This window comes from Nostocoides vanveenii, from assembly GCF_039531165.1.
GTDB classification, from domain to species: Bacteria; Actinomycetota; Actinomycetes; order Actinomycetales; family Dermatophilaceae; genus Nostocoides_A; species Nostocoides_A vanveenii.
Genome location: NZ_BAAAPN010000054.1, coordinates 1 through 54,401, shown reverse-complemented (window position 1 = coordinate 54,401; position 54,401 = coordinate 1). Strand labels below are relative to the sequence as shown.

The following is a 54,401-nucleotide window of genomic DNA, read 5'->3' as shown; positions in this document are numbered from 1 at the left end:
CCACCGGACAGTTGGCGTTCCTCGAAGCCCGCCACCGCGCCCACGCCCGCGTCGAAGACAGCATCCGCCACGCGAAAGACACCGGCCTCGGCCGCTTCCCCTCCCGCGAATACGGCATCAACACCACCTGGCTTCTCGCGGTCGCCATCGCGGACGACCTGACCGCCTGGCTACGGCTGCTCGCCCTCCCCGAGACGTTGAAGACGTGCGAGCCGAAAGCCCTGCGTTACCGCTTCCTCCACATCCCGGCCCGACTCACCCGCAGCGGACGACGGCGCCACCTCCGCCTCCCACAATCCTGGCCCTGGACCCAGGCCGCCGTCGCCGTCTTCACCGCTGGTCAGGCCATCCCCGCTACTGACCTGACCGGCCGCGAGACCCTGCCCACCCGCGACCCGACGACCCCGAAGACCCGCACCGCAGCGCCACGCGGCATCCCGACAGGCTCACCCACCACAAGCAGCACCAGCGCGCACCTCATGGCATCAACCCACAACCCCGTGAAAGACGGAGGTTAGGGCTGCAGCCGCGGCAGCGATCGCCGCGAGTTCGCGGTCACGGGCGACTTCCCAGGCCGGTCGGTCACGGCTGACGGTGACGTAGAACCCGCGCCGTACTCGCTCAACTCTGCCGTCCGAACGGGCCTGGCGCAAGTCTCGCCAGTGGGTCTCGCGGGTGCGCAGGATCGTCGGCATTTCGAACTGTTGGTTCATGACGCACACGCGGGCAGCACCGAGCCGGTGGGCCCAGGGCGCTCGCAAAACCTGTGGAAAGGGCCGCCCGCGTCCAGGGGCTGTGGACGGCGGGAGGTGCCGGGCGACGCGCCCCAGACAGCACTTCCCCACGACGACCTCAGTTCGCACTTCTGCACCGGATGCGCACTTCGACACCGGACGCGCACTTCTGCACCGGATGCGCACCTCGACACCGGACGCGCACTTCTGCACCGGTCCGGACCAGTGTCGGGGTGCAGAACCCCGGTACGGGTGAGGAAAGAGGGCAGCGACAGGCATGGCCCCGCGACGCTTAGGACTCCTTGACGCGCATCATGCCCTCCTGGGCGACGGTCGCGACCAGGGTCCCGTCGCGGCGAAACATCCGGCCGATGCCGAGGCCGCGACCGCCCTGTGCGGACGGTGACTCCTCGGCATACAGCAGCCAATCGTCCATACGGACGGGACGGTGGAACCACATCGCGTGATCGAGGCTGGCCACGCGCAGGCGCGGGTCAGCCCACCCGAGGTTGTGCCGGCGCAGGATCGGCTCCAGAAGCGAATAGTCCGAGGCATAGGCGAGCACCGCGGCGTGCAGGAGGTTATCGTTGGGCAGGCCCGCAGCGGCCCGCATCCAGACGTGTTGCCGGCTTCGGCCGTCCTCGATGGAGCGGGTGTAGAGATTGCCTTCGACATGCCGCAACTCCACAGGCCGGGCGGCGATCGTCTCGCGGGCCGTGCCGGGGTAGGCGCGGCGGCGCAACTCCTCGCGATAGGGCTCGACGTCCTCCGGCGCGGGCACGTCCGGCATCGGCTCCTGGTGATCGAGACCCCCGGCCGGCTCCTGGAAAGAGGAGATCATCGACAAGATGACCTGTCCGTTCTGGAGGGCGTGCACACGGCGGGTGGAGAAGGAGTTGCCGTCGCGGAGGTTCTCGACCGCGAACCGGATGGGCAAGGTGTCGTCGCCGGGTCGGATGAAGTAGCCGTGCAGGCTGTGCACCGCGCGCGTGGGCGCGGCATCGCGCACAGTCAGCCCCGCGGCCATCACGCACTGAGCAAGCACCTGACCGCCGAAGACCCGCCCCTGGGGCATCCGCTGGCTCGGGGCCATGAAGACGCGGGCGCCGGTCTCGCCGGCATACTCGGGATGGAAGGTGCCCGAGGTGGCGATCGATGCGGTCCCTACCTCCTGAAGGGTGAGGATCTCCAGCAGGGACTCGGCAGAGGTGTCGGGCACCGCTCCACCCTAGTGACTTGCGCCGATGCCGGACGTGGCGTAGTGATGACGGGTGACCGATCGCGACTACTACGTCGACGTGCCCCTTCGCTGGAGCGATATGGACGCCTACGCGCACGTGAACAATGTGCAATTTCTGCGTCTGCTCGAGGATGCGCGTGTCGTCGCGATCCGCGAGTGGCTGGGGGAGCGCGAAGACATGCTTCGGACCGGCGTCCTCGTTGCCCGCCACGAGATCGAATACCTTGCGCCGCTCGACTTCCGGCCTGCGCCGGTGCGAATCTTCATGTGGACCAAGGCAATTGGCGGCGCAAACTTCGACATTGGATATGACGTGTGCGACCCCGATGACATCGGGACCACGACGTATGCCCGCGCCGAGACCACGCTGGTCGCCTACGACTTCGCGTCCGCCTCGCCCCGTCGGCTCAGTGCCGACGAACGCGCCGCCCTCGCCGAGCACGCCGGTGGACCGGTCGGCTTCCGCAGGCGGCTGCGGTGAGCATGCCCAGCGCGGTCGCGGGTGCCTATGTCTTCGCCGACCGCGCCTCGCTGTCCGACCTACAGAGCTATCTGACGCTGGCACGCCAGGCGGATCCCGAGGCGGCCGTGCGCCTGCACGCCCTCGGCCCCGTCCTCGCAGCCTATGTCGGGATGCTCCCCGGTCGCGGGCTCTCCGGTGCCGGGACGGTGCTCGGTCTGCGCACCTTCGCCCTGGCCGACCCGGTGGAGTCGGACAATGCGGTCCCCGTCGGCGCCATCCTCGATCGCCTGGCCTGGGTGCTCGGCCATCCCGAGAACGATCCGGTGATCCCCGTGCCCCCCGCCTCGGTCTTTGTCCAATGGGCAGCAATCACGCCACCGCGCGCCGGGTGGGTCCACGCGGCGGATGTGAGCTCCGACGACCTGCTCACGGTCGCCCGCACCGGCATCGCCCAACTCGGCGCGGCCGGTACCGGCCTCGCCGCGCAGGTCGATGCCCTGCGGGCTCGGGTGTGGGGCGAGGCAATGCCGGCGGCGGGCGGGGCTCCGGGCGGGATGGCCTTCGCGGCATACGGGCTGCGGTTCCTGGTGGAGAACGGCTCGGCGAGCGTGCATCGCAGCGGGCCCTGGTGGCGACTGAGCACGTCTGCCGGCCATGTCCTGGCCAGATGAGATTCGCCGCGGCGTCGCCCGGCGCGCCTAGGGTGAGGCCATGACGCCCGTGCAGACGGAACCGACGACGGGGCCCACCCAGGCCTGGATCGAGAGCCTGGCAGACCGCTCGGACATCGTTGACGACGCAGTCCTGGCCACGCTGCTCGTCGAGCGCGGCGCCGCGCTCGGCACGATGCTGCGTCGCGAGCCGCTCGAGCGCATCCGCAAGACCTCGATCTCCGACATCGTCACCGCAGCCGACCACGCCGCCGAGGAGGAGATCGTGGCCGCGCTGACCGCGCTGCGACCCGACGACGGCATCCTGGGTGAGGAGGGCGCGGCGCGCGAGTCGCGTAATGGCCGACAGTGGATCATCGATCCGATCGACGGGACCTACAACTATGCCCACGAGATCGGCAACTGGTGCAGTGCAATTGCGTTGCGGGACAACGATGGTGGCCTGCTCGGCGCGGTTCGACGCGAGCTGACCGACGAGACCTGGGTCGGTGGGGTCACCGCTGACGGTCGGCCCAGCACCCGCCTCAACGGCCGGCTCCTGACACCGATGCCCGACCTTCCCTTAGAGCAGATCTGCCTCGCGACCTATCTGCATCCGGCCCGCATCGGTGACCCGAACGTTCTCGAACCCTGGCTGGCAGCGGCGCGCGGGCCCGCGACCATCCGGGTGCTCGGGAGCGGGTCGTGCGATCTCGCGGCCGTCGCGACGGGACGCCTCGGGGCCTTCATGCAAAGTGGCACGGCGGACTGGGACTGGTATCCCGGACTAGCCCTCGTGCTCGGCGCCGGTGGCCACGCGCAGGTCCTGCACCACAGGGGATATCGCTGGCACCTGGCTGGGGGCGAGCGGACCGTCCGCGCCCTCGCGGACCTGCTGACCAGAGCCTGACCGGCACGCTCGCCGCGACGGTCAACACCGTCGAGCCGCGACGGTCAACACCGGCGAGCCTGCGATGAACAACATCCGAAACACCCGCGAATCAGTTTGGGTCCGAGGGCCGATATGCGGTCCAATAGGTGCCCGTGACGACCGCCCCCCCTGCGCAGCCGACAACCACGACGATCCACGACCACGACCGGGCCGATGCGGCCTGGTGGCGGCACGCCGTGATCTATCAGATCTATCCGCGTTCGTTCGCCGACAGCACTGGCAATGGCATCGGCGACCTGCCCGGGGCGCGCGCCAAACTGCCCTATCTGAAGGCCCTCGGCGTTGATGCCGTATGGTTTTCCCCCTTCTATGTCTCGCCGCAGGCGGACGCCGGGTATGACGTCGCCAACTACCGCGACATCGACCCCCTCTTCGGCACCCTCGCCGACTTCCAAGGCCTGCTCGACGACGCAAATGCGTTGGGGCTGAAGGTCATTGTCGACCTGGTGCCCAATCACTCCTCCGACGAACACCCCTGGTTCCAGGCCGCCCTCGCCGCAGCGCCCGGCAGCCCCGAGCGCGCGCGATACATGTTCCGCGACGGCAAAGGCGTCGACGGCAGCGAGCCGCCGAACAATTGGAAGTCCGTCTTCGGCGGTCCGGGCTGGACCCGCGTCACCGAGGCCGACGGCACCCCGGGCCAGTGGTACCTCCACATCTTCGACGTCAAGCAGCCGGACCTGAACTGGGACAACCCGGAGGTCCGCGAGGAGTTCCTCGACGTCATCCGCTTCTGGGTCAAGCGCGGTGTTGCGGGTTTCCGCGTCGACGTCGCCCACGGTCTGGTCAAGGAGCCGTCGCTGCCGGACTGGGCCGGGCCGCAGGAGCTGCTCGGCCCCGACGAGCCGGAGGAGGCGACCAACGCGGCGCCGATGTGGGACCAGGACGGCGTGCACACAATCTACGAGAGCTGGCGGGCGTTGCTCGACAGCTATGGCGAGCCGGATCGCATTCTGTGCGCCGAGGCGTGGGTCAACCCGCCGGAGCGGGCGGCGCTCTACATCCGCAACACCGAGTTCCACCAGGCCTTCAACTTCGACTTCCTCGAATGCCCTTGGCGGGCAACGGATCTGCGTGCGGTCATCCGCAAGTCGTTGGAGGTGTGCGACTCGGTCGGCGCCCCGGCGACCTGGGTGCTGTCCAATCACGATGTCATCCGGCACGCCACCCGACTAGCCCTGCCGGTCGGCACCAAGCGGCCCAATGGCATCGGCATCGGTGACCCGCAGCCCGACCCGGTCGTCGGTCTGCGCCGCGCCCGCGCGGCGACGACGCTGATGCTGGGGCTGTCGGGGTCGGCATACATCTATCAAGGTGAGGAACTCGGGCTCCCCGAGTCGATGGAGGTCCCCAACGAGCTGCGCGAGGACCCGGTCTACCTGCGCACCGGCCACAAGGAACTCGGCCGCGACGGCTGCCGGATTCCCCTGCCGTGGACCCACGATGCGCCGGGGCTCGGCTTCGGGCCGTCGGAGAAGGTGTGGCTGCCGCAGCCCGAGGCGTATGCCGCGCTCGCCGCGGACCAACAGGCCGACGCCGAGGGCTCCACCCTCGACCTGTACACGCGCCTGCTGCACCTCCGGCGCGAGCGCGAGCTGGGGCTGGGCAGCCTGCGCGAGATCGGCGGCCTCGGCGAGGATGTCGTGGCCTATCTCAACACGGGCAAGGACGACGCCTACCCGACGCTCGTGCTGATCAATCTCGGCGAGATCCCGGTCGCGCTGCCCGAGGGCGCGGACCTCGTCATCGCGTCCGGCGAGCTGACGGCAGACGGCAAGGTGCCCACCGACACCGCTATCTGGGCACGGTACTGATCGCGATGCGCGCGGCCGACCATCCGTATTTCGACACCACCGGGCCGGTCGGCCTCGCGCACCGCGGCGGCGCCGAATTCACCCCAAATGTGGGGCGGGAGAACACCATTGCCGCCTTCGGCGCGGCGATCGACCTTGGCTTTCGCTATCTGGAAACGGATGTGCACACAACCTCGGACGGTGTCCTCGTCGCCTTTCACGACACTGTCCTGGACCGGGTGACCGACACCGCCGGTGCCATCGCCGACTTGCCGTATGCCGTTGTGGCGGCCGCCCGCACGGCCGCGGGCGACGGCATACCGCTGTTGGACGAGGTGCTGGAGACCTTTCCCGAGGCTCGCATCAATATCGACGTGAAGGCGGTGGGGGCGATCGAGCCGCTAGTAGCGGCTATCCGGTCGCACAGCGCCCTTGACCGGGTCTGCGTCGGCTCCTTCTCCGACGCCCGGTTGGCAGCGGTGCGCAAGGCGCTCGGACCCGGTCTCGCCACGGCGATGGGGCCGCGTGGGGTGGCCCAGATGCGCTTCACGCCGCACCTGCTCAGCCGGATTCTGCACTCGCCGGCGCCGGTGCTGCAGATCCCGACCGGGCATACCGTCCGCGGGCGGAGGGTCCGACTGGTCACCCCGGGGCTGGTGCGTCAGGTGCATCGCCTCGGCAAGCACCTGCACGTCTGGACGATCGACGACCCGGCCGAGATGCGACGACTGCTCGACCTCGGCGTTGACGGGATCGTGACCGACCGCCCGGACACCCTGGTCGACGTGTTCGGCGAGCGTCAACTGACTCCTTGATCGAGGCGAGACCCGGCCCGCCCGCTGCGTGCGGCCCAGACCGCCCAGACCGGCCTCTCGACGGGGCTGAACCGGCCTCTCGACGGGGCTGAACCGGCCTCTCGACGGGGCTGAACCGGCCTTTCGACGGGGCTGAACCGGCCTTTCGACGGGGCTGAACCGGCCTTTCGACGATTAGTCGAGGGTATTGACGAGGGAGTAGGCCGCGCGCGTGAGGTAGTCGCGCAGAATCAGGTCGTGGGCCTCGTCCAACTCGAGGGTGTCCACGGCCGCGAGCATGTGCAGGAGCCAGCGATCACGCTGGGCGGGGGTCACGGCATACGGGTGATGACGCATCCGCAAGCGGGGATGCCCGCGCTGCTCGGAGTAGGTGGTCGGGCCGCCCCAGTACTGCTCGAGGAACATCCGCAGCCGCTCGGCCGCCGGCACGAGGTCCGCCTCCGGGTAGAGCGCACGCAACGGCGCATCGTCTGCCACACCGGCATAGAACGCGGTCACCAGACGATCGAAGGTCGCGTGCCCGCCCACCGCATCGAAGAACGTCGGCTCACTCATGGGGCTCCCCCCGAGGAGGGGATGACGCTCACCGGCGGCCCCGGGACGCCCGCCCTGTCGAGGGCCTGCTTGCCGAGCAAACGCAACTCACGCTGCACCGAAAACTCTTCTCCCGCCTTGCATTTCGCCATCACTCGCAGAATCATCGTGGAGCCGACGATGGACTCGACGCCCAGCACCTCAGGAACGTCGAGCACCTTGCCGTCCCAGTCCGGGTCGGCCGCGAACGCGGCGACCATCTCCTTCAGAGCACGGATCGCCTTCTCCGGCGTCGCGTCATAGGCAATCGGCAGGTCGACCATCGTCATCGCCCACCCCTGACTGCGATTGCCGACCCGCAGGATCTCGCCATTGCGGATGTGCCAGGTGACTCCGTTGCCGTCACGCAAGGTCGTGATGCGCAGGCTGACGTCGGTGACCGTGCCGGTCGCGACACCGGTGTCGATCAGGTCGCCGACGCCGTACTGGTCTTCCATGATCATGAAGATGCCGGACAGGAAGTCCTTGACCAGGCTCTGTGCCCCGAAGCCGAGGGCCACTCCGCCGACCCCCGCCGACGCGAGCAGCGGAGCCAGGGGGATCCCGAGGAGCGCCATCACCGTCAAGATCGCGATCAGCCCGATGACGATGGTGACGGCACTGCGCAGGATCGTGCCGAGGGTTTCCAGCCGCTGCTTGTGCCGATCGTGATCCCAGCCGGTCGCGTGCGCGAACACGCGCTGGGTAGTCGTGCGATCGGCGCGCTCGCCACGGCTGATCGCGAGGCCGACGGCGCGGTGGATGACCCGGTGCAAGACCCATCGGGTGGCGACGGCCAAGATGATCGTCAGCAGGATCTTCAGCGGGACATCGCTGAACCAGGTCCAGGTCTCCTTGCGGGTCAGACGCTCCAGCCAGGCGGTCGAAAAGTTCACGACGCGCTCAGGCACCCGCCCGGTCACGCTCCTGCGCCGCGACCGCGCGGGCGACGCCGTCGCGATTCTCGGCCATCACCCGTTGCACGGCGGCGGGCGCATCGGTGTGCTCCTCAAGCCAGGCGTTCGTCGCCGCGAGCAGGTCGGGACCGGCCAATCCCGCCGGATAGAAGCCGTTGATCTCCTCGGCGATAGCGTGGGTGCGGCTCTCGTAAATGCCGAGCGCGCCGTCGAGGAATCGGGCGATGTAGGGCTGCAAGAGGGCCGGATCGGTAGCGCGGTTGAACCCGGCCGCCAGGGCCTGGATGACCGAGTTCGGCGTCTTGACGTCCTCGACGCCGCACGCCCACGCCACCGCCTTCGCTGCCGGTGTCGGCGCGCTCGCTCGTGCCCGGGCGGCGCGTTCGCGGCCCGTGGAGGTGTTGTCGCGTTCGAGTTCTGCCTGGATCTGCTCATCGCCAGCGGCGCCCGCGGCAACCAGCCCGGTCAACAGCGTCCACCGCATGTCGGTGTCGAGGCTCAGGCCCGGCAGCGTGACCGACCCGTCGTATAGCCCGGCCAGCGTCGTCGTGTCGTCGCCGGGGGCGATCAACGCGGCGTATGCCGTGACCAACTGCAGTTGCGCATCGCTTCCGGCCGGTGCGGCCTGAGCCAGTTCGAGACCCCGGGCGATGACCAGGCGGTGGGCGTCGTCCCGGTGCTCGGGCGCCAAATAGTGGACCAGGCAGGTGTGCACCTGCGCGAGCAGATTGCGCAGCAGCGCGGAGTCGCGCTCGCCGTCGATGACGGCCAGGGCATAGGGCAGATAGTCGCTCGCCGCCATCTCGCCATCGCGTGTCATGTCCCAGACGGTCGCGACAGCGAGCGAGTGCGGCAAGGTTTCGGCGAAGCCCCGCGGATGTGCCAGGACCGTGGCAAGCGAACGCTCGTCGAAGCGGATCTTGGCGTAGGCAAGATCCTCATCGTTGACCAGGACCAGTGCCGGACGCGGCTGCCCGATGAGCATCGGCAGCGGCGTGTTCTCGCCGTCGACGTCGAGCTCGTGCCGGCCGGTGCGGACGAAGGCGCCGTCGATCACGTCATACGTCCCGACGACGAGGCGATGCGGGCGCAACTGCTGATCTCCGGACGCGCAGGTCTGAGCGATGCTGGCCGCGCTGACCAGGCCACGATCGTCCGAATCGATCTGGGGCGTAAGGACATTGACGCCGGCCGTCTCCAACCACAGTTGCGCCCACGTGCGCAGATCACGGCCGGACGCCGCCTCAAGCTCGATGAGCAGATCGCCCAGCGTCGTATTGCTCCACGCATGCTTGGCGAAATAGGTCCGCAGGCCAGCGACGAAGGGGTCGCGGCCGACATACGCAACGAGTTGCTTGAGGACCGACGCGCCCTTGGCGTAGGTGATGCCGTCGAAGTTGACCTCGACATCGTGCAGGTCGCGGATGGGCGCGACGATCGGGTGCGTCGAGGAGAGTTGGTCCTGGCGGTAGGCCCAGGCCTTCTCGTGCGTGCAGAAAGTGGTCCATGCGGATTGCCACTCGGTGGCCTCCGCCTGGCAGACGGTCGAGGCCCACTCGGCGAACGACTCATTGAGCCAGAGGTCGTCCCACCACTTCATGGTGACCAGATCGCCGAACCACATATGCGCGAGTTCGTGCAGGATCGTCAATGCCCGGCGCTCGACGGTGGAGTCGGGCACCTTGCCGCGGAAGACATAGAGCTCGTTGATGGTCACGCAGCCGGCGTTCTCCATCGCGCCCATGTTGTATTCGGGCGTAAAGAGCTGGTCGTATTTGGTGAAGGGGTAGGGGGCGTCGAACATCTCCTCGAAGAAGCCGAAGCCGGCCTTGGTCACCGCCAGCACATTGTCGGCGTCCAGGTGGGGCAGCATCGAGGTCCGGCAGAAGACGCCGAGGTCGATAGTGCCGGCCCGCGTCTGGACGCTGTCGCGCACCACGGCATACGGGCCGGCGACGAGCGCGGTGATGTAGGAGGAGATTCGCCCCGTTGCGGGGAAGGTCCAGGTGGCCGTGCCGGGTCCGGCGGGCTCGGGCTGTGGGGTGATCGCGTTCGAGACGACCTGCCAGTGATCTGGTCCGGTGACGCTGAAGGCGAAGGTCGCCTTGAGGTCGGGCTGCTCGAAGACGGCCATGATCCGGCGGCTGTCTGGGACCTCGAACTGGGTGTAGAGGTAGACCTCGTTGTCGACCGGGTCGACGAATCGGTGCAGGCCTTCACCGGTGTTCATGTAGGCGCAGGTGGCGTCGACGACAAGCTCGTTGGCGGCCGCGAGATCCGGGAGGCTGATCCGGGAGTCGGCGAAATGCGTTGCCGGATCGAGCGATTCACCGTTGAGGGTGATCGCCTCGACGCTCCGCGCGATGAGGTCGATGAAACTCGAGGCACCCGGCGTGGCTGTGAAACGCACGGTCGTGACGCTGCGGAAGGTCTCCGGTGACGTCGTCAGGTCGAGTTTGACGACATAGCTCTCGGTCGCCACGATCGCAGCGCGGTCCTGGGCCTCAGCGCGCGTCAAATTGGTTCCGGGCACTTCTCACTCCTGAAAGGTTGGCTGGGGATCACCCAGTTTCGCGCCATACTTTCACGCTCCGGTAAGGGTGGCAGAATGACCGCATGTCTCCCACCTCGGATTCTGTCGACTCTGCTCGCACGCCGGTCGAGATGTGGTTCGACCCCGTGTGCCCCTGGGCCTGGATGACGTCGCGGTGGCTGATGGCCGTCGAAGAGGTTCGCCCGGTCGATGTCACCTGGTCGGTCATGAGCCTGTCCGTCCTGAACGAGGGCCGCGATCTGCCAGCGGACTACCGCGCCCTGATGGATGCGGCCTGGGCTCCCGTCCGGGTGATCATGGCCGCGCGCGCGGCGCACGGCGACGGTGTCGTCAAACCGCTCTACGATGCGCTGGGGGAGCGGATCCATCACCAGCAGCGCAAAGACTACGACGCCGTCATGGCCGAGGCCCTGGCCGAGGTGGGGCTGCCGGCCGACCTCGCTACCGCCGGCTCGAGCGACGCCGGTGACGAGGCGCTGCGTGCCTCCCACCAGCGCGCCATCGACCTGGTCGGCGACGACGTCGGCACGCCGGTGATCGCCGTCGAGGGCGTCGCCTTCTTCGGCCCGGTCGTCAGCCCCTCGCCACGGGGCGAAGCGGCTGGCAGACTGTGGGATGGCTGCGTGCTCGTCGCCGGAACCGATGGTTTCTTTGAACTCAAGCGCACCCGGACCCGCGGTCCGATTTTCGACCAGGAGGACTGATGCGCGTACACATCGGCGGCGACCACGCGGCATACGAACTCCTCGGTGAGTTGGTCGGCTTCTTGACAGCGGAGGGTCACGAGGTCACCAATCACGGGCCGCTCGAGTACGACGCGCTCGATGACTACCCGGTCTACGTCCTGCGTGCCGCGCAAGCCGTGGCGGCCGATCCCGACTCGCTCGGCGTGGTGCTCGGTGGCTCCGGCAATGGGGAACAGCTGGCGGCCAACAAGGTCGCCGGCATCCGAGCCGCGTTGTGCTACAACGAACAACTGGCGCAGCTTGCGCGCGAGCACAACAATGCCCAGGTCATTTCCATCGGCGCCCGGATGACGGCCGTGGACGAGGCGAAGGCGATGGTCGCGACCTTCCTCGCAACGCCCTTCTCGAACGATCCGCGGCATGTGCGTCGCCTGGAGATGGTTGCGGCATACGAGCGGGACGGCGTGCTGCCTCCGCTGCCGTCCAGCGACTGACGGCATGGCTACCGTCGCCCAAGCACAACGCGTGGGACCGCGCGTTTCCTGGCGACGATTGCAGGTTCGGCTGGGGCAGATCCGGCTCTCGCAACGCGCTCGGCTGGTCATGCTCATGGTGATGGTGGCAGGCAGCGCGGCCTTGCACATCACCTGGCCCGACGAGTTCCCCCTGCTGACCCTGGCACCGTGGGTCGTCGTGGCCGGCTTGTTCCTGTCGCCGACGCCCCTGATCGGGCTCTACGTCTTCATTGCGGGCCTGCTCGCACTCGTCTTTTGGATCGTTCCTACGACGCCGCTGCGCGCAATCACCGTGTTGTCGAGCATGGCCGCCGGCATGATCGCGATGTACGCCCTCTCGGCCTCGCGGGCCAGCCTGGGTACCTATGGCACGCGCAGCAACCGGATGCTGGTGGAGTTGCGGACGCGCCAGCAGCAGCTGGCCGTGCTTCCGGCCCTGCCGGAGGGGTACCGGGCTGAAGCGGCGGTGGTCGGGGCGTTCGGCGATGCCTTCGCCGGGGACGTCCTGATCAGCGCGCCCGGGTTTCACCCGGGGCACCTGGAGTTTGCCCTGATCGATGTCAGCGGGAACGGCTTGCGGGCCGGCTCCCGGGGGCTGATGGTGGCCGGTGCCTTCAGCGGCCTGCTCGGGCAGGTCGAGCCCGAGCGCTTCTTGTCCGCGGCCAACGCCTATCTGGTGCGACAACCGTGGCGCGAGGGCTTCGCTACCGCGGTGCACCTGGAGATCGATCCCGCCACGGACCGCTTCTGGATCAGCAGCGCCGGCCACCCGCCCGCCATGCGGTGTTCGGCAGCGCGCAATACATGGGATCCCCTGCAGGGCGAACAAGGGCCGGCGCTCGGTCTGATCGACGGCATCCCCTTCCCGCGCATGGAGGGGGAGGTGCACACCGGTGATGCGTTGATCCTCTACACCGACGGGATCGTCGAGACGCGGACCGGGGAGTTGCTGGACGGCATCGACTGGATGGGCGGCGTGGCCGAGCGGGCGCTGCAAGTCGGCTTCGAGGGCTTCGCGGCGTATCTGTGCCGCGAGGCGCTCGGCGGGGACGGCGACGACCGCGGGGCACTGGTGGTATGGAAGCTGTGACCACGCCTACCACCGGGGTCCCTGACGGTGTTGCGCACCCGAGCCGGATCCGCACCTATACGCCGCGGTATCGCCTCTCTTCGTTGACCAAGGAACGGCTGGTCACCTTGTTGCCCGACGCGGAGGTCCCCGCACTTCCGGTGGATCGCGCGGCGGCCTTCGGGCGGATGGCGCCCCTGGTCGTCGAGATCGGCTCCGGTCACGGCGCCGCCGCGATCGGGTATGCCGCCGCCCACCCCGAGCACGATGTGCTGGCGGCCGAAGTTCACCTGCCGGGGGTCGTGCGGATGCTGGCCGCGGCGCAGGCCCGTGACGTGACCAACCTGCGCGTCTGGGCCGGGGATGCGCTGGCGCTACTCGAGCGCGGCTTCGAGCCCGGGACGCTCGCCGCGATCCATCTGCTCTTCCCCGACCCGTGGCCCAAGCCGAAGCACGCCAAGCGGCGCTTCGTGCAACAGCGGAATCTGACCATGCTGCATACGTTGCTGGCGCCCGGTGGGCGCTTGCTGATCGCGACCGATCATCCGGTCTATCGCGCGTGGGTGCGGGCCCAGCTGGCGCAGTTCCCGGGGTTCGCGGTTGCCGAAGTCCCGCGCCCGGAATGGAAGGACCTGGACGGCTTCGAGGGGAAGGCCCTGGCCGCCGGCCGGCCGAGCACGTATTTCTCGTGCGTCAAGCCCCGTTCCTAAACTCTGCTAGCACACGTTAGGTGTCGTCCAGCAGGGTAGAACCTGGGGGAGGTCACCTAAGCCCAGCTAGCAGAGCTTAGGGAGCCACGTACGGACAGGGGTGTCCCAGCAGGGTTGAGGGACGGAGCGGTCAGTGGCGCCGGGGTCGGACGACGGCGATCGCGAGGACGCCGAGGCCGGCGAGGGCCAGGCCGATCAGGGTCTTCTTGATCAAATCCCAGTTGGTCCCGTTGCCCAGGATGTCGTTGGCGATATTGCTCACGCGCTCCTGGATGCCGGGGCCTTCGTTGGTCGGGGTGTCCGCACCTGCACCGGCGGCCGAGGATGACGAACTCGACGTGGATGTGATCGGCGCCGTCGTGCTCACAGCCCCGGAGGTGCTGGGGGGTGGTGGAGCGACGCTCGTCGGCGCGACCGGCGTGGTGCTCGCGACGGTCGGGCGGGTGCTCGTGCTGGAGGTCGCCGGCCGGCTGGTGCTGCTCGTGCTCGTCGGTCGCGTGCTGGTGGGCGGTGCGCTGGCGCTGGTCGTCGGTCGCGTGAAGGTCGATGTCGGGCTGGTGCTCGTGGTGTCGGACGGCGGCGGCGTAAAGGTCGGCTCGGTCGTCGGGTCGGACGTGGTCGCGTCGGTCGTCGTCGGGTCGGTCGGCGGCGGGGTGAACGTCGTCGTCGTGTCGCTGGTCGAGGTGTCGGTGCCCGTGGCGAGCACGATGATCGCCGGCAGCGCGTTGCCTGTCATGGCGCTCGCCGCGGCCGGGGCCAAGGAGACGCCCGTCACGGTCGCAATGACGGCGACGGGGAGGGTCAGTCCGCGGCGCGCCGTGCTGCGTCGCGACCGGTTCATCGCGGGCTGGCGGTCGGTCATGGTGTGTTCCCCTGGGTATGGACGGCGGTTGGACGCGGTGTGACGTCATCTATGGGCAGCAGTGCCGACGAAGCAAAAGGACATGCACAGCGCAGCCGGCAAGGCCGGTGGCCGGGGTGATTCTATCATCGCGAGCCACATCAGCCACAGGCGGGCATCGTCGCAGCCCGTCGAGAGTACGGACTCGGTCACGGATTTGCAGGGGCGGGCAAGCGGGCGGTTACCATACGCTCGCTGGTGTCCACGCGGGCATACGGCACGCGGGCGTAGCTCAATGGTAGAGCCTCAGTCTTCCAAACTGATTACGCGAGTTCGATTCTCGTCGCCCGCTCGCACGGCATTTCCACAGGTCAGCGTCGGTTCATCGAGATCCCGGCGACCGAGCCGAGGGCCCTGACCGGGCCATCGGCGCCCGATCCAGCCAAGGCTAGGAATGCGCTCGTTGGGGGCGCCCGTGCAACGGGGTATGGCGCAGGTTGGTAGCGCGTCCGCTTTGGGAGCGGAAGGCCGCCGGTTCAAATCCGGCTACCCCGACGCCGCTCGGCGTTTTTGGGCGTAACCGCCGCTGCCCATAGGATGGACGCAGCCACGCCCCCGTTTCGATGCGCTCGCGCGCTCGACTGCTGGGCCCCTGTGCCCGAACCCTGATCCGATTGCTGGAGTGCCACCTGATGAAGACCGCTGCCGAGACCCTGAGCCCCACGCGGGTCAAGCTGACCGTCGAGGTCCCGTATGACGAGCTCAAGCCGAGCATCGACGCGGCCTACGTCGCGATCGGGTCGCAGATCTCGGTCCCCGGATTCCGCAAGGGCAAGGTTCCGGCGCGGATCATCGACCAGCGGGTGGGTCGCGGCGCCGTGCTGCAGGAGGCCATCAACGAGGCCCTCCCGAACTTCTACGGCCAGGCTGTCGAGGAGGCCGAGGTCCGCCCGATCGGGCAGCCCGAGGTCGAGATCACCGCGGTGCCCATGGACGACTCCGAGCCGTTGGCCTTCACCGCCGAGGTCGACGTCCGCCCAGAGATCACCCTGCCCGACCTCGACACCATCGCGGTTACCGTCGATGACGTCGTGGTCACCGACGAGGACATCACCGAGCGCCTCGACCAGTTGCGGACCCGCTTCGGCACCCTGGTCCCGGTTGAGCGGGCGGCCGGCGTGGGCGACTTCGTCTCCATCGACCTGGCCGCCACCATCGGCGAGGAGTCCATCGACGAGGTGGCCGGCATCTCCTACGAGGTCGGCAGCGGCAATATGCTCATCGGCCTCGATGAGGCGCTCACCGGGCTGAGTGCCGGCGAGTCGGCGACGTTCACCGCGCCTCTGGCCGGGGGCGACCACGCGGGCGAGGACGCCGAGTGCACGGTCACGGTCCAGTCGGTCAAGGAGCGCGAGCTGCCGGAGCTCAATAACGACTTCGCCCAGTTGGCGTCGGAGTTCGACACTCTCGATGAGCTCAAGGCCGAGGTGAACGCCACCACCGAGCGCGCCAAGAAGTTCGAGCAGGGCCTGCAGGCCCGCGACAAGATCCTCGAGCACCTCATCGACACCCTCGATGTCCCGATGCCCGAGAGCGTCATCGAGCACGAGGTGAACCACCACCTTCAGGAGGAGGGTCGCCTCGAGGACGCCGAGCACCGGGCCGAGGTCGATGAGTCCACCCGCCGGGCGCTGAAGGCGCAGTTCATCCTCGACGCGCTGGTGGAGCAGGAAGACGTGGACGTCTCGCAGGAGGAGTTCGTCGAATACCTACTGATGCAGGCGCAGCAGTACCGCATGGACCCCAGCGAGTTCGCCCAGGCCATCGACGCCAACAACCAGGTGCCATCCATGGTCTCCGAAGTGGCGCGTCGCAAGGCCCTCGCGGCCGTCCTCGACCGGGCGAGGATCACCGACGCCTCGGGCAATGTCGTGGACATCTCGGAGCTAGGGGTCGAGGAGGACGCCGAGGACGAGCCGTCATTGCCGATCCTCGAGGTCGACGCTGACGACCTGCTCGATGACACCATCGAGGGTGAGGTTGTCGAGGCGGACGCCGTGGAGGCGCCCGCCGACGAGGCCGCGCCTGCCGACGAGGCCGCGCCTGCCGACGAGGCCGCCAAGGCCTGACCGCTTCTGGTGGCCTGACAGCTTTCCCGCCCGATGCCATAAGACCCTCGTTCGCCACGGAAGACTTCCGTGGCGAACGATGGGTTTCTGGCATCGGGCGGGAAAGCTTTGTCCGGGCCCGAGCGGTGCCCCCGGCATACGGGCCGTCAGCGAGTGGGCGGCGGCCCGGTGGTCTCGCCGAGACGCAGGTGCGTGGGGAAGTGCGTGGTGCGGACGCTCGCGCCGGATAATGCGGCGGCGACCATGGCGCCCAGGGCGCGGCCCCTGGCCTGGCCGTCCTGCACGACCGTGGTCAGGCGTACGTCCACCCAGGGCAGGTCGAGACCGTCGAATCCGGTGACCGAGAGGTCCTCGGGCACACGCAGGCCGAGGTCGGCCGCCACCCGGAGGACACCGGCGGCAAGGACGTCCGACTGGGCGATGATGGCGGTCGGCCGCTCATGCGCGGGGACCCCAAGCAGGAGCCGCGCGGCCTGCTCGCCGGACGCCACATCGGCGATCGTGGTCTGCACCACGCGGGCATCCGGCGCCACATCGAGCACACCCAGCGCCCGGGCGGCCCCGTCCGGATAGGACGCCAGGGCGACCTGTGCCGGCGCGACCGGGCCGGTGGGTACACGCGGCGCCAGCGGCAAGGTGATGTGCCCGATGCGCGTATGACCGAGCCCCACCAGGAGCCGTGCCACCTCTGCGCTGGCAGCCCGCTCGGCCACCAGCAGTTGCGGCACCCGCGGGTCGACGGGCGCGCCCGCGGCGATCATCGGTATGCCGCGCCCGGCCAAGAGGTCCACGGCCGGGTCGTCCCGCGGCCCGCAGAGCGCAAAAACGACCGCGTCGACTGCCGCCGCGCCAAGCTGGGCTAGCAGGCGGGAATCGTCGCCCGGTTCGCGGGGGAGGAGCAGCAGCGCGGCGGGGATGGCGTCCAACTCGCGGGCGAGTCCGTCAAGAACGGTCAGCGCGAAGGGGTCGCCGAAGGCGTCGCCCAGTCGGCCTTCGACCACGACCCCGACCGTGCCGGTGCGGCCCTGACGCAACGAGGAGGCGAGGGGGTTGGGGCCGGCATACGCCAGTTCTTGCGCTGCGGCGCGCACGCGTGCCGCGGTGGCGTCGGAGACCGGCCCGCGGCCGCTGAAGACGAGCGAGGCCGTTGACAAGGAGACGCCGGCCAGCTCTGCGACATCGCGGAGCGTGGGGCGTTTGGCTCGCCCGGGCTGTCCGGCCGAAGCGGCCGGTCGGCTGGTAGCGGAGGCGGCCTTCCGGGTTTGACGTGGCGCGGGCATGGAGGGCACACTAGTCGAATCGGTTCGACTCGAATCGTTTCGACCCCGTTCACGTGACCCGCCTGCCCCCGACGACCACTCTCGCCCAGGAAGCCCGATGACCCCAGCACCCGTCGACCGTTCGGTCGCCCTCGCTGCCCGGACCAGCGTCTTTGCCCTGTTCACTCTCGCCGGTCTGGCCTTCGCCGGCTGGGCGTCGCGGATCGCCGACGCCAAGCTCGAACTCGGCCTGAGCGCGGGCGAACTCGGGGCCACCCTGTTCGCGATGTCGCTCGGCTCGGTCCTGGCCCTGCCTTCCACGGGCAAGCTGATCGAGCGCTTCGGGCTGCCTGCGGTCGTGGGCACGGCCCTGGCCATGGCCGCGACGGGGATCCTGGTGATCGGGCTCGGCGTCGATGTCGCGCACTCGCGCGCCCTGCTGATGGTCGGCCTCTTCCTCGCCGGCCTGGGGGTGGGCTCCTGGGATGTCGGCATGAACCTCGAGGGGGCCGACGTCGAGCGCCATCTCGGCCGGGCGATCATGCCGCACTTCCACGCGGCCTTCTCCGGTGGGACAGTGGTCTCGGCGCTGCTGGGTGCCGCGCTGTCCTGGGCCGGTGTCCGCATCCTCGTCCACATGGTCGCGATCGCCGTCCTCGTCGTCGTGATCGGGGTGTGGTCCCTGCGTTCGCTCTTGCCGCACGACGCGACGGCAGCCGGGGCTACGGCAGCCCACCACGCGGGTGCCGGCACCAAAGCCGCCTCGGCGTGGACCGAGCCGCGCACCCTGTTGATTGGCTTCGTCGTGCTTGTCGCAGCCTTTACCGAGGGGACGGCGAACGACTGGCTCGCGGTCGCCTTCCACGAGGGGTACGACCTGCCGACCTGGGCCGGTGTGCTCGCCTTCGCAACCTTCTTGACGTTTATGACGGTCGGCCGCCTCGTCGGCACCGGCCTGCTCGACCGGCACGGCCGGGTGCCGGTGCTTCGGGTCAGCTTCGGTTTGGCCGTGCTGGGGGCGCTTCTGGTCATCTTCGGCGGCGCCGTCCTCGCCTATCTCGGCGCCGCGATTTGGGGCTTGGGCGCCGCGCTCGGCTTCCCGGTCGGTATGAGTGCGTCCGCCGACGACCCCGCGCGCGCAGCCTCCCGGATGTCGGTCGTCGCGACGATCGGGTATGCCGCCTTCATCGCCGGCCCGCCCCTGCTGGGCTTCCTCGGTGACCACGTCGGTGTCCTGAAGTCGCTGCTCGTCGTCGGGGCCGGCGCGATCTTGGCCCTGCTGATGGTGCCCTCGGTGCGCGAGCCTGAGCCCGAAGCCGCGCCGACCGTCCCGAGCGACGCGGCGACCGGGTCGGCCTGAACCGGCCACTCGACGACCCTGAACCGGCCACTCGACGACCCTGAACCGGCCACTCGACGACCCTGAACCGGCCACTCGACGACCCTGAACCGGCCACTCGACGACCCTGAACCGGCCACTCGACGACCCTGAACCGGCCACTCGACGACCCTGAACCGGCCACTCGACGGGAGAGGTGGGGCGCTGCGCTCAGGGCGAACACGGCATACGGCGGGATTGTCTGGGAAAGGCCGCGCGTTAGGGTCACCATGACTATCCGCAACGAGCACGCCGTCAGGACGGAGACCAGCGTGAGCAACCCCAGCGCAGCTGCCCAGGGTGGGCAGTTCGGGCTCGACGATCACATCTACAACCGGCTGCTCAAGGAACGCATCATCTTCCTCGGCTCCGAAGTCCGCGACGACAACGCGAACGCGATCTGTGCGCAGATGCTGCTGCTCGCCGCCGAGGACCCGACCAAGGACATCTGGCTCTACATCAACAGCCCGGGCGGCTCGGTGACCGCCGGCATGGCGATCTTCGACACCATGAACTGGGTGCCCAATGACGTCGCGACGGTCGCGATGGGGATGGCCGCATCGATGGGCCAGTTCCTGCTCTCGGCCGGCACCCCCGGCAAGCGCTATGCCACGCCGCACGCCCGCGTGATGATGCACCAGCCCTCGGGCGGTATCGGTGGTACGGCCTCGGACATCAAGATCCAGGCCGAGCAGATGCTCTTCATCAAGAAGCAGATGGCCGAGTTGATCGCCCAGCACACCGGCCAGAGCCTGGAGCAGATCGAGGCCGACTCCGACCGCGACCGCTGGTTCACCGCCGAGGAAGCGAAGGCCTACGGCTTCGTCGACCACGTCTTCCGCAGCGCGAAGCAGGCCGCCTCCGACGACAACCCGGTCACCGAGTGACCGCGGGCCACGGATCAAGGACGACAGACATGACTGATTTCGGTATGGCCGCGGGCCGACTCCACGTCCCCGCTCCCAGCAGCCGCTACATCCTCCCGCAGTTCGAGGAGCGCACGTCCTACGGGATGAAGCGCACCGACCCCTACACCAAGCTCTTCGAGGACCGCATCATTTTCCTCGGCGTGCAGGTCGACGACGCCTCGGCGGACGACATCATCGCCCAGTTGATCGTGCTGGAGTCTCAGGACCCCGACCGCGACATCCTGATGTACATCAACAGCCCCGGCGGCTCGTTCACGGCGATGACCGCGATCTACGACACGATGCAGTACATCCGCCCCGATGTGCAGACCTTCGTCATCGGCCAAGCCGCGTCCGCCGCGGCGGTACTGCTCGGCGCGGGTGCGCCCGGCAAGCGCTTCGCCCTGCCGAATGCCCGCGTGCTCATCCACCAGCCGGCGCTCATGGGCGGCGACTACGGACAGGCGTCCGACCTGGAGATCCAGGCCAAGGAGGTCCTGCGGATGCGCGAGTGGCTCGAGGAGACCTGGGCCAAGCACTCCGGCCGCAGCGTCGAGCAGGTCCGCAAGGACATTGAGCGCGACAAGATCCTCTCGGCCGACGAGGCCAAGGAGTACGGCCTGATCGACGAGGTCCTCAAGACCCGCAAGGCCTCTTTCGAGGACTGAAAGGCCGGCCTGCGCCACCCCCGGAACGTCACTCGGCTCCCTCGAGCCGGGTGACTTTCCGCGTCGTGTGGCGCCGGCCGGCCCGGGTTAATCGCCCGGTAATCCCGATGCTGGACCCTCGACGTCACACCGGCGGAAAGTCCGTCGAGGTAGAGATCGGTGGTCATCTATGTCCGCGATAACCCGAGCGCTCACCCACGCGGGCTAGGTCCCGTGGCGGCTGGATTCACCGTTTCGGCGGCCGGCTGACAACGCGGCCGGGCGTGAGGGGGGTCGGGGGCGGGTGGCGTCGAGTCCTCGACGCCACCCGTTCGGCGTGCCCCGCGCCTCGCTCCGCAGAGACTCGGCGTGGCGATCATCTGGCCGGCGCAGACACGCTCTCGCCCACGGCCCGGGCCAGGAAGGTCATCCACATCCGGTAGGGGCGCCACGCCTCCGCGCGTGCGGTGAACTCCGCATCGGTCATCGGCTGAGCCGCGCCGCAGAGGCGTTCGAGCGCGGCGCGGCTGCGGGGCTCGATCAGGACGAGGACATCGGGCTGGCCGAGCGAGCGGTAGACGATCAGGCCGCTGTAGAAGGGTCCGATGCCCGGCAGGTGCTGGACATCGAGTCGCGCGTCCTCGGGGTCCATCGCCAACAAGCGCGCCGCGGACAGCCTGCCCTCAGGCGCCGCATGCGCGATGGCCTGCAGACGAGGAATCGCAGCCTCGGGGAGGCCGCGCAACTGCGCCAACGTCGCCAGCCGGCTGGGCGCCGGGAAGGAGTGCAGCGTCTGGCCGGCCAGGTCGTATGCCGTGCCGAGTTGCTCGGAGAGCCGTTGCCGCAGCACCCGGCCCTGGGCCGCGGACCGCCGGGCGCTGAGGATCGACCATGCGGCAGCCTCATACGGCGAGTAGAACTGCGGCGGGCGCAGGCCGTCGGCCGCCGCAACCAGGGCCGCGGCGACCGGGTCACGTCCGGCCAGGTCGGCGAAGCCGGCGCCGTCGACGTGGACCGAGAGCACGCGGGCGACCTGCCCGGCTACGATCGCCGGATCGGCATCGGAGGTGATGGTCAGGTCGAGTTCGTCGTCGCGCTGCCGGATCTCGACCCCAGCGCTCTGCTCGTGCGTGCCGTCGACGGTGAACGCCAGGCGCATCACGCCGTCCCAGTCTTGCTCGGCGCGATGGCCGAAACCGACGAGAGCGGTGCGCATGAGGTTGAGGCGGCCCCGAGTGGGGAGGGTGACCGTGCTCGTTGTGGCGTCCATGACTCTTAGCGTCGTCGGCAAAGTGATCACCGACTGATCATTTTTTCTGCGAATCTTGGCGGTATGCGCGCCGACCGCCTCGTTGCAGCCCTTCTGCTGCTGCAGCAGAAGGGCCGGCTGACCGCTGCCGAACTGGCCCGCGAGTTGGATGTCTCGGTGCCCACAGCGCGCCGCGACCTCGAAGCACTGTCGGCCAGCGGCATACCGGTCTATCCGCAGGCCGGACGCGGCGGCGGCTGGCAACTCGTTGGCGGGGCGCGCACCGACCTGACCGGCCTGACCGCGGGGGAGGCCCGCTCGCTCTTCCTGCTGCTCGGGCCCGGCGGGCGCGCGGATCCCGACGCGCGCACCGCCCTACGCAAGCTCGCCCGGGCGCTGCCCGCGCCGTTTCGAGACGAGGCCCTGGCTGCGGCCGATGCCGTCGTTCACGACCCCGCCGGCTGGGGTGAGCAGCAGGCGGTGTCGCCGGCCGACCACGTCCGCCGGACGCTCCAGGATGCCGTCGTCCGGCGCCGGCGGGTCGACCTGACGTATGCCGCGCCCACCGGATCGCCGTCGGTGCGCGTGGTCGATCCGTGGGGCCTGGCGGCCAAGGACGGCCGCTGGTATCTCGTCGCCGGCACCGACGCCGGGCGCCGGACCTTCCGGCTCGACCGGGTGGTCGTGGCCGCCGTGCTCGACGCGCAGGCGACCAGACCCGCGGATCTCGACCTCGGCGCGGAGTGGGACCAGGTCGTGACGGCGGTCGAGGAGCGCCGCGCCGGACTGTGGGCCGACCTGCTCGTGGCACCCGCTGCGGTGCCGATGCTGCGGCGCACATTCGGGCGGCATACGGAAGTCGCGCAGGCGCGTCCGAACGGGGTGCCCGCCCGGGTGGCCGGCCTGAACGCGGACGTGCTGGCCCGGCGGCTGGCGAGCTTCGGCGGATCGGTGCGCGTCCTCGGCCCGCCCGAGGTGCGCGAGCGGCTGCTCGAGGTCGCCCGAGGAAGCATTGCGGCCCAAGCGGATTCGGGCGCTACCGGCAGCACCGGTGCAGGTCAGGAGTATTCGGGGCCCAGGTCGACGGTGGCGGTGAGGGTCCACCCGGGTCCGGGCTTGCCGAGCAATGGATAGGCCGTCGTCGTCGCGTCGACCTCGCTTGCCTCGGTGTCCGAGGCACAGGCGATCTCGCCCTTCTCGGTGCGCAACGTGAGCTCCGCGACGGCGTCGTAGGGCGCGGTGAGCACAAGGCGCCCGGGAATCTGCCCGCGCCAGAAGGAGAATCGCCCGGGCTCGGTCGTGATTCGCACGCCCGGCACGCCGAGGTCGAAGCCGCCGCCGGCCCAAGCGACGTTTACCTCGCGGGTCACCGCGTGCACCAGCAGGCAGAAGTCGACGACGAGTTGGACCGCCTGGCCCGCTGCGTCGACGCCCCAAACCGACGGATAGGCGCCGTCGCCCCAGCCCGAGCTGGCGACCACACCGCACGGCTCGCCCGCGCCGAAGCGGAGGAGCTCGGCGAGTGACTCGGTATCGACGACGAGGTCCTCGTAGGCGCTCTCCTTCCCCGGACGGTCGCCGCGGCATACGCGCCGATGCCGATGACGGCGAGGTTTCCGGCATCGACTCCGGCGACGTGACCGCCGTCCGACGCCGTGGCCGGATGCCAGGCCACCGGTGCATCTGGGCCGAAAGTGACGCGCAGAGCGGCGCACCGCTCGAAGGCTACCGCGATGTCGGCGGCATACTCCCCGGGCGGCACCGAGCGCGTCAGGGCCTTGATCATGGACGCGTCATAGGCGAAGTCGACGACCGCCAGGACCCCCGAACTCACCGTGAAGCGGCCGACGGGGCGGACCTCGATCCGCGTGCTGTCGCCGTCGTCGTCGACGATGTCGCGCTCGACGAAGAGCCGAGCCGGATCGAGCCGTGCGTAGTGCGGCGGCATCGCCGTCAGGGTCGCATCGGCGGTGGCCGACCCGGTCAGGGCGGACGCCCGCTCGGCCGGCATGAACGCCGCGTCCGGATCGTCGTAGAAGCCGTCGATGGCCGCGATCCGCCAGTCACCATCCAGACGCACCAGCCGGTATTCGAGGAAGCGCGGGCCGGTGCTTCGCGTCGGCGTCGCAGCGACCCGGGCGACATCGCCGTCGATGGCCGTTGCGGTCGTCAGCTGGCTTGTCGGGCCGAACTCCGGCGCGCCGGAAAACGCGCGGGCGAGCAGCTGCGCCCCCGGTTGGCGTGCCGATCCCCTAACGCAGCGAGCTGGGAATCCACGTCGCGAAGCCGTCGCCATCGTCGCCGTCGAAATGCGGCTGGGCAATGACCCACTGGGCTTCGTAATCAAGCAGGAAGGCGTCGATCCGGTCCTGGGGCGTGCTCGCCGTCATGATGGCGAGGGTAATGCTCGGCTGCCGCCGGACGGGCTGAGCCGTCCGGTCTCATGCGCCGGTATGCAGTGGCGCCAGGACCGCTGTGAGCTCGGCCAAGGCATGCGGGCGGATCCAGTAGTAGACCCAGGTCCCGCGGCGCTCGCACTCGACGATGCCATTGTCGCGCAAGACTTTCAGGTGGTGGGAAATTGTCGGACCGGACAGCTCGAAGGCCCTGGTCAACTCGCAGACACACACCTCGGGCATGGCGGCGATCATCGACGCCAGGCGCAGCCGGACCGGGTCGCCGAGGGCCTTGAAGAGCGGGGCGAGGGCCTGTGCCCGGTCGGCATCGAGCGAGGCGATCGCCGGGGTGCAGCACATCACGTCCGAGGCCATGCCCCTATCTTGACAGATCTCGAAACAGCGGTCCAGACTGATTCTGCTTAGACGATCATCAATCCAAGGAGAGGGCGCCATGACCGCGTCCAGCGCGTCCCCGTCGGCAGCCGACGACATCCGAGAGGCCGTCCGCGAGCGGTATGCCGCGTCCGCCCGTTCCGCTCTGGCCGTTGCCGATGACTCGTGCTGCGGCACGCGGTGCTGCTCCGACGGGCCGGCCGCGTCCGATCCCATCAGCGGCGACCTCTACGACGCCGACGCCGTGCCGTCGGCCGGTGCGCTGGCGGCCTCGCTCGGGTGCGGGAACCCGACTCTGCTCGCCGACCTCCAGCCGGGGCAGGACGTGCTCGACCTCGGCTCCGGCGGCGGACTCGACGTCCTGCTCTCGGCGCGGCGCGTGGCGCCGGGGGGAACGGCATACGGGCTGGATATGACGCCCGAGATGCTGGACCTCGCGCGCCGCCACCAGGCCGAGGCGGGCATCGGCAATGCCGAGTTCATGCTCGGGACGATCGAGTCGATTCCGTTGCCGGACAACGCCGTCGACGTCGTCATCTCCAACTGCGTGATCAACCTTTCGGCCGACAAGGACGCGGTCCTGCGCGAAGCCGCGCGCGTGCTCCGGCCCGGCGGCCGGTTCGCCGTCTCCGACATCGTGCTGCTGCGCCCGCTGGCTCCGGAGCTCACCGGCATCGTGGCCCTGTGGACAGGGTGCATCGCCGGCGCGCTGCTCGAGACCGACTATGTCGCCCGGCTCACGGCGGCCGGTTTCGAGGACGCCTCGGTCGAGGTGACCCGGCGCTACACGCGTGCCGACCTGGAGGACCTCGCCGCGCGTCTGGCGCCCGCCGACTTGCCGACTGGCGTGGATGTGGCAGCGGCCGTCGACGCCCTGGACGGGGCGTTCGCGAGCGCCTTCGTGCGCGCGATCATGCCGGCCTGACGGCGATGACGACCGCGCTCGATGCGGCCGATCCCGTTGCCGCCCTGAAGCTTTCGCGGCTCGATCGGTTGCTGCCTGTCTGGATCGGGGCCGCCATGGTGCTCGGGCTGGCGCTGGGCCGCCTGGTCCCCGGCCTCGATTCGGCGCTGAGCCGGGTCGAGGTGGCCGGGATCTCGCTGCCCATCGCGATCGGGCTGCTGGTGATGATGTATCCCGTCCTGGCCAAGGTCCGCTACGACCGGCTCGACACCGTGACCCACGACAGGCGGCTGCTGGTGTCGTCACTGGTGCTGAACTGGCTGATCGGGCCGGCGCTGATGTTTGCGCTCGCGTGGCTGATGCTGCCGGACCTGCCCGCCTATCGCACCGGTCTGATCATCGTCGGTCTGGCGCGCTGCATCGCCATGGTCATCATCTGGAACGACCTCGCCTGCGGCGATCGCGAGGCCGCGGCCGTGCTGGTCGCGATCAATTCGCTCTTCCAGTTGGTCGCCTTCGCCGGCCTGGGCTGGTTCTATCTGACGGTGCTGCCGGGCTGGCTGGGACTGGCGAGCACGCACCTCGACGTCTCGCCCGGCGCGATCGCGGCCAGTGTGGCGGTTTTCCTCGGCATCCCGCTGGCCGCGGGCTATCTCTCGCGGCGCCTCGGTGAGGCCCGCCGCGGGCGCGCGTGGTACGAGGAGGAATTTCTCCCGCGGATCGGCCCGTGGGCGCTCTACGGGTTGCTCTTCACCGTCGTCCTGCTCTTCGCCCTGCAGGGCGAGCAGATCACTGCCCGGCCCTGGGATGTGGCGCGGATCGCGCTGCCTCTGCTTGCCTATTTTGCGCTGATGTGGGGCGGCGGCTATGGGCTCGGGCGCGCCCTCGGCTTCACGTATGCCCGCACCACGACGATGGCCTTCACCGCTGCGGGCAACAACTTCGAGTTGGCGATCGCCGTCGCCATCGCGACCTTCGGCGTCAGCTCCGGCCAGGCGTTGGCCGGCGTCGTCGGGCCGCTCATCGAGGTCCCGGTGCTCGTCGGATTGGTGTATGTCAGCCTGGCCCTGCGCCGGCGATTTCCCCACGCGGCCGGGCCCGCCGCGGCATACGGAGAGCGAGTATGACTGAGCCCACCGACCGCCGTGCGTCCGGGAAGCGGACCTCACCGACGGGATAAACCTCGCGCATGCGCTAGGCGCGCGCGGGTAGGCTCTCGCCCTCGTGGGACGCATCGGGGAAGCCATCGCACCGGCCCGGATGGGCCGCGACTTCCGGTGGCTGATGTCCTCCTCCTGGATCAGCAATATCGGCGACGGCATCGCCCTCGCGGCGGGGCCGCTCCTAGTCGCCTCGCAGACGCGCAACGCCGTCCTCGTGGCCCTGGCCGCCGCGCTCCAACGGGTGCCCACCTTGCTCTTCGGGCTGATCGCCGGGGCGATCGCCGACCGGATGGATCGCCGCACCCTGGTCGTGTTGGCGGACCTCAGCCGGCTGCTCGTCCTGGGCTTCCTCATCGCCACGCTTGCCACGGGGCATGTCAACATCACCATCGTCCTGGTCGTGATGTTTGTCCTGGGCTGTGCCGAGATCTTCGCCGATACCGCGTCGGGCACGATCTTGCCGATGCTGGTGGACAAGGCCGATCTCGGACTCGGCAACGCCCGGCTGATGGCCGGCTTTCTGACGGCCAACCAACTGGTGGGACCGCCGGTCGGGGCCTTCTTGTTCGCCGCGGGGATGGCCTGGCCCTTCGTGACACAGACCGTGACCATGCTGCTCGGGATCGTGCTGATCCGGCGGATCGCGCGGCCCATGCACCCCGAGCGCGCGGATCTGGAGTACACGCACGTGCTGCGGGACATCGGCGAGGGTGTTCGCTGGCTGCTCGGCAATGCCGCCGTGCGCACCCTGGCCCTGGTCATCCTCGCGTTCAATGTCACGTGGGGTGCGGCGTGGTCGGTGCTCGTGCTCTACGCGCTCGACCACTTGCACATGGGGGAACTCGGCTTCGGGCTGCTCACCACGGCAGCCGCGGTGGGCGGGATGGTGGGCACGCTGGCATACGGCCGGTTGGAGCGGCTCTTCCCGCTCGCGGGGCTGATGCGCACCTGCCTGCTGCTGGAGGTGCTCACGCATACGGCCCTGGCGATGACGACGAACGGGTGGGTGGCGATCGCGATCATGGTGGTCTTCGGGGCGTATGCCTTCGTCTGGGGCACGCTCTCGACGGCCGTCCGGCAGCGCGCGGTGCCCACAGCCTTCCAGGGGCGGGTTAGCAGCGTCTACCTGGTCGGGCTCTTCGGTGGGCTAGTGGTCGGGCAACTGCTCGGTGGCGTGATCGCGCAGCGGTGGGGGCTGACCGCGCCCTTCTGGTTCGCTGCGGTCGGCTCCGGTCTGGCGCTCGCGGCCGTATGGCGCCAACTCGCCTATATCGCCCACGCCGATTCCGGGCAGTGAAGGGGGCCGAGGCTGCTGCCTACCGTGCAGTAAGTGGGGTGATCACCCTGCTTACTGCACGGTAGGCCGGACTTCGGGCGGGGGTGAACGGCATACAGGCAGGTGGGGGAGGGGCGCGAGCTTCCGCTGTCAGCGGAACGGGTGCCGTCGTCGCGACATGTGGGTTTCAATGGTCGAAGCGGGCACCGGCGGCAGGTAGCGTCGGGGCACGACGGGCGCTTGGGTGCCCGATCCCACGGATTCGATGGTGAAGGGAGCACGAGCGGATGGCGCGCGCGGGCGAAGGCGGCGATTTGTTGAAGTGCTCCTTCTGCGGGAAGTCGCAGAAGCAGGTCAAGAAGCTGATCGCCGGACCGATGGTCTACATCTGCGACGAGTGCATCGACCTGTGCAACGAGATCATCGAGGAGGAGCTGGCGGAGTCGACCGACCTCGGCTTCGACGAGCTGCCCAAGCCCCGCGAGATCTTCGACTTCCTTAAGACCTACATCATCGGCCAGGAGCCGGCCAAGAAGGCGCTCGCCGTCGCCGTCTACAACCACTACAAGCGCATCCAGGCCGGTGACGGCTCGGGCAAGCGCGACGCCAATCACGTCGAGATCGCCAAGTCCAACATCCTGCTGATCGGGCCCACCGGGTGCGGCAAGACCTATCTCGCGCAAACTCTCGCCAAGATGCTCAACGTCCCCTTCGCGATCGCCGACGCGACCGCGTTGACCGAGGCCGGCTATGTCGGCGAGGACGTCGAGAACATCCTGCTGAAGCTCATCCAGGCCGCCGACTACGACGTCAAGCGCGCCGAGACCGGGATTATCTATATCGACGAGGTGGACAAGATCGCCCGCAAGTCCGAGAACCCCTCGATCACCCGCGATGTCTCGGGTGAAGGCGTGCAGCAGGCGTTGCTGAAGATCCTCGAGGGCACGACCGCGTCGGTGCCGCCGCAGGGTGGGCGCAAGCACCCGCACCAGGAGTTCATCCAGATCGACACCACCAATGTGCTCTTCATCGTCGGCGGGGCCTTCGCCGGTCTGGAGAAGCTCATCGAGGGGCGGATCGGCAAGAAGGGCCTCGGCTTCGGCTCCGAGTTGCACAACCCGAAGGATCTGGCCGAGTCGATCAGCGATGTGATGCCCGAGGACCTGATGAAGTTTGGCCTGATCCCGGAGTTCATCGGCCGGCTGCCGGTGATCACGACCGTCTCGCCGCTGGACTGCGAGGCGCTCGTGCGGATCCTGAGCGAACCCAAGAACGCCCTGGTCAAGCAGTACGCCAAGATGTTCGAGCTGGACGGCGTCGAGCTGGAGTTCACGCCGGACGCCCTGACCGCGATCGCCGAACAGGCGCTCAAGCGCGGCACCGGTGCGCGTGGCCTGCGGGCGATCATGGAAGAAGTCCTGATGCCGGTGATGTTCGACGTGCCCAGCGATGACGACATCGCCCGCGTCGTCGTCAGCCGCGAAACGGTGCTCGGCAATGTGCTGCCGACGATCGTGCGCCAGGCCGAGATCACCCCGCCACGCAAGCGCGCACCGCGCAAGCGCTCCGCCTGACACGGCATACGGATCGCAGCCCGCACGGGCGCGGCGGATCGGGTTGGATGAGGGTATGAGCCCGCCGTATCGCCTGCACACCGGCGACGCCGCGCCGGCGCAACAGAGTCAGGTCACCTGTGGTGCGGCGTGCCTGACCATCGCGCGGATGCTGGTCGACCCGGCCTTCGCGGCCTGGATCCTCACCGGTGACGGACCGCGTGCCGGTCTGCCGAACGCGGCCGATGCCGGGGCGCGCTTCGCGGCCTACGAACGCGTCGTCCATCGCCGCACCAACAGTCTGTATGCCGGCGGGGGCCGCCTCAATCTGCCGTGGCCGCGCCGCCTGGGCACGCCGCCATGGGGGGCGAAGAAAGAACTGGAGTTCGGCGCCTCGCGGCGCGGCACGCGGTATGACGTGGAAGTGCTGCGCTCCGACTCGACCCGGGCGTTGGACGCGCACTACGGGCGACTACTGCGCTTGGTGGCGGACGGTGAGCCGGCGCTGATCTATGTCGGCGACTCGGTCCTGCCGCGCCACGTCTGCCTGATCCTGCCCGATCGCGGCGACGGCAACCTCGAGGTCTACGAACCGACCGCCGGGCACGTCTTCGAATTCGGGCGGACCGCCTTCGTGGGGTCGGGGCTCGGCCTGGGCGGCTGGAATATCCCATGGTTCACGGTGCAGCCGAGCGGGCTGATCCCGGCCCGCGAGTTCGGTTTCGCCCCAGGCCGTGCCGACGCCTCCCCGGCCTGAAACCTCCACCCTCCTGCACACCCATCCCGCCACCGCGGTCGTATGGCTCCCACGCAGAGCGTGGGACCCAGACGACCCCGAACCGGGCCGTCGACGCCCTTGAAACGGCCCGTCGACGCCCTTGAAACGGCCCGTCGACGCCCTTGAAACGGCCCGTCGACGCCCTTGAACCGGCCCGTCGACGCCCCTAAACCGGCCCGTCGACGCCCCTAAACCGGCCTTTCGACGGGTGGGTGGGGGAGGGGAGGGGTCAGGACTTGTCGCCGCGCTCGGGGTGGAAGTACCAGTCGGTCGAGCCGGGGGCGGGCAGGCGCGAGGGGTAGCAGATCGTGTTCGCCGGCAGCGCGCCGGTGAAGTATTTGTAGGCCGACTTGAACCGATCGCAGCGGCGGGTGGCCTCCTCATACGACCAGGCGAAGCCGATATTGCGGTTGACGCCGTTCATATCGTGGTTGTCGGCATAGGTGTTGGTCGTGGTCCGCGCGATCGTCCAGTACCAGCGGGCGATCGGCGCGCTGTAGCTGAGCGAGCGGGCCAACTCAGGGTTGCTCAACAGGTCGACGCCGAGCCAGGTCCCGGCCGGGCCATAGTTGAAGTCGCCGGTGATCTGGATGTAGCCGCGCCCGTGGTAGGTGTAGGACCCCCCTTGGTCGGCGTCCCAGCGCATCGCGGATTCGCTCACAAGCGTCGCCAGGAAGGCCGCCTTGCGCGCGGGCGTGGTGATCGACGCTTTGGCCATCTCCGCCTGCAGCTTCGGCAGGCCCTGCTCGACGACGCTCTGCGTGCCGACCCAACCGGACCCGAACATCGTGACCAGGGCGGCATACGTGAGGTCACCGCCGGTGGTGCACGTGACCGTCTTCGGGGCGCCGCTGAGCACCTTCTGCGTCCACCCGCTGGAGTCGACGGTGCCAATCGTCGCGATATCGCTGCCCGACCCGTCGGCCACATTGGCGTCCTTGCGCCCGACGAGCGCACCGCTGCTCGTGGTCCGCGCATAGAAGACGCCACCGCCGACCCCCGCCAGCTTGTCGACGCCGGTGTACCCGCTGGACGCGAGGGTTGCGGACGTGAAGCGATTAAGTCCGATCGCCTTGTAGCCCATCAGTTTTCCCCCGCTGGTGGTCCCGATGAGCTGCCCACCACCGGTGGCCGTCAGGGAGGTCAGGACGAAGCCGGCGCCGATGCGCGTCTTGGTCGCGATCTGCGAACCGGTCGGCTTCTTGGCGGTGACATTCCACCGGTAGAGCTGCCCGTTGGTGCCGCTCGTGGCGAAGAGATGCCCGAAACCGTCGGCGGTCAGCTTGTCGTAGGTCCAGGAGTTCGAGGCCAGTTTGCTCGGGGTGTCGATGGTCAGCTTCTTGGTGTTGCCGATGACATCGATCCGGTAGAGCTCGCCGGCTGGCGTCGTCACAAGCAGCGTCGTGTAATCGAGGGTCGCCATCGCCCGGACGCCGAAGGGCAACTTCGGGCCGACGAGGGTGCGGCCGCGGACGTTCGTGGCCGCGTCGATCGCCGTGAAGGTCAGCGTCCCGTCGGCGCGCGCCCCATAGACGTATGCCGTTCCGGCGCACCCCGTCGCGACGCGGGCGCCCGCGCCGGCCGGCTTGTCGGACGCGGCGGCCGGGACCAGGCTCGTGGTCGCCAGCGCAAGGCCGGCAGCGACGGCGGTCGCCGATCCGTAGAAGGCGGTGCCGGACCACGAGGTGGTGCCCCGGTGCGCGGGGCGAGGCGATCGGACGGGGCGGGCAGAACGGAACATACGAGCGAGGCCTTTCGCGGGGGACCGGCGGCTATTGTGCCCCACCCTCGGGCCCGTTTCGGGGACCTGACCAGCGATAACCCGCCAGTGCCGCCGTACAGACCCCGGTGATGGCGAGCAGGCTGAGCAGCCGATGCCCGCTCGGTGCGGCCCGGATCAGCGCTCCGGCCAGGGCGGTTGTAGACACCACCGCGAGCGCGACGACGCCGGATCGGCGCCACCAGCGCAGCCGGCCGAGGCGTGGCACCACGGTGCCGGGCGGCCATACGGACCAGGCGGCGGCGCACAGGTGAACGGCCAGCGCGCCGAGGGCGGCGAGGAGTGGGAGGACCAGGTCGGCCGCGCGTTCGGGCCGGGGAACGACGATCACCCAGGTCGCGCTGATCATCAGAAGCAGCACGAGGACGACGGGCGAGTCCGGGAGCAGCACGGCGGAGATCGCGATGACCCCGAGCACGACGAGGGCCGGGACGATCGGATGGGGCGACGCGAGCGCCATGGCGGCGCCCATGACGCAGCTGCCGAGCAAGATGCCGCCGCGCAGAGCGAATCGCCGGGCTCCTTCGCCGGCGACGGCGTCGAGTCGGCGGCCCAACGGGCTCATCGTCGGGCCAATCGGGGAGCGCGGGCGCGCCGGTGCACCTGGCGCAGGGTCTCATCCAGGCTGCCGGGGCCGCTCCACTCGATCACCGGGATGCCGGTCGCGCGCAGGTGGTTCAGGTGGTGGGCACGCTCGAGCAGGCGAAGGCGCCAGGCCAGTTGCGCGGCGCGAATCTCGCGGTGTTCGACGATGGGGGTGATCGCCGTGAGTTCGGCCAGGCCGAGGACCCCGCGGGCGACGGGCGGGAGCGTGTCGATCACGACCACGGTCAGGCCACGATTGCCCAGGCGGAGGGCGACGTCGAGGGCGCGGTCGGAGACGCCGGGGGTGAGCACGATGACGACCGAGGCGTTGCTGACCTTGGCGAGGTGGTGATCGACGCGCTGGGTGTCCTGGGCGGGCTGGGCGGTGCCCGGGCGGATCATCGCCAGTGAATCCAACACCCGCCGCAGGTGACGTCGTCCGGCCGCCGCGGCGAGGGGGCGCAGGCGAGCGGTCCCGAGGACGAGCAGGCCGACGCGCTCGCCGGCGCGCAGGTAATGCTCGGTCAGCGCGGCCGTCGCGCGGACACCGGTGTCCAGGCTGCTGCGGGTGCCTCCCAGGCCGGCGCTCGCGCCGATATCGTGGAAGGCGTCCAGGACGATCTGGACGCTGGTGTCCTCGTCGGCGTGCGTGGCGGTGACCTGCAGGGTCGTGCTGCGCGTCGATACGCGCCAGTTGATCCGGCGCAGCCGGTCGCCAGGGCCGTAGGCCCGCACGGCCGCGAAATCGGTCCCGTCACCTCGACGTGCGCTCCGGTTGAGCCCGACGATGCCCTGGGGATGCGGCATACCGACGCGGGTGGTGAACGGGTCCTTTTCCGGCAGCACGCGGATGCGAGCGCCGGACAGTTGGGGCGGTGCCCATCGGAAGGCGCCGAAGGGGCTAGTCGCGGACAGCAGGCCCAGGCCGGCGTCCCGCTCGCCCCAGCGGGTCGCGGTCAGGCGGGCGGTGAGGCGGGCGCGGGTGTCGCCTGCGGGCACGGCGTGGGCGAGGCCGCCGGAGTCCGGCTGGGTGACGATGTGATCGCACGGGGCGAGCAGGGCGACCAGGTCCTCGGTGCCGGGCGGGGTGGTGAGCGTGGCGCTCCACTCCAGACTCTGACCCTCATGGACGACGGTTGGTCCGAGATGGGCGTCGACCTCGGGGGTCTGGTTGGGGCGGGCCCAGAGCGACCAGGCCGCGATCAGCAGGAAGGGCAGACCGATGAGCACGAGGTCGAGGCGACGGCCCAGTGCGGCGAGCAGCAGGGTCGCGGGCGCGGCGACAAGGGCGCGATGGTGGGCGGCGGTGGCCCGCCAGGGGGTGACCTCATGCGGGCCCATCGAGCACCGCTCTTGTCAGCGACTCAATCGCGCGCCCGGACGACGTCACGACTGCCGAGCGGGGCCGCCGCATCCGATGACCGGGATGACCGGCGGCCCCCCGTCCCTGGCTCATCGGGTCCCACCACTGGCCGGGGTCGCGACCGAGCCGACGAGTTCGGTGACGACCGACGCCGCGGTGATCTCGCTGCTCCAGAGCTCCGGTCGCAGCGTGATCCGGTGCTCCAGGACCGGGTGGGCCACGGCCTTGACGTCTTCGGGGGTGACATAGTCGCGGCCGGTCACCACGGCATACGCCCGGGCGCAGAGCATCAGGGCGAGCGAGCCGCGCGGTGAGGCACCGACGAGCACATGCGCGTGCCGGCGGGTGGTGGCCGCGAGGCGCACGCAGTATTCGCTGATGCTGGGATCGACGGTGACGGTCTCGACGGCGGCCTGCATTGCGAGCAGGCCTTCGGCGTCGGTGACGGCGCGCAGGTCGTGCTCCTCGTGGCGGCGTTCGAGGCGACTGGTGAGCACCCGCCATTCCTCCCCCGGCGTCGGGTAGCCGAGGGCGAGACGCATGAGGAAGCGGTCGAGTTGAGCTTCCGGCAGGGGATAGGTGCCTTCGTACTCGATCGGGTTGGCAGTGGCGAGCACGTGGAAGGGGGGTGGCAGCGGGAAGGTCGTGCCCTCGACCGTGATCTGGTGCTCCTGCATCGCTTCCAGCAGCGCTGACTGAGTCTTCGGAGGCGTGCGGTTGATCTCGTCCGCGAGCAGCAGGCCGGTGAACAGCGGCCCGGCGCGGAAGGTGAACTCCCCGCTGCGCTGGTCGAAGACGAAGGATCCGGTCAGGTCGCCCGGCAGCAGGTCGGGGGTGAATTGTGCGCGGGCGAATTCCAGGCCAAGGGCTTGCGCGAGCGAGCGCGCCGCGAGGGTCTTGCCGAGCCCGGGGTAGTCCTCGAGGAGAACGTGCCCGCCGGCGAGGATGCCCGCCAGGAGGAGTTCGAGCGGGCGGCGTTTGCCGACGACCGCCTTCTCGACCTCGTCGAGAATCTCGCCGGCGAGGCGGGTGACAGCGGGGAGGTCCATCAGAGGCGCTCGATTCGGGTCAGGTAGTGATCCAGGTCGCTCAGGCGGCGATGCCGCTGGCCGGGCGGGGCCGCGAGGTAGTCCTCCAGGTCGCGGCCGAGGAGGGCGCGAACGTCCGCACGGTGTGCGGCGGGGTCGAGCCCGCGGGCCGCGATCCGGCCTTGGACGATGGTGGCGATGACGGCGTGGATCTCGTCGGCCGCGCCGGTTTCGCTGCCCGTTCGTATGCGGTCGACCTCGGTCAGAAGCGCGCGGAGGCGGCCGACGCGTGCGTCCCGGCCGCGAATCCGTTCGGGTCGGGCAACGAAGGGCCTCCAGCGTTGGGCTTCGGTCGAGAGGGCGAGGTCGAGGCCGAGCCAGGCCAGCACGATCAGGGCGAGCAGGATGGCGGTCAGGAGCAGGTAGTCGGGGGCCGGCGCGAAGGAATACCACGCGAGGGCGAGGGCGAACGGGACGAAGGTCACGGCCGTCAGGAGCATCGGTCGCGACAACAACGGGGGGAGTCGTCCGCTGCGCGACCTGGTCAGCCAGCCCGGTCGCTTCATCACCGGCCTCCGTAGCGGTCTGCGGCCGCCCCGCCGGTGCCCCCTGCCGACGTGGCGAGGCCGGCGTGGATCCGTTCCAGGGCGTCGGCCGCCCGGCGACGCTCGGGCTCGCCGAGCGAGTGCGCGCTGAAGCGTGCCTCACGGTAGAGCGCGCCGAGGCAGGCGAGGGCGGCGGGGTCGACGGCATACCGGCTCAGGACGCGCTGGGTGACCTCCGTCGGGGTTTCCCACTCCTTCGCCGGGGTGCCGGCGCGGGCAATGGCGTCCTCGAGCCGCTGCCAGCACGCGATGATCGCGTCGCCGGCAGGGCCGCGGCCGAGGACGGCGAGCTGCGCGGCGGCATCGGCGAGCAGGGCGTCGGCGGCGGTCCGGGTCGACGCTGCGGGACGGCGCGCCGGGCGCCGGCGACGGAGCAGCCAGCGGCCGACGGCGAGGGCGAGCAGCACCAAAGCGAGGACGGCGCCGCCATTGATGATCCAACCGACCCAGTCGGGCACCGGGAAAGGGATCTGCGTGCCCGGCCCGCCGGTGGGCAACGGCCCGGTCGGAAAACCGGTCGGGCTCGCCTCCGGCGCCGTCGGACCGGAGGTCCGATAGGGCTCGCCGACGACGAAGACGGGTGAGGCCGCGGCGACCCAGATCACCACCAGTGCGAGGGCAGCGACGAGCGCGAACGGCCATACCGGCCGCGTCGGCATCGGCGCGCGCTCCATCGAGCCAGGCTAGATCAGGGAGCTGCCTCTGCCCCGGGGGCCGGCGGAAAACGCAGCCCCGTCGAGAGGCCGGTTCAGCCCCGTCGAGAGGGCCGGATCAGACTCTTCTGGGTCCCACGGCTCTCCAGGGGCAGGGCCGGTTCGGCACTTGGGCACGGGGGTGGGCGAGCCCGCCTGCGTCCGATTCAGCCCAGCCTCGGTCAAGCGGTCGGCTTCGCCACCGAGACGAGCGTGACGTCGGTGGCGCCTAAGACGTCGGCAACGGCATACGCCGGGTCGACCGTGATGTGTCCGGCGGCGCGCAGATCGCCTGCGGCAGAACGGATCTCATCGAGTGCCGCCGCTGGGCCGGTGAAGGTGATCGAGGTGACCTCCGCGCGCATACTCATCTTGGCCTCGGACTTCGCCTTGCGCACGGCGGCCAGCGCCGCCCCCACCGACGCGAGCACCGACGGATCGCCGCCGGCCGGGAGTTCCTCGACGGTCGGCCAGGACGACCGGTGGATCGACCCCTCGTGCCACCACGACCAGACCTCCTCGGTGGCATAGGGCAGGATCGGCGCGAGCAGGCGCAGCAGGACATCGAGCCCGAGCCGCAGCGCCGCGCGGGCGCTCGCCGCCGCCGCCTCGCCCTGGCCGCCGTAGGCCCGGTCCTTGACCAACTCGAGATAGTCGTCGCAGAAGGTCCAGAAGAAGCTCTCGGTGACCTCCAGGCTGCGGGTGAAGTCCCACGCCTCGAAGCCCGCGGTGGCTCGGGCCACGACTTCGCGCAACCCGGCGAGCATCGCCAGGTCGAGCGGCTCGGTCACGACGGCCGCGAGGTCGCCGGTGACATCGCCGAAGCCGAGGGCGAACTTCGTCGCGTTGAGCAGTTTGATCGCCAGGCGCCGGCCGACCTTCATCTGGCCGATGTCGTAGGCCGCGTCGGTCCCGAGCCGGCCGCTGGCCGCCCAGTAGCGCACCGCGTCGGAGCTGTGCTCCTTGAGGGTGTCCTCGGGCGTGACCACGTTGCCCTTGGACTTGCTCATCTTCTTGCGGTCCGGGTCGAGGATGAAGCCGGAGATCGCGGCATTGGTCCACGGGATCGAACCGAACTCCCAGTGCGCGCGCACCACCGTCGCAAAGAGCCAGGTGCGGATGATGTCGTGCGCCTGGGGGCGCATGTCCATCGGGAAGAGGTGGCCGAAGAGTTCGTCATCCCGGCGCCAGCCGAGCGCAATCTGCGGAGTCAGCGACGAGGTCGCCCAGGTGTCGAAGACGTCGGGGTCGCCGACGAAACCGCCGGGCTTGCCGCGCTGGTCCTCGGTGTAGCCGGGCGCCGGCTGGGCCATCGGGTCGACCGGGAGCATCTCCTCGCTTGGCAGAATGTAGTTGTCCCACACCGGTTCCCCGTCCTGGTCCAGCGGATACCAGACCGGGATGGACGGGCCGAAGAAGCGCTGCCGCGAGACCAGCCAGTCGCCATTGAGGCCGGCCACCCAGTTGGCATAGCGGCTGTGCATGAAGGCCGGGTGGAAGGCGATCTGGTCTCCGCGCGCGACGAGTTCGGCGTTGAGTTCGGGGTCGCGCCCGCCATTGCGGATGTACCACTGGCGGGTGGTGACGATCTCCAGCGGCTTCTCGCCGCGCTCGTAGAAGTTCGCCTTGCGCTGGGTGGCCGTCGGCTCGCCGTCGAGGTCGCCGGATGCCCGCAGCGCGGCGACGATCGCCTCCCGTGCTCCGTATGCCGTTTTGCCCGCCACCTGCTCGGCGTACAGCGCCTCGCCGGGGGTGCCGACGAGCCATTCGGGGCTCTCGTGGTGCATCCGGCCGGTGCGGGTGATCAGCGACCGGGTGGGCAGGCGCAGTTCGCGCCACCAGAGCACATCGGTCAGGTCGCCGAAGGTGCAGCACATGGCGATGCCGGCGCCCTTGTCCATCTCGGCGGCCGGGTGCGCGAGCACCGGGATCTCGACCCCGAAGAGCGGCGAGGTGACCGTGGTGCCGAAGCGGGCGGCATACCGCTCGTCGTCGGGGTGGGCGATGAGCGCGACCACGCTGGGGATGAGTTCGGGGCGGGTGGTCTCGATGTAGACCGGCCCGTCGGCGGCGTGGAAGGCGACCCGGTGGTAGTGGCCGGGGTAGTCACGGGCTTCCAGCTCGGCCTGCGCGACGGCAGTCTGGAAGGTGACATCCCACAGGCCCGGCGCCTCGGACTGGTAGGCCTCGCCCCGCTGGACATTGCGGATGAAGGCCCACTGGCAGGTCGCGCGCGAGCGGTCGTCGATGGTGCGATATGTCTGGTCCCAGTCGAAGGAGAGGCCGAGGCGGCGGAAGGTGGACTCGAAGCTCTTCTCATCCTCGATCGTGCGATCTTCGCACAGTTCAAGGAAGTTGCGGCGGCTGATGGGCTGCTCATCGGCGGACTTGATCGAGCGGGCGGTGCCGCGATGGGGCGGCTCATAACCCTCGACATACGGCAGGGTCGCATCGCCGCGCACGCCGTAGAAGTTCTGCACGCGCTTCTCGGTCGGCAGGCCGTTGTCGTCCCAGCCGATCGGATAGAAAACCTCCCGGCCCAGCATCCGCTGGTAGCGGGCCATGCAGTCGGTGTGGGTGAAGCTGAACACGTGCCCCATATGCAGGCTGCCGCTCGCGGTCGGCGGCGGGGTGTCGATTGCGAAGATCTGGTCGCGGGGGAGGGACAGCGCGCGAGCGCGGTCGAAGGCGAAGGTGCCTTGCTGCTGCCATACGACCCCCCACTTCTCCTCGAGTCCGTCGAGCGTTGGCCGCTCGGGGATGGCGCGAGGCGAGGCGGGTGTGGTGGTCATGGTGTCGGATTCTTTCATCCGCGCGGGCGTGCCCTCGACCACATATACGGCACCCTTGGCGCACCTACTCTCGCACCGGGGCCGGCAGCTCAGTCGGCGTCGAGTAGCGCCCGGATGTCGTCGGCCGTGATCTGGCCCGACATCGCCCCGCCCTCATCGACAACGCGATCGAAGAGATCTCGCTTGCGCTGTTGCAACTCCACGACCTTCTCCTCGATGGTGCCGGTGGCAATCAGCCGGTAGACCATGACCATCTTGGTCTGACCGATCCGGTGGGCGCGGTCGATCGCCTGAGCCTCGGCGGCGGGATTCCACCACGGGTCGAGGACGAAGACATAGTCGGCCTCGGTCAGCGTCAGACCCACGCCGCCGGCCTTGAGTGAGATGAGGAAGGCGTCGGCGTTGCCGGTGCGGAAACGTTTGACGACGTCGGCCCGGTTGCGGGTCGCGCCGTCGAGATATTCGGTGCTGATGCCCGCCTCGGCCAGGTGGCTCTCGACGCGGCGCAGAAAGCCGGTGAACTGGCTGAAGACCAGCGCCCGGTGTCCCTCTGCGCGCAACTCCTGAAGCTGCTCGATGAGGGCTTCGACCTTGGCCGGCCGGCCCGAGCCCCACTTCTCGGCGTCGATCAGCGCCGGATCCAGGCTCAGTTGCCGCAGCCGGGTCAGCGAGGCGAGGATCGCGACCCGGTTGCCGACCGGGTCGTCGAGCAGGCCGAGGACGCGCTGGCGTTCGCGCTGCAGGTGCTGGTCGTAGAGGCGTCGGTGCGCCGGAGTCAGTTCGACGGCGAGCCGCTGCTCCTGCTTCGGAGGCAGGTCGGCGGCCACCATCTCCTTGGTGCGGCGCAACATCAGCGGCTTGATCCGGCGGCGCAGCCGGTTGAGCATCTCGGGCGACTCGCCCGACTCGATCGGGCGACGGTAGTGCTCGGTGAACCGGTCGGCGCGCGGATACAGGCCCGGCGCGACGAGAGCGAGCAGCGACCACAGGTCCATCAGCGAGTTCTCTAGCGGGGTGCCGGTCATCGCCAGGGTGAACGGCGCGCCGATCGTGCGCAGCATGTGGTGCGTCTTGGCCTGGTGGTTCTTGACGTATTGCGCCTCGTCGAGGACCAGTCCGAGCCAGCTTGCCGCGGCGAAGTCGTCCCCGTCGATGCGAGCGACGGCGTAGGACGTGACCACCAGATGCGCGCCCGAGCTCGCCTGCGCGACCGACGAGCCGCGCCGCTTGGCCGTCTCGGCGAGCACGGTGACGCGCAGCTCGGGGGCGAACTTCTCGGCCTCGCTCGCCCAGACGCCGAGCACGCTGGTCGGGGCGACGACCAGCACAGGATTGTCGAGTTCTCCTGCGGCCCTGGCTCTTTCGAGCAGCGCGATGGTCTGGAGCGTCTTTCCCAGGCCCATGTCATCGGCGAGGATGCCGCCGAGGCCGGCGTCCCAGATGCTGGCCAGCCAGCGATAGCCGTCGACCTGATAGGGCCGCAGGGTCGCCTGCAGGCCCGCGGGAACCGGGGCTGGCTCGGCGACGGCGAGGTCGCGCAGCCGCTCGATGCTCGCGGTCCAGGCGGCGCTGTCGACGGAGGTGAAACCGAGTTCGGCAAGGTCGTCCCAGAGCCCCACGTGATAACGCGAGAGGCGCATCGGCCGGCCGGGGTCGACCAGTTCGCGAGCCTCGGCGATCAACTCGCGCAGGCGGTCCAGGGCGGGGTCGTCCAGGCGGAACCAGGTGCCCGAGTCCAGCAGCAGGGCATCGTCACCGGCCGCGAGTGCTCTGAAGAGCGGCTCGAACGGCACCTGCTCCTCACCGACAGTCACCGAGACGCCCAAGTCGAACCAGTCGGTGTGCCCGTCGGCGCCGTCGCGGAGCGTGACATCGATGACCGGGGCCTCGGTGGCCTCGGTGAAGCTGGTCAGCTCGTCCTCGACCACCAGATGGATATCCGGCCCGGCCTCGAGCTCGGGCAGGACATCATCCATGAAGCGGACGGCGGCCATCGCGTGGAGGACCACGCGATTGGCCAGATCCCAATGCCCGGCGTATTCGGTGCCCCGGCGCATCCGGGCCGATGGGATGGCGTCCAGGACGTCCAGGCTGGCGATAAGTTGCTGCTCAGCGTCGTGGTCGTGCGGCAAGAGAGCGCCGCCGTCGGCGGTCAGGATCGTCCCGGAGGGGGCGGCATACGCGATGTCGAGGGCGAGCTCGATGTGCTGGGGGGTGGGGGTCGCGACCCGCACGCGGACGATCGGGCGGGGTTGTTCGGGGATGGTGACGCTGGCATCGCGCGAGGTCACGCGGACCTGGCGGCTGAGGCGGGGCAGATAGAGGTGGACGAAGCGGTCGGTGTCGGCGCCGGGGATCCGCAATTCGCCGTGCCGGGTGAGCAGGTCCGTCAACTGCGGGTCGATCTCGGCCTCGAGCCCGAGGAGGGCCAGGCCGTCGCGCGTTTGAACGGCCAGGCCGTGTGGTGGCTCCCCGAGGATCTGCACGCCCTGGACCGGGCCGAGGTCCCCGCTTGTGTCCACGGTGGTGCGCAGCACGATCTCGTTGTCGTCCCGGGTGGCGTCGATGACGATCCGTCCGGGCTCGCGGATCAGGCGCAGGTCACCGTTCACATTGGGGCCGGCCACGAGTTCGACGCCCGATTCGAGGGCCTGACGCAGCAGCGGCCAGACGCGGATCCCGAGTGCGCCGAGATAGATCTCGGAGGTCGTGTAGAAGTAGCCGTCGCGGCCGCCGGCGATCCGATGTAAGTCGTGGATGGCGCGCAGGGCGCCCATCTGGGTGCGGTTCATCGGCATTCGCGACCCACCGGGGGAGGCGAGTTCGGACCACGTCAGGTTGCGCGCCCACTGCCCGGTCTTGGTACGCCGGGTCGGGCGGAGGGCGATGCGGGGCTGGCCCATCATCGCGCGGTAGTTCGCGGCAACCGGCAGCGGGTCGATGATCAGGCCCAGTCCAGGCGCGGTGTCCTTGGGCTCCGCTCGGGCCTCGATCAGCCGCCGCAGCGCCTGCTCCCAGTCCGGGGTGACCGGCCCCGCGTTCGCTTCGGCGAAGCGGGCCCGGGCATGGAGGAGGACAGCCACCGTGTGCTTGCAGTCCGTGCCGACCGGGCAGCTGCAGCGCGACGTCCAGCGTGGACCCGGGCCCCGGTGGGTGTCGGTGACCGTGATCAGCGTCTGATAGGGGCGGCTGCGCGTGCCCTCGACCTCGGCGAGCAGCATCCGGCCCCGGTCGGCAGAGGTCAGATTGCGGACCATCCCCGAATCGGCATAGCCGCGGCCGCGCACGAAGGTCCCCGGGTCGACCTGCCGACTGATCAACTCGTCGGTCAACTCACCCAGCCACGTGGCTGCGGCGATGGGCGAGTTCATCCGCTCAAACTAACCCTGCGGACTCAGTGTCGGGAAATCCTGGGTCAAGCGCTGACGCAGGCCCGAAGCGCGCACGCTACGGCGCGCCAGGCCTTCAACGATCGCGGCGGGGGTGCCGATCACGGTGACCTCGCGTTGGGCCCGGGTCACGGCGGTGTAGATGAGCTCTCGGGTCAGCAGGGGCGAGTCCATCTCGGGCAGCACGACCGTGACGTGCTCGGCCTGGCTGCCCTGGCTCTTGTGGACCGTTGCGGCATACATCGTCTCGACATCGCTCAAGCGCGCGACCGCGATCTGCCGGGTCTGCGTGCCGCGGTCGAACGCGGCGATCAGCCGCCCGTCGCGGCGCAGGACAACGCCGGTGTCGCCGTTGAAAAGGTCCATGCCGTAGTCGTTCGTCGTCACCAGCAGCGGCCGGCCGGGATAGTAGGCCGCCCAGAAGTTGTCATCGACCCGTTCGCTGAGCCACTGGGTGACGAGGCGGTTCCAGTGCGTGACCCCGACCGGGCCGGTGCGGTGGGCGCACAGCAAGCGATGATGCGCGAGCGCGTCGAGAGCGCCTCGCGCGTCGCCATCGAGGGCCCGCTCACGCAGGGTCAGCGCGGAGGCGACGAGCAGGGCCTTGCGCGGCTCGGCGTCGGGGATCAGCGTCGCCTCCGGCGCGCCGCCCGTGAGCAGGCGGAGGGTGGCCGCCGCGTCACCGGCGCGGATCGCTTCGGCAAGCTCGCCGATGGTGCCCCCGAAACGATACGTATGCCGCAGCCGGGCCACGCTCTGGACCGGTCTCGGCGCTGCCGCCGGCACGTCCTCGATGACGGTGGGACCGACGTCCCCGTCCTGGGAGGGGCTCGGCGCCGCGGACGCCCCGTCGGCGAGCGCGGGACCAGCACCCGGGTGCCGGGCGCCGATGGTCGAGCGCGGCGCTGCCGCCGACGCTTCGTCGGCGGGCGCGGGACCGGCGTCCGAGTGCTCCTGGGCGCCGTCGGCACCCAGGCCCGCCACGAGGTCGGCGAGCACCGCGCCCGCCTCGACCGAGGCGAGTTGGTCGGGGTCGCCGACCACGAGCAACCTCGTGCTCGGACGCAGCGCCTCCAGCAGCCGGGCCATCAGGGTTAGCGAGACCATCGACGCTTCGTCCAGGACGACCACGTCATGAGGGAGCCGGTTGTCGCGGTTGTGCCGGAACCGGCTGCGCGCGGTCGGATTCCAACCGAGCAGCCGGTGCAGGGTCGTGGCTCCGGCATCCGCGACCCGTGCGCGGTCGGCTGCTGGCAGGGCCTCGCGCGCGGTGACGAAGGCGCCACCGAGGCGGTTGGCCGCCTTGGCAGTGGGCGCGACGAGCGCGACGCGCAAGTCACCGCTGGCGCCTGCGGCCGTATGCTGCTCGGCCAGCAGCGCCAGCACCCTGGCGACCGTCGTGGTCTTGCCGGTGCCGGGACCCCCGGTGATGATCGTCGTCCGAGAACGCACGGCGAGTTCGCCCGCGCGACGCTGGTCGGCGTCACGCGGATCGGGGAAGAGGCGATCGAGGGCGGCGGCGAGGGTCGCATCATCCACCTGCGGTGGGGGCAACGCAGCGCGCTGTCGCAGGCTCTCGGCCACCGCGACCTCTTGCTCCCAGTAGCGGTCGAGATAGAGCAGGCCGAACTCGCTGCGCAGAATCCGTTGGGCGACAAGCGGACTTGCCTCGACCGCGGCAAGCCAGGCGGCTGCGTCCGCGGTTGTCGGGGGCCAGGCGAATTCTGGGTCCAGCGCATGGACGGTCGTCAGGTCACACGCCACCGACCCGGTGCGCACGGCCCGGACAGCGAGGGCCGCGGCCAGCGTGATGGCAGGATCGCGGATGTCGAGCAGCCGGGCCAGCCGGGCGGCCACGTGCACGTCGGCCACGCCGAGCACCTGCGCGGCATTGGCCTCGGCGAGGATGCCCTCGGCCCGGCGGGCGGTCTGGCGGTCGTAGGGGCCGGGAGTGCGGTCGAGGTCAGCCATCGACGTGCTTACCTGAGCTCGGCCGGGTGGCGACGAGTTCGCCACGGGAGGCGGGGACGGTTACGGTGCCGGAATGGCCGGCCCGGAGGAGTATGACGCCGACCGATCTCCCGTCCAGGGTAGCCAGCTCGGATCGGCGTCGGTTGCTGACAGCGGCGGAGCAGCTGCCCTCTCGTCGTCCATGGCGACCCCGGAGGCGACGGCGGCACTGACCGATCTGCATACCCGCCGGCTGCGGTTGCGTCGCCCGGAAAGCGGTGACGAGCCCGTCTGTCTCGCGCTGCATACGGATCCGGCTCTCTACCGCCACGCGCCCTACGCGCGGCCGACACGTGACGAGGCGCGCGCGGGCTTCGAGACACAACTGTCGGCGTGGGGGAGCGACGGCTTCGACTACTGGATCGTCTCCGATCGAGCCACCGGTGCGCGGATCGGGGTTGCGGGTGTCCGTCCGGACGGGCCCGGCCGGCTCAATCTCTACTACCGACTCGCGACCGCTGCCCACGGTAAGGGCCTGGCCATCGAGGCCGCCCGAGCCGCGGTCGTCGCTGCCACAGAGTGGTTGCCGGGCAGGATCGAAGCGTTGGTGAAGGACAGCAACATCGCGTCGATACGCACGGCCGAGCGCGCCGGGCTCGACGCTATCGGTGCTGATTCGCGGCCTGACGACCCGCTCGGCAGCGGTGCCTCCACTCGGTATGCCGCCCCGACCGTGGCCCGGGTCGACCGGCTGGACGACAGCGCGCGGGAGCAGGTGCTCGGTCTGTGGTGCCGGGTCACCGAGGCGGGAGGTTCCGTTGGCTTCGTGCCGGGCGCACCGCGGAGCCGGGTGGCCGCCTCGCTCGCCGACCACGAGGCCCAGATGGCGTCCGGCCGGGCATTCGGCGTGGGCCTGCGCACTGCGGCCGGCGATCTCGTCGGTTGGGCCTGGTGGGCGCAGGTCGCGAACCCCCTTCTCGCGCATGGGCGTTGGCTCTATCGCCTGATGGTCGATCCTGCACACCAGGGGAGGAACTTCGGTGCCTTGCTGATGGCGGGTGCGCATCGCGCGGCCCCGGCGGACGGCGCGGAGTTGCTGCAACTGGGGTATCGCAGTGGGAGTGGGCTGGGGGACTTCTATGCCCGCTTCGGGTATGCCGAGGTCGGTCGTATCCCCGGGGCGATCAGGGTCGCGGCCGGCGATGATCGCGACGATGTGACCATGGCCCGACGCGCGGAGGGCGCCCCTCTGCGCGGCGACGGGCGCCACTGACCGCGCCACACCGTCGCTCGCGTGGACCGGCACGTGCCCCACCAAGGCGTCCCTGCCTGCTCGCCTCATGCCGCCCTCCGATCGAGCAGGTCCGACAACGCGATGACCAGCGCAGCGGACGGTCGCCAGGAGAAGACGCCGGTCGGGTTGCCGTCGATGATCGGGGTCTCCGGGCCACACATGCCGCGCAGATAGAGATAGACCACGCCACCGAGGTGCGTCTCGGGGTCGTATCCCGGCAGGCGCCAGCGCAGGAAGCGATGCAGGACAACGGCATACAGCAATGCCTGGAGGGGGTAGGAGGAGTGCTGCATGGCCGCAACCAGGGCATCCGGGCCGTAGTCGCCCGCGGTCAGCGCGGCGTCGGGTGGCCCGAGCCAGTTGGTCTTGTAGTCGACGACGACATAGCGGCCGTCGACGCGCAGGGCCAGGTCGATCGAGCCCGTCAGGTAGCCACGCAGCGCCTGACCGCCGAGATCGGGGCGATCTAGGGCATCGGCATACGACCGCACGGGATCGTCGTGCGGAAGGTGTGCTCGCAGCACCGGCGCGAGGTCGCGCAGCATCAGGGACGAGCCATCCGCCGGCGTGGCCCCGGTCGCCGGCTCACTGATGGACCGGTCCCCGCCGGCAAGTGGGAACTCGAAGCCCAACTCGCACAACCGATCCCGTCGACCGATGTCGACCAATGTCGTCCCGCCGAGGAGCGGCCCGAGAGGTGTCGTGCACACGGCGACGAGCGCAGTGGCGAGGTCACCTGTGGCAAGCGCGACCGGCCAGCGGATCAGCGACTCCTCGATGCGTGCCAGGAGTTCGGTCCGCAGGTCGGGCGCGGCCGGGTCGGCATGCTCGAGCACCTCGTGGACGAGGGACCCGAAGGTTGCGCCGACCGGCAGATCCGCCATGGGGGAGGGGATGGCCCCCGCGAGGTCCAGCCGGGGTTCCGATGGCGCGGTTTCGAGGCCCGGGAGGATCTCGGCTGCGGGCGCTTCGTCGTCCTTGACCGGGCTCTCGGGTTCGAAGCCGCTGGCCGTGAGCCCGGCCTCGTCGGCCGCTCGGGTCAGGGCGCTGTAGGAGGTGCGGCGCCACTGGGTATCGATGCCGCGGGTGAAGGAGCGAACGGCGAGTGGTCGCTCGGCCATGGTGGCCAACGGCCCGTCCGGGACCTCAATCGGCTCCATCTGCTCCGGTGCCGGCCCGCCCGCCGGAAACCAGACCTGTTTGAGCCGGATGCCGGCGTCATTGTGGGTGCGCGGGACGGGCGCCTCAGCCTCGGGGGACCCGACCGATCGGGGATCGCGGCCGAAGAGCACCCGGTGCAGTGGTGCACCACGCGTCGTCGTCGTTGGCGCCCACCACGTCACCAACTGACTCTGGGCGCGGGTGATGGCGACATAGAGCAGGCGCAGGCTCTCGCCGTCGTCCTCGATGCGGGCCTGCTCGATGACCTGTGGGTGGGGTGCGCCGCTGACATCGAGGCAGCGGATGCCGTCGCGGTGATAGCGCGGGTACTTCGGGGCATCCGGGACGTGGCGATCGGCGAGGAAGGGCGCATAGACGATCGGGAATTGCAGGCCTTTGCTGCCGTGGATCGTCGAGAGTTGGACCGCGGCAGCATCGCTGGCCAACCGCCGGCTCCGCGGAGTCGACCCACGCAGGCGGGAGTCGGCGATCTGCTCGCGCAGCCACGCCACCAACGCGATCAGACCGAGTTGGCGGCGCCGAGCCTCCCCGTGTAGCGACTCGGCGATGTGCCGTAGATCGGTCAGCTCGCGCTCGCCGCCCACCGAAGCCAGGACCCGGCCCGGCAGCCCGCCAGCATTCGCGGCCTCCAGGACAGCCGGTATTCCGCGCAGCGCGAACAACTCCGCCCAGCGGCGCAGGCGCTCCGCAAGGGTCTCCGTCAGGCGGTCGCCCTGGGCGTCGAGGTCCACAGGGGAGTGCCCGAAGAAGCTGGTCAAGGCAGCGGCGCGGACGCGAGTCGATCGGTTCGGGGTCTCCATCGCTTCCAGAAGCGCCAGCCACTCCAGAGCCGCCGGCGAGTGGAAGACGCTCTCGTCCGCCCCGAGGACAGCCGGAACCTGGTGTGCGTGCAGGGCGTCACGAACCAGCATCAGCTGATTGCCGGTCGAGCACAGGACGCTGACGTCATTGGGAGCTAGCGGACGACCGTCGAACTGCGCCCCCGAGAGCAGGAGCCGCTTGATGTCGGCGGCGACATCCACGGCGATCGCCGGACGGGTGCGCGCCACGCGCGGCAGTTCGCCGGCCCTGCCGGCGAAGCTCTCGCGGGCCGCAACGCGTAATCGCCAGGGCGCGGGGACGGGCACACCGGTGAGGCGAGAACCTGCTCGGGCGGCGTCGACCCGGCGCACGACGATGTCGGGGTGGCCCAGTGCCGTGCCCTGCAAGGTGGCCGTGATGGTCTCGACCAGCGGCCCGTCCGAGCGCCTGTTCTCGGCCAGGGTGGCGTGGTGGTCGGCCTTCGCCCGGGCGTGCAAGTAGGTCTCGACGTCCCCGCCTCGGAAGGCATAGATCGCCTGCTTGGGGTCGCCGATCAGGATCATCGTCGAGTGCCCGTGGAAGGCGCGCTCGAAGACCTGCCACTGGACCGGGTCGGTGTCCTGGAATTCGTCGACCAGGACGACCCGCCAACGCTCGCGCATGCGGATCCGGGCGGGGGATTGCTCCGGTTCGAGAGCTCTGGCGAGATCGGCCAGCAGGTCGTCGTAGCCCAGCACGCCCAGTTGCCGCTTGCGATGGGCGAGCTCCGACCGAACGTGCCGGGCAAAGGCCACCCGGGCTGCGGCGACGGAACCGTCGGCGGGGTGGGTCGGTGTGATCATGGCCGCTGAATCGGTGACCACTTCCGCCGCGATCTCCTTCGCGGTCGCGTAGTCGAAAGGCGGGGTCAGGTGGTCGGCAAAGGTGCGCAGGTAGACGTCGTCGACGACTTCGCGGCGCAGATCGTCCAGGTCCTCCACGAGCGTCGCGCCGGGGTCGGCGTCACCAGCGACGCCGAGGCTGCGCAGCACCAACTGGCAGAACTGATGAATCGTGGCGATCGTGGCATTGTCGAAGGCGCCCAGCGCATCGCGCACCCGACGATGGCGCAGGTCCAGTTCGGCATCACTGGCGTCCGCGACGAGCGCCTTCTGCAGGCGACCCTTCGGCTCGCGCCGGGCGACCGGGTCGCTCAGGAAACGCTCGGTGCTGGTCAGCCTGTCGCGGACGCGCTCGCGCAACTCCTGGCTCGCCGCTCGGCCGAAGGTGACGACGAGCTGCGCATCGAGCGGGACGCCCTCGGCGACATAACGGGTCACCAGGGCGGCGATCGTCCAGGTCTTGCCGGTGCCTGCGCTCGCTTCGAGCATGGTCGTGCCGCGCGGCAGCGGCCCGGAGATGTCGAAGGTCGCGGCCTCAACCCCGGGTTCGGGGTGGATCCGTCGTGGCGTCTGGTCGGGCACGCTGACCGCGGCCTCGACAGCCGGATGGGGGATGGGCGTGCTCACGATGTGACCCCTGCCTCTATCGCTGGGAGCCAGACCCGCAGCGCCAGCTGGCCGAGGCGATGAGGCACGACCTCGGCATATCTCCTCGGCATGCCCGGCCAGGTCTCAGCCGATGGCGGCGCCGCCGTCACCGCGGCATACGGCACGTGCCGTCCGTGCACGCGAGCGATCCACTTCTCGGCCCGCTCGCCGGCGTCGTCGGCGAAGCGCCCACCCTCCCAGGCGCGTCCCGCGAGTTCGTCCGCGCGCACCCCGGATCGCGGGTTGGTGCCGAGTTTGGTGGCGTACTCATAGCTCGTCGCTGGGAAGAGGGGCAGCGGCTCGCGCCGGCCCATGTCGTGGACGGCGATGAGGTCGAGTAGCGCTGCCCGGGCGTCGTCGGGCGCGATCGTGCCGACTCGGACAAGCCCGGCGCCGCGGCCGCGACGGCCCACCCCGACCGCCTGCCACGGACCTGGCTCGGCGCCGGCGGTCAAGGCGAGCAGCGCGATCCATAGATGCAGGCGCTGCTTGGCCCTCTGCGTGGAGTAGGTCGTCACGAGATGTGTGCGTCCCAGCACTTGTCCGACGGTTCCGGTCAGGCGACGCCCGTCCGGAAGGTCGAGGGCGACATCGACCGCGCGGACCGGGTCACCCGAGGGCGCTCCGATCTCCCGCCGCACGGCGGCCGTTGCGCCCGCGATCGCCTCGCCGATCGGGCCGACGTCGTTGAGGACAGCGGTGCCGAGCTCGCGCGGCGGAAGCGTGCCTCGCAGACGTTCTGCGTCGACGATCTGGCTCGGTGAGCGGCCGGCGAGCAGCTCGGCCAGCGCTCGGTCACCGACGGCCCAGTGTTCGAGGTTGTCGAGTTCGATCGGGATGGCGTCGCTCGGCGGTTCGTCCTCGAGGGGCAGCCCGACGCCCAGGCGCCCGCGCAGGAAGGCGCGCGCCGGGTTGTCGAAGAAGGCGATCAGTTCGGCGAGGTCGAGGTCGCGGACCTCCGCGGCCGGCAGCGGCCCGGTCAGGATGATTCCGGGACCGGGCGCAGGGTGCGGTGTCCGGGCGGCCCGCGCGGCATCCAGGGCCGTCGGATCGAAGCTGAACGGCAGGTCTGGCGCCGGGGGCGAATCGCCGGCCTGAAGATTCTGAGCATCGAAAGCCTGCAACGGGTGGTGTCGGACCGGCGCCGTGCCGGCGGGGCGGACGGGGTCATTGTCGTCGGTAATGGGCAGGCCGATGGTCGCCCGAGCGGCATCGATGAGCTCGCCCAAGGGCACGGCCGGCGGCCGGGACGCGCCCGTCTGCGGGTCGGCCCCGGTGTAGGTGACGACCAGGGTGTCGGTGGCAGCACAGATTGCGTCGAGCAGAAGTTGGCGATCTTCGCTGCGAGTGTCGCGCTCACCCGTCAACGGCCGCCGGGCTAAGACGTCGTCACCGTCCACCGCGCTGCCCCGGGGGAATGACCCGTCGTCGAGGCCGAGCAGGGCGATCACCCGGTGGGGCACCGAGCGCATCGGCACCATGGTGCAGACCGTCAAGCCGCCGGTGCGAAAGTTCGCCCGATTCGGCCGACCAACAAGTCGGTCGTTCAGGAGCGCGCGGACGTCGCCGAGTTGCAGGTGCAGCTCGCCCGTCGACGACGCCGTGACTTGGCGCAGTTCGCGATCCAGCTCCGCGCGCTGCCAGATGTCGCTCAGGGGCACATCGGTCACAGCGTCGACGCCCTCGCGCAGGGCGTTCGCCCAGGCCCGCGCCGAGTGCGATCCGATGAAGGAGGTGCGGATCAGCTCGATCCGGTCGACGAACTCGGCCAAGCGTCCCGCGAGGTCGATCGCCGCGCTGTCGACGTCCTCCAGGGGGAGGCGGCCGGCGGCCGCGTGATCGGCGCCACCGCGGGTCACGCCGAGCAGTAGCCGGTCCAGACCCGCGCTCCAGGTGTTGTCGCCGACGTCCGGCAGGCCGTATCGGCCGCGGTGACGCAGATCGAGACCCCACCGAACCCCCGCCTGCTCGACCCAACGCCCCAGTTGCTCCAGATCGGACTCATCGAAGGCGAAGCGGCGCCGGACCGGCGGGTCGGCCGCGAGGTCCAGCAGGTCACGCGCGGTGATGCGACCCGCGGCCAGGTCCACCAGGCGCGCCGCCACCGCCATCAGCGGGTTCGTCGCCGTCAGCGCCCGGTCGGCCAGTTGCACCCGCAACTGGTGTGCGGGGTGGGCGGCCCGGTCGAAATGCAGATCGTCCAGGCCGAAGGCCGCTTGGATCAATGGGGCGAAGGTCTCGATGTCCGGGCACATCACCAGGATGTCGCGCGGCTCCAGAGTCGGGTCGTCGGCGAGCAGCCCGAGCAGGACTTCGCGTAATACCTCGACCTGGCGCGCCGGACCATGGCAGGCGTGGATCTGGATCGAGCCGTCGACCGATTCCGCACCGCGGCGCACCGTTGAGGCCAGCGTTGCGGCGACAGCGCCCGGCGACCGGTCGGCGGCGAGGTCGTCCTGCAATCGCTGCAGCCACGTCGGGGACGTCGGATCGAGCTGGTCGGCCGGCCCCTGCGCCGCGAGCGTGGCGGCCGCCTCGCTCGCGTCCTGACGGATCGCGTCCTGACCGATCGCCTCCTGGCCGAACGCATGCTGGGCGATCGCATGCTGGGCGATCGCATGCTGGGCGAGCGCATCGTGGCCGATCGCGCCCAGCCCCCGCTGCAACTCGCGCAGGTCGCGCCCCAGCGAGGCGAGCAACGGATGCCCGACCAGTGCGCCCGTGCCGTCGTCGGCGCGGGGGATCACTGGTTCCGTCAACGCCGGCGTGAGTTTCTGCCATAGCCGGGGGGAGGGATGGGGCAGCCATACGTGCACGTCGCGGTGAGTCCCGAGGGCGTCGAGCAACTCGATCTCGGTGCGCGCGAGCCGGGTGTGGCCGAAGAGCGAGAGCCGAACGGGGAGGTCCGGCATGTCCTCCCCCGAACGCAGCCGCGCAACCGTGTCCGTATGCCGTTTGCCCGGTGTCGGTGCGTCGATCCCGGCGACGATGGCTCGCCACAGGTGCGGTTGCCACCGCAAGTCGGAATCCAGTGCCCCGCCCGCACCGTCCGGCCACGAGGCGTCGGGTGCGGCATCATCACCCGACTCCCACGCGGCCAGCAGCGCGGGCCGCTGCCCGGCATACGAATGGAAGAGGCCGGCGAGGCGGCTCGCGACCGAGTAGCGCCGTTGCGCGCGGATCCGCCCCATCGGCGACTCATCCCCGTGGCCGAGGTGGGTTGCCAGCGCCCGCGCCCACGGCTGATCCAGCTGGGCATCGATCGCGGCGAGCACCGGCCAGACCAACTGAGCGGGCAGCCAGGGATCATCACGGTCCGTGCCGAGCAGGAGCGTCACCAGGGAGTTCGGGGTGCGGAAGTCCACGCCCGCGCAGACGCCGTCGTCGCCCCCCGGGCGGGCGCCGAGCCGGTGTGCCAATCGTTGCGTCAACCAGCGCTCGACCCCCTTGGCGGGGACCACGACGACCTCCTGCGCGAAGGGGTCGGCCAGGGGCACCGCGAGGACCCCGGCAAGACCATCCGCGAGCAGATCGGTTCGCCGGGCTCGATGCAGGTGCACGGCCATGAGCGACACCCTAGGACGACCCACCGACAACCCAGCCGGCCTGGGCAGACGCGCTAGGCGGCGGACCAATAGCCTTGGCCCATGGAGCCCGTCTACGCCCCGGTCATCGGCATCGCCCGCAGCGTCTTTCGCGCTCAAGGCCTGCGCTTCACGATCATCGGCGAGGACAACATCCCGCGCGAGGGCGGGGCGGTGATGGCAATCAACCACCTGAGCTACTTCGACTTCACCTATGCCGGTCTGGCCGCCCGCAAGAACAAGCGCTACGTCCGCTTCATGGCCAAGAAGTCGATCTTCGAGCATCCCGTCGCGGGTCGGCTGATGCGCGGGATGAAGCACATCCCCGTCGACCGGGCCAGCGGGGCGTCGTCCTATCGCGACGCGCTCGCGGCGTTGAAGGCGGGCGAGATCGTCGGAGTCTTCCCCGAGGCGACGATGTCGCGCTCCTTCGAGCTCAAACCGTTCAAGTCCGGAGCTGCGCGGATGGCCCGCGATGCTGGCGTCCCGCTACTGCCGACCACGCTGTGGGGAGCCCAGCGGGTCTGGACCAAGGACGCGCCCAAGCACCGTGGTCGTTCAGGAATTCCGGTCTTCATCGAGGTCGGCGAGCCGATCTGGATCCCCAAGGGCGGCGACGTCGAGGCGGCTTCGGAGCAACTGCGCATCGCGATGACCACACAGTTGCACCGGCAGCAACAGGCCTACCCGACGCTGAGCGGCGACGACCTGCGCTATCTGCCTGCCCGGCTTGGCGGAACGGCCCCAACTCCCGAGGCGGCGGCCGAGCTCGACCACCGGGACATGACCCGCTCCAAGGACCAGTTCAACAGCTAAACCCAGTCGATTTGTCCACTGATATGAGGACTTTAACCACCCAATCGCCGGGAGTACCGTTATTGTATCGGCATTTTCGCACGTCGAAGGGTTGGTGTCATGTCGCAGAGCCAGATGGAAGCGAGTTCTTCAGGAAGAAGAGCGTTGGGTTTAGTGATCGCGGTGATCGGGGGAATCATGGCCCTCGGGGTTGTGATCAAGATGGCCATCGGCTTCTACATCCACGACCTTCCGATCCTCGGCGCACTCACGGCTAGCGGCCTTGTGCTCGTCTGGGTCGGCGAGAAGCTCACGGACTAGGGCGAACTATGAAACGTATCCAAGCTGTCACCACTGTCGCGGGCCTGGTCGCTTTAGTGGCTCATCCCAAACGAGGGTGTAGTTGTGGTCTGAATCCGCCGGTTTCGAGTAGGGAGGGGGCGATGTAGTTGGTGAGGTTGCGGAAGCCGAGGGCGGAGCCGCG

General features: G+C 69.8%; 46 protein-coding genes and 2 tRNA genes. 26 read left to right on the top strand and 22 right to left on the bottom strand.

What is annotated here, in order from left to right:
• Positions 1 to 518: transposase (locus ABD209_RS12105; protein ID WP_344066635.1), on the top strand; the 518-nt coding region annotated here is incomplete at its 5' end.
• Between the two features lie 508 nt (positions 519 to 1,026).
• Here the strand turns inward: ABD209_RS12105 and ABD209_RS12100 are convergent.
• Entirely contained in the window at positions 1,027 to 1,953 is a 927-nt protein-coding gene (locus ABD209_RS12100) for an acyl-CoA thioesterase (RefSeq protein ID WP_344066632.1), read from the bottom strand.
• Positions 1,954 to 2,005: 52 nt separating this feature from the next.
• Here ABD209_RS12100 and ABD209_RS12095 point away from each other — a divergent pair, with 52 nt between their 5' ends.
• The 5 genes from ABD209_RS12095 (at position 2,006) to ABD209_RS12075 (ending at position 6,647) form a co-directional block, all read left to right on the top strand.
• On the top strand, positions 2,006 to 2,455 hold the full coding sequence (locus tag ABD209_RS12095; RefSeq protein WP_344066629.1) for an acyl-CoA thioesterase: 450 nt from the start codon (positions 2,006 to 2,008) through the stop codon (positions 2,453 to 2,455).
• 2 nt (positions 2,456 to 2,457) lie between these two features.
• Positions 2,458 to 3,108 carry a DUF8185 domain-containing protein gene (locus ABD209_RS12090; protein WP_344066637.1) on the top strand — a complete coding sequence of 217 codons (651 nt, stop codon included), beginning with the start codon at positions 2,458 to 2,460 and terminating at the stop codon, positions 3,106 to 3,108.
• Between the two features lie 40 nt (positions 3,109 to 3,148).
• Positions 3,149 to 3,997 (top strand): inositol monophosphatase family protein, encoded by an 849-nt coding sequence (locus tag ABD209_RS12085; protein WP_344066626.1) that lies wholly within the window; start codon positions 3,149 to 3,151, stop codon positions 3,995 to 3,997.
• 134 nt (positions 3,998 to 4,131) lie between these two features.
• A complete protein-coding gene (locus ABD209_RS12080; protein WP_344066623.1) occupies positions 4,132 to 5,853 on the top strand; it encodes a glycoside hydrolase family 13 protein in 1,722 nt (573 codons plus the stop codon).
• Between the two features lie 5 nt (positions 5,854 to 5,858).
• A complete protein-coding gene (locus tag ABD209_RS12075) occupies positions 5,859 to 6,647 on the top strand; it encodes a glycerophosphodiester phosphodiesterase family protein (RefSeq protein ID WP_344066620.1) in 789 nt (262 codons plus the stop codon).
• A 174-nt stretch (positions 6,648 to 6,821) separates the two neighbouring features.
• Here ABD209_RS12075 and ABD209_RS12070 read toward each other — a convergent pair whose 3' ends face one another.
• From ABD209_RS12070 to pepN, 3 genes are read right to left on the bottom strand one after another with little or no spacing between them, the layout of a single operon-like run.
• A complete protein-coding gene (locus ABD209_RS12070) occupies positions 6,822 to 7,202 on the bottom strand; it encodes a globin (RefSeq protein ID WP_344066616.1) in 381 nt (126 codons plus the stop codon).
• Positions 7,199 to 8,116, bottom strand: a complete 918-nt coding sequence (locus ABD209_RS12065) for a mechanosensitive ion channel family protein (RefSeq protein ID WP_344066613.1) — start codon at positions 8,114 to 8,116, stop codon at positions 7,199 to 7,201. Before ABD209_RS12065 ends, ABD209_RS12070 begins: the two co-directional genes overlap by 4 nt.
• 7 nt (positions 8,117 to 8,123) lie before the next feature.
• Positions 8,124 to 10,670, bottom strand: coding sequence for an aminopeptidase N (pepN, locus tag ABD209_RS12060; protein ID WP_344066610.1), 2,547 nt, complete (start codon positions 10,668 to 10,670; stop codon positions 8,124 to 8,126).
• 83 nt (positions 10,671 to 10,753) lie between these two features.
• Between pepN and ABD209_RS12055 the strand changes: the two genes are divergently transcribed.
• Genes ABD209_RS12055 through trmB form a run of 4 tightly spaced genes read left to right on the top strand, consistent with a single transcriptional unit; the run spans position 10,754 to position 13,671 of the window.
• Complete coding sequence (locus ABD209_RS12055; RefSeq protein WP_344066607.1) at positions 10,754 to 11,395, top strand: mycothiol-dependent nitroreductase Rv2466c family protein; 642 nt, start codon at positions 10,754 to 10,756, stop codon at positions 11,393 to 11,395.
• Positions 11,395 to 11,871, top strand: coding sequence for a ribose-5-phosphate isomerase (locus ABD209_RS12050; RefSeq protein ID WP_344066604.1), 477 nt, complete (start codon positions 11,395 to 11,397; stop codon positions 11,869 to 11,871). The genes ABD209_RS12055 and ABD209_RS12050 overlap by 1 nt, the downstream gene beginning before the upstream one ends.
• A 4-nt stretch (positions 11,872 to 11,875) precedes the next feature.
• The gene (locus ABD209_RS12045; RefSeq protein WP_344066601.1) at positions 11,876 to 12,982 is read left to right on the top strand and encodes a SpoIIE family protein phosphatase; all 1,107 of its coding nucleotides are present in this window, start codon (positions 11,876 to 11,878) and stop codon (positions 12,980 to 12,982) included.
• Positions 12,979 to 13,671 (top strand): tRNA (guanine(46)-N(7))-methyltransferase TrmB, encoded by a 693-nt coding sequence (gene trmB / locus ABD209_RS12040; protein WP_344066599.1) that lies wholly within the window; start codon positions 12,979 to 12,981, stop codon positions 13,669 to 13,671. The genes ABD209_RS12045 and trmB overlap by 4 nt, the downstream gene beginning before the upstream one ends.
• 130 nt (positions 13,672 to 13,801) lie before the next feature.
• Here the strand turns inward: trmB and ABD209_RS12035 are convergent, their stop codons facing one another.
• Positions 13,802 to 13,933: a hypothetical protein gene (locus ABD209_RS12035; RefSeq protein ID WP_324385982.1), complete on the bottom strand. Its 132-nt coding sequence runs from the start codon at positions 13,931 to 13,933 to the stop codon at positions 13,802 to 13,804.
• Positions 13,934 to 13,967: 34 nt separating this feature from the next.
• Between ABD209_RS12035 and ABD209_RS12030 the strand changes: the two genes are divergently transcribed.
• The 4 genes from ABD209_RS12030 to tig all read left to right on the top strand — a co-directional run bounded on the left by ABD209_RS12030 (position 13,968) and on the right by tig (position 16,641).
• The gene (locus ABD209_RS12030) at positions 13,968 to 14,576 is read left to right on the top strand and encodes a hypothetical protein (protein ID WP_344066596.1); all 609 of its coding nucleotides are present in this window, start codon (positions 13,968 to 13,970) and stop codon (positions 14,574 to 14,576) included.
• Positions 14,577 to 14,793: 217 nt separating this feature from the next.
• A tRNA-Gly gene (locus tag ABD209_RS12025) sits at positions 14,794 to 14,864 on the top strand.
• Positions 14,865 to 14,993: 129 nt separating this feature from the next.
• Positions 14,994 to 15,067: transfer RNA gene (locus tag ABD209_RS12020), tRNA-Pro, on the top strand.
• A 137-nt stretch (positions 15,068 to 15,204) separates the two neighbouring features.
• Positions 15,205 to 16,641 (top strand): trigger factor, encoded by a 1,437-nt coding sequence (gene tig / locus ABD209_RS12015; protein WP_344066593.1) that lies wholly within the window; start codon positions 15,205 to 15,207, stop codon positions 16,639 to 16,641.
• A gap of 146 nt (positions 16,642 to 16,787) precedes the next feature.
• Here tig and ABD209_RS12010 read toward each other — a convergent pair whose 3' ends face one another.
• Positions 16,788 to 17,921 carry a LacI family DNA-binding transcriptional regulator gene (locus ABD209_RS12010; protein WP_344066590.1) on the bottom strand — a complete coding sequence of 378 codons (1,134 nt, stop codon included), beginning with the start codon at positions 17,919 to 17,921 and terminating at the stop codon, positions 16,788 to 16,790.
• Between the two features lie 97 nt (positions 17,922 to 18,018).
• Here ABD209_RS12010 and ABD209_RS12005 point away from each other — a divergent pair, with 97 nt between their 5' ends.
• The 3 genes from ABD209_RS12005 (at position 18,019) to ABD209_RS11995 (ending at position 20,854) form a co-directional block, all read left to right on the top strand.
• A complete protein-coding gene (locus ABD209_RS12005; protein WP_344066587.1) occupies positions 18,019 to 19,260 on the top strand; it encodes an MFS transporter in 1,242 nt (413 codons plus the stop codon).
• A gap of 248 nt (positions 19,261 to 19,508) precedes the next feature.
• Positions 19,509 to 20,165, top strand: a complete 657-nt coding sequence (locus tag ABD209_RS12000; RefSeq protein ID WP_344066584.1) for an ATP-dependent Clp protease proteolytic subunit — start codon at positions 19,509 to 19,511, stop codon at positions 20,163 to 20,165.
• Positions 20,166 to 20,194: 29 nt separating this feature from the next.
• Positions 20,195 to 20,854: an ATP-dependent Clp protease proteolytic subunit gene (locus ABD209_RS11995; protein ID WP_324385976.1), complete on the top strand. Its 660-nt coding sequence runs from the start codon at positions 20,195 to 20,197 to the stop codon at positions 20,852 to 20,854.
• Between the two features lie 355 nt (positions 20,855 to 21,209).
• On the opposite strand, the gene ABD209_RS11990 is transcribed toward ABD209_RS11995, so the two are convergent.
• On the bottom strand, positions 21,210 to 22,103 hold the full coding sequence (locus ABD209_RS11990; RefSeq protein ID WP_344066580.1) for a DNA-3-methyladenine glycosylase family protein: 894 nt from the start codon (positions 22,101 to 22,103) through the stop codon (positions 21,210 to 21,212).
• Positions 22,104 to 22,166: 63 nt separating this feature from the next.
• On the opposite strand from ABD209_RS11990, the gene ABD209_RS11985 reads away from it, so the two are divergent.
• Positions 22,167 to 23,216, top strand: coding sequence for a helix-turn-helix transcriptional regulator (locus ABD209_RS11985; protein ID WP_344066577.1), 1,050 nt, complete (start codon positions 22,167 to 22,169; stop codon positions 23,214 to 23,216).
• Here ABD209_RS11985 and ABD209_RS11980 read toward each other — a convergent pair.
• Genes ABD209_RS11980 through ABD209_RS11965 form a run of 4 tightly spaced genes read right to left on the bottom strand, consistent with a single transcriptional unit; the run spans position 23,141 to position 24,853 of the window.
• Positions 23,141 to 23,563 carry a DUF4241 domain-containing protein gene (locus tag ABD209_RS11980; protein WP_425564662.1) on the bottom strand — a complete coding sequence of 141 codons (423 nt, stop codon included), beginning with the start codon at positions 23,561 to 23,563 and terminating at the stop codon, positions 23,141 to 23,143. The genes ABD209_RS11985 and ABD209_RS11980 overlap by 76 nt on opposite strands.
• A complete protein-coding gene (locus ABD209_RS11975) occupies positions 23,449 to 24,378 on the bottom strand; it encodes a hypothetical protein (RefSeq protein WP_344066571.1) in 930 nt (309 codons plus the stop codon). The genes ABD209_RS11980 and ABD209_RS11975 overlap by 115 nt, the downstream gene beginning before the upstream one ends.
• Complete coding sequence (locus ABD209_RS11970; RefSeq protein ID WP_324387156.1) at positions 24,335 to 24,472, bottom strand: hypothetical protein; 138 nt, start codon at positions 24,470 to 24,472, stop codon at positions 24,335 to 24,337. The genes ABD209_RS11975 and ABD209_RS11970 overlap by 44 nt, the downstream gene beginning before the upstream one ends.
• A gap of 51 nt (positions 24,473 to 24,523) precedes the next feature.
• Complete coding sequence (locus tag ABD209_RS11965; protein WP_324387157.1) at positions 24,524 to 24,853, bottom strand: ArsR/SmtB family transcription factor; 330 nt, start codon at positions 24,851 to 24,853, stop codon at positions 24,524 to 24,526.
• A 79-nt stretch (positions 24,854 to 24,932) separates the two neighbouring features.
• On the opposite strand from ABD209_RS11965, the gene arsM reads away from it, so the two are divergent.
• From arsM to ABD209_RS11940, 5 genes are all read left to right on the top strand, one after another.
• Positions 24,933 to 25,799 (top strand): arsenite methyltransferase, encoded by an 867-nt coding sequence (arsM, locus tag ABD209_RS11960; protein WP_344066566.1) that lies wholly within the window; start codon positions 24,933 to 24,935, stop codon positions 25,797 to 25,799.
• A 5-nt stretch (positions 25,800 to 25,804) separates the two neighbouring features.
• Positions 25,805 to 26,905 carry an ACR3 family arsenite efflux transporter gene (gene arsB / locus ABD209_RS11955; protein ID WP_344066563.1) on the top strand — a complete coding sequence of 367 codons (1,101 nt, stop codon included), beginning with the start codon at positions 25,805 to 25,807 and terminating at the stop codon, positions 26,903 to 26,905.
• A 97-nt stretch (positions 26,906 to 27,002) separates the two neighbouring features.
• The gene (locus tag ABD209_RS11950; protein WP_344066560.1) at positions 27,003 to 28,238 is read left to right on the top strand and encodes an MFS transporter; all 1,236 of its coding nucleotides are present in this window, start codon (positions 27,003 to 27,005) and stop codon (positions 28,236 to 28,238) included.
• Between the two features lie 266 nt (positions 28,239 to 28,504).
• A complete protein-coding gene (gene clpX, locus ABD209_RS11945; protein ID WP_344066557.1) occupies positions 28,505 to 29,791 on the top strand; it encodes an ATP-dependent Clp protease ATP-binding subunit ClpX in 1,287 nt (428 codons plus the stop codon).
• 55 nt (positions 29,792 to 29,846) lie between these two features.
• On the top strand, positions 29,847 to 30,527 hold the full coding sequence (locus ABD209_RS11940) for a hypothetical protein (protein ID WP_344066554.1): 681 nt from the start codon (positions 29,847 to 29,849) through the stop codon (positions 30,525 to 30,527).
• A 250-nt stretch (positions 30,528 to 30,777) separates the two neighbouring features.
• Here the strand turns inward: ABD209_RS11940 and ABD209_RS11935 are convergent, their stop codons facing one another.
• From ABD209_RS11935 to ABD209_RS11895, 9 genes are all read right to left on the bottom strand, one after another.
• A complete protein-coding gene (locus tag ABD209_RS11935; protein WP_344066551.1) occupies positions 30,778 to 32,289 on the bottom strand; it encodes a glycoside hydrolase family 19 protein in 1,512 nt (503 codons plus the stop codon).
• A 31-nt stretch (positions 32,290 to 32,320) separates the two neighbouring features.
• Positions 32,321 to 32,884, bottom strand: coding sequence for a hypothetical protein (locus ABD209_RS11930; RefSeq protein ID WP_344066548.1), 564 nt, complete (start codon positions 32,882 to 32,884; stop codon positions 32,321 to 32,323).
• A gap of 5 nt (positions 32,885 to 32,889) precedes the next feature.
• Positions 32,890 to 34,254 (bottom strand): DUF58 domain-containing protein, encoded by a 1,365-nt coding sequence (locus ABD209_RS11925; RefSeq protein WP_344066545.1) that lies wholly within the window; start codon positions 34,252 to 34,254, stop codon positions 32,890 to 32,892.
• Positions 34,255 to 34,365: 111 nt separating this feature from the next.
• Complete coding sequence (locus tag ABD209_RS11920) at positions 34,366 to 35,325, bottom strand: AAA family ATPase (protein WP_344066542.1); 960 nt, start codon at positions 35,323 to 35,325, stop codon at positions 34,366 to 34,368.
• Positions 35,325 to 35,870, bottom strand: a complete 546-nt coding sequence (locus tag ABD209_RS11915; protein WP_344066539.1) for a hypothetical protein — start codon at positions 35,868 to 35,870, stop codon at positions 35,325 to 35,327. The genes ABD209_RS11920 and ABD209_RS11915 overlap by 1 nt, the downstream gene beginning before the upstream one ends.
• Positions 35,870 to 36,583, bottom strand: coding sequence for a DUF4129 domain-containing protein (locus ABD209_RS11910; protein WP_344066536.1), 714 nt, complete (start codon positions 36,581 to 36,583; stop codon positions 35,870 to 35,872). The genes ABD209_RS11915 and ABD209_RS11910 overlap by 1 nt, the downstream gene beginning before the upstream one ends.
• A 200-nt stretch (positions 36,584 to 36,783) precedes the next feature.
• The gene (gene valS / locus ABD209_RS11905) at positions 36,784 to 39,393 is read right to left on the bottom strand and encodes a valine--tRNA ligase (RefSeq protein ID WP_344066534.1); all 2,610 of its coding nucleotides are present in this window, start codon (positions 39,391 to 39,393) and stop codon (positions 36,784 to 36,786) included.
• Between the two features lie 89 nt (positions 39,394 to 39,482).
• On the bottom strand, positions 39,483 to 42,764 hold the full coding sequence (locus tag ABD209_RS11900; RefSeq protein ID WP_344066531.1) for a DEAD/DEAH box helicase: 3,282 nt from the start codon (positions 42,762 to 42,764) through the stop codon (positions 39,483 to 39,485).
• Positions 42,765 to 42,773: 9 nt separating this feature from the next.
• Positions 42,774 to 44,753 (bottom strand): AAA family ATPase, encoded by a 1,980-nt coding sequence (locus ABD209_RS11895; RefSeq protein ID WP_344066528.1) that lies wholly within the window; start codon positions 44,751 to 44,753, stop codon positions 42,774 to 42,776.
• Between the two features lie 73 nt (positions 44,754 to 44,826).
• On the opposite strand from ABD209_RS11895, the gene ABD209_RS11890 reads away from it, so the two are divergent.
• Complete coding sequence (locus ABD209_RS11890; protein ID WP_344066525.1) at positions 44,827 to 46,005, top strand: GNAT family N-acetyltransferase; 1,179 nt, start codon at positions 44,827 to 44,829, stop codon at positions 46,003 to 46,005.
• 65 nt (positions 46,006 to 46,070) lie between these two features.
• Here ABD209_RS11890 and ABD209_RS11885 read toward each other — a convergent pair whose 3' ends face one another.
• Entirely contained in the window at positions 46,071 to 49,517 is a 3,447-nt protein-coding gene (locus ABD209_RS11885) for a UvrD-helicase domain-containing protein (RefSeq protein WP_344066522.1), read from the bottom strand.
• Positions 49,514 to 53,104: an exodeoxyribonuclease V subunit gamma gene (gene recC, locus ABD209_RS11880; protein ID WP_344066519.1), complete on the bottom strand. Its 3,591-nt coding sequence runs from the start codon at positions 53,102 to 53,104 to the stop codon at positions 49,514 to 49,516. Before recC ends, ABD209_RS11885 begins: the two co-directional genes overlap by 4 nt.
• Before the next feature lie 81 nt (positions 53,105 to 53,185).
• On the opposite strand from recC, the gene ABD209_RS11875 reads away from it, so the two are divergent.
• Positions 53,186 to 53,938: a lysophospholipid acyltransferase family protein gene (locus ABD209_RS11875; RefSeq protein ID WP_344066517.1), complete on the top strand. Its 753-nt coding sequence runs from the start codon at positions 53,186 to 53,188 to the stop codon at positions 53,936 to 53,938.
• Positions 53,939 to 54,037: 99 nt separating this feature from the next.
• Positions 54,038 to 54,238, top strand: coding sequence for a hypothetical protein (locus ABD209_RS11870; RefSeq protein ID WP_344066514.1), 201 nt, complete (start codon positions 54,038 to 54,040; stop codon positions 54,236 to 54,238).
• Positions 54,239 to 54,401: the final 163 nt, after the last annotated feature.

What these genes read in the sequence shown, in the direction of transcription:
- ABD209_RS12090 (WP_344066637.1), top strand. Translation starts at nt 2,458, where the DNA reads ATGCCCAGCGCGGTCGCGGGTGCCTATGTCTTCGCCGACCGCGCCTCG.
- ABD209_RS12085 (WP_344066626.1), top strand. Translation starts at nt 3,149, where the DNA reads ATGACGCCCGTGCAGACGGAACCGACGACGGGGCCCACCCAGGCCTGG.
- ABD209_RS12075 (WP_344066620.1), top strand. Translation starts at nt 5,859, where the DNA reads ATGCGCGCGGCCGACCATCCGTATTTCGACACCACCGGGCCGGTCGGC.
- ABD209_RS12070 (WP_344066616.1), bottom strand. Translation starts at nt 7,202, where the DNA reads ATGAGTGAGCCGACGTTCTTCGATGCGGTGGGCGGGCACGCGACCTTC.
- ABD209_RS12055 (WP_344066607.1), top strand. Translation starts at nt 10,754, where the DNA reads ATGTCTCCCACCTCGGATTCTGTCGACTCTGCTCGCACGCCGGTCGAG.
- ABD209_RS12050 (WP_344066604.1), top strand. Translation starts at nt 11,395, where the DNA reads ATGCGCGTACACATCGGCGGCGACCACGCGGCATACGAACTCCTCGGT.
- ABD209_RS12045 (WP_344066601.1), top strand. Translation starts at nt 11,876, where the DNA reads ATGGCTACCGTCGCCCAAGCACAACGCGTGGGACCGCGCGTTTCCTGG.
- tig (WP_344066593.1), top strand. Translation starts at nt 15,205, where the DNA reads ATGAAGACCGCTGCCGAGACCCTGAGCCCCACGCGGGTCAAGCTGACC.
- ABD209_RS12010 (WP_344066590.1), bottom strand. Translation starts at nt 17,921, where the DNA reads ATGCCCGCGCCACGTCAAACCCGGAAGGCCGCCTCCGCTACCAGCCGA.
- ABD209_RS12005 (WP_344066587.1), top strand. Translation starts at nt 18,019, where the DNA reads ATGACCCCAGCACCCGTCGACCGTTCGGTCGCCCTCGCTGCCCGGACC.
- ABD209_RS12000 (WP_344066584.1), top strand. Translation starts at nt 19,509, where the DNA reads ATGACTATCCGCAACGAGCACGCCGTCAGGACGGAGACCAGCGTGAGC.
- ABD209_RS11995 (WP_324385976.1), top strand. Translation starts at nt 20,195, where the DNA reads ATGACTGATTTCGGTATGGCCGCGGGCCGACTCCACGTCCCCGCTCCC.
- ABD209_RS11990 (WP_344066580.1), bottom strand. Translation starts at nt 22,103, where the DNA reads ATGGACGCCACAACGAGCACGGTCACCCTCCCCACTCGGGGCCGCCTC.
- ABD209_RS11985 (WP_344066577.1), top strand. Translation starts at nt 22,167, where the DNA reads ATGCGCGCCGACCGCCTCGTTGCAGCCCTTCTGCTGCTGCAGCAGAAG.
- ABD209_RS11975 (WP_344066571.1), bottom strand. Translation starts at nt 24,378, where the DNA reads ATGGCGACGGCTTCGCGACGTGGATTCCCAGCTCGCTGCGTTAGGGGA.
- ABD209_RS11970 (WP_324387156.1), bottom strand. Translation starts at nt 24,472, where the DNA reads ATGACGGCGAGCACGCCCCAGGACCGGATCGACGCCTTCCTGCTTGAT.
- ABD209_RS11965 (WP_324387157.1), bottom strand. Translation starts at nt 24,853, where the DNA reads ATGGCCTCGGACGTGATGTGCTGCACCCCGGCGATCGCCTCGCTCGAT.
- arsM (WP_344066566.1), top strand. Translation starts at nt 24,933, where the DNA reads ATGACCGCGTCCAGCGCGTCCCCGTCGGCAGCCGACGACATCCGAGAG.
- arsB (WP_344066563.1), top strand. Translation starts at nt 25,805, where the DNA reads ATGACGACCGCGCTCGATGCGGCCGATCCCGTTGCCGCCCTGAAGCTT.
- clpX (WP_344066557.1), top strand. Translation starts at nt 28,505, where the DNA reads ATGGCGCGCGCGGGCGAAGGCGGCGATTTGTTGAAGTGCTCCTTCTGC.
- ABD209_RS11940 (WP_344066554.1), top strand. Translation starts at nt 29,847, where the DNA reads ATGAGCCCGCCGTATCGCCTGCACACCGGCGACGCCGCGCCGGCGCAA.
- ABD209_RS11935 (WP_344066551.1), bottom strand. Translation starts at nt 32,289, where the DNA reads ATGTTCCGTTCTGCCCGCCCCGTCCGATCGCCTCGCCCCGCGCACCGG.
- ABD209_RS11925 (WP_344066545.1), bottom strand. Translation starts at nt 34,254, where the DNA reads ATGGGCCCGCATGAGGTCACCCCCTGGCGGGCCACCGCCGCCCACCAT.
- ABD209_RS11920 (WP_344066542.1), bottom strand. Translation starts at nt 35,325, where the DNA reads ATGGACCTCCCCGCTGTCACCCGCCTCGCCGGCGAGATTCTCGACGAG.
- ABD209_RS11915 (WP_344066539.1), bottom strand. Translation starts at nt 35,870, where the DNA reads ATGAAGCGACCGGGCTGGCTGACCAGGTCGCGCAGCGGACGACTCCCC.
- ABD209_RS11910 (WP_344066536.1), bottom strand. Translation starts at nt 36,583, where the DNA reads ATGGAGCGCGCGCCGATGCCGACGCGGCCGGTATGGCCGTTCGCGCTC.
- valS (WP_344066534.1), bottom strand. Translation starts at nt 39,393, where the DNA reads ATGACCACCACACCCGCCTCGCCTCGCGCCATCCCCGAGCGGCCAACG.
- ABD209_RS11900 (WP_344066531.1), bottom strand. Translation starts at nt 42,764, where the DNA reads ATGAACTCGCCCATCGCCGCAGCCACGTGGCTGGGTGAGTTGACCGAC.
- ABD209_RS11895 (WP_344066528.1), bottom strand. Translation starts at nt 44,753, where the DNA reads ATGGCTGACCTCGACCGCACTCCCGGCCCCTACGACCGCCAGACCGCC.
- ABD209_RS11890 (WP_344066525.1), top strand. Translation starts at nt 44,827, where the DNA reads ATGGCCGGCCCGGAGGAGTATGACGCCGACCGATCTCCCGTCCAGGGT.
- recC (WP_344066519.1), bottom strand. Translation starts at nt 53,104, where the DNA reads ATGGCCGTGCACCTGCATCGAGCCCGGCGAACCGATCTGCTCGCGGAT.
- ABD209_RS11875 (WP_344066517.1), top strand. Translation starts at nt 53,186, where the DNA reads ATGGAGCCCGTCTACGCCCCGGTCATCGGCATCGCCCGCAGCGTCTTT.
- ABD209_RS11870 (WP_344066514.1), top strand. Translation starts at nt 54,038, where the DNA reads ATGTCGCAGAGCCAGATGGAAGCGAGTTCTTCAGGAAGAAGAGCGTTG.